The organism is Spirosoma sordidisoli (assembly GCF_004138325.1).
Taxonomy (GTDB): domain Bacteria; phylum Bacteroidota; class Bacteroidia; order Cytophagales; family Spirosomataceae; genus Spirosoma; species Spirosoma sordidisoli.
The window spans coordinates 346,030-403,700 of the sequence record NZ_SBLB01000005.1 but is presented as its reverse complement, the minus strand read 5'-3'; the positions used below and the strand labels follow the sequence as shown (position 1 = coordinate 403,700).

50 protein-coding genes (2 of these 50 only partly in view) are annotated in these 57,671 nt (G+C 57.3%); 23 read left to right on the top strand and 27 right to left on the bottom strand.

The genetic code is table 11. From position 1 onward, the window contains the following. The 6 genes from EQG79_RS19450 to EQG79_RS19425 form a co-directional block, all read right to left on the bottom strand. A protein-coding gene (locus tag EQG79_RS19450; protein WP_077919484.1) for a GMC oxidoreductase crosses the window boundary here: on the bottom strand, window positions 1-1,068 show its 5' portion. It extends 657 nt beyond the left edge of the window; the window shows 1,068 of its 1,725 coding nt (coding positions 1-1,068); its start codon is at window positions 1,066-1,068; its stop codon lies beyond the left edge, outside the window. A 94-nt stretch (window positions 1,069-1,162) separates the two neighbouring features. Then, on the bottom strand, window positions 1,163-1,798 hold the full coding sequence (locus EQG79_RS19445) for a gluconate 2-dehydrogenase subunit 3 family protein (protein ID WP_236648570.1): 636 nt from the start codon (window positions 1,796-1,798) through the stop codon (window positions 1,163-1,165). A gap of 97 nt (window positions 1,799-1,895) precedes the next feature. Further along, a complete protein-coding gene (locus EQG79_RS19440) occupies window positions 1,896-3,599 on the bottom strand; it encodes a DUF885 domain-containing protein (protein WP_129603318.1) in 1,704 nt (567 codons plus the stop codon). Between the two features lie 72 nt (window positions 3,600-3,671). After that, the gene (locus EQG79_RS19435) at window positions 3,672-4,262 is read right to left on the bottom strand and encodes a YdeI/OmpD-associated family protein (protein WP_129603316.1); all 591 of its coding nucleotides are present in this window, start codon (window positions 4,260-4,262) and stop codon (window positions 3,672-3,674) included. 13 nt (window positions 4,263-4,275) lie between these two features. After that, window positions 4,276-5,475 carry a M20 metallopeptidase family protein gene (locus EQG79_RS19430; protein ID WP_129603314.1) on the bottom strand — a complete coding sequence of 400 codons (1,200 nt, stop codon included), beginning with the start codon at window positions 5,473-5,475 and terminating at the stop codon, window positions 4,276-4,278. 56 nt (window positions 5,476-5,531) lie between these two features. Then, the gene (locus EQG79_RS19425) at window positions 5,532-6,227 is read right to left on the bottom strand and encodes an RDD family protein (protein ID WP_077919489.1); all 696 of its coding nucleotides are present in this window, start codon (window positions 6,225-6,227) and stop codon (window positions 5,532-5,534) included. Window positions 6,228-6,346: 119 nt separating this feature from the next. Between EQG79_RS19425 and EQG79_RS19420 the strand changes: the two genes are divergently transcribed. The 9 genes from EQG79_RS19420 to EQG79_RS19380 are packed head-to-tail and all read left to right on the top strand — an operon-like array spanning window position 6,347 to window position 15,420. Next, a complete protein-coding gene (locus EQG79_RS19420; RefSeq protein WP_129603554.1) occupies window positions 6,347-7,291 on the top strand; it encodes a stage II sporulation protein M in 945 nt (314 codons plus the stop codon). Further along, entirely contained in the window at window positions 7,288-8,184 is an 897-nt protein-coding gene (locus EQG79_RS19415; RefSeq protein ID WP_129603312.1) for a hypothetical protein, read from the top strand. The genes EQG79_RS19420 and EQG79_RS19415 overlap by 4 nt, the downstream gene beginning before the upstream one ends. 7 nt (window positions 8,185-8,191) lie before the next feature. Beyond that, the gene (locus EQG79_RS19410) at window positions 8,192-8,968 is read left to right on the top strand and encodes a DUF4129 domain-containing protein (RefSeq protein ID WP_129603310.1); all 777 of its coding nucleotides are present in this window, start codon (window positions 8,192-8,194) and stop codon (window positions 8,966-8,968) included. A 17-nt stretch (window positions 8,969-8,985) separates the two neighbouring features. Further along, on the top strand, window positions 8,986-10,170 hold the full coding sequence (locus EQG79_RS19405; RefSeq protein WP_077919493.1) for a DUF4350 domain-containing protein: 1,185 nt from the start codon (window positions 8,986-8,988) through the stop codon (window positions 10,168-10,170). Beyond that, window positions 10,171-11,145, top strand: a complete 975-nt coding sequence (locus EQG79_RS19400) for an AAA family ATPase (RefSeq protein WP_077919494.1) — start codon at window positions 10,171-10,173, stop codon at window positions 11,143-11,145. Then, window positions 11,142-12,254: a hypothetical protein gene (locus EQG79_RS19395; protein WP_077919495.1), complete on the top strand. Its 1,113-nt coding sequence runs from the start codon at window positions 11,142-11,144 to the stop codon at window positions 12,252-12,254. Before EQG79_RS19400 ends, EQG79_RS19395 begins: the two co-directional genes overlap by 4 nt. Then, the gene (locus EQG79_RS19390) at window positions 12,251-13,054 is read left to right on the top strand and encodes a tetratricopeptide repeat protein (RefSeq protein WP_077919496.1); all 804 of its coding nucleotides are present in this window, start codon (window positions 12,251-12,253) and stop codon (window positions 13,052-13,054) included. Before EQG79_RS19395 ends, EQG79_RS19390 begins: the two co-directional genes overlap by 4 nt. 6 nt (window positions 13,055-13,060) lie before the next feature. Beyond that, window positions 13,061-14,077: a PDDEXK nuclease domain-containing protein gene (locus EQG79_RS19385; protein WP_129603308.1), complete on the top strand. Its 1,017-nt coding sequence runs from the start codon at window positions 13,061-13,063 to the stop codon at window positions 14,075-14,077. Then, window positions 14,074-15,420, top strand: coding sequence for a DUF58 domain-containing protein (locus EQG79_RS19380; protein WP_129603306.1), 1,347 nt, complete (start codon window positions 14,074-14,076; stop codon window positions 15,418-15,420). The genes EQG79_RS19385 and EQG79_RS19380 overlap by 4 nt, the downstream gene beginning before the upstream one ends. A gap of 168 nt (window positions 15,421-15,588) precedes the next feature. Here EQG79_RS19380 and EQG79_RS19375 read toward each other — a convergent pair whose 3' ends face one another. The 4 genes from EQG79_RS19375 to EQG79_RS19360 form a co-directional block, all read right to left on the bottom strand. Then, window positions 15,589-15,816: a hypothetical protein gene (locus EQG79_RS19375; RefSeq protein WP_170315660.1), complete on the bottom strand. Its 228-nt coding sequence runs from the start codon at window positions 15,814-15,816 to the stop codon at window positions 15,589-15,591. A 110-nt stretch (window positions 15,817-15,926) separates the two neighbouring features. Continuing rightward, the gene (gene tatC / locus EQG79_RS19370; RefSeq protein ID WP_129603304.1) at window positions 15,927-16,784 is read right to left on the bottom strand and encodes a twin-arginine translocase subunit TatC; all 858 of its coding nucleotides are present in this window, start codon (window positions 16,782-16,784) and stop codon (window positions 15,927-15,929) included. Between the two features lie 82 nt (window positions 16,785-16,866). Next, window positions 16,867-18,159 (bottom strand): serine hydroxymethyltransferase, encoded by a 1,293-nt coding sequence (locus EQG79_RS19365; RefSeq protein WP_077919500.1) that lies wholly within the window; start codon window positions 18,157-18,159, stop codon window positions 16,867-16,869. 113 nt (window positions 18,160-18,272) lie between these two features. Beyond that, window positions 18,273-19,142 carry an AraC family transcriptional regulator gene (locus EQG79_RS19360; RefSeq protein ID WP_129603302.1) on the bottom strand — a complete coding sequence of 290 codons (870 nt, stop codon included), beginning with the start codon at window positions 19,140-19,142 and terminating at the stop codon, window positions 18,273-18,275. Between the two features lie 162 nt (window positions 19,143-19,304). Between EQG79_RS19360 and EQG79_RS19355 the strand changes: the two genes are divergently transcribed. Together EQG79_RS19355 and EQG79_RS19350 are read left to right on the top strand one after the other, a co-directional pair. Next, on the top strand, window positions 19,305-20,138 hold the full coding sequence (locus EQG79_RS19355) for a phytanoyl-CoA dioxygenase family protein (RefSeq protein WP_077919502.1): 834 nt from the start codon (window positions 19,305-19,307) through the stop codon (window positions 20,136-20,138). Between the two features lie 166 nt (window positions 20,139-20,304). Continuing rightward, a complete protein-coding gene (locus EQG79_RS19350; protein WP_129603300.1) occupies window positions 20,305-22,416 on the top strand; it encodes a thioredoxin family protein in 2,112 nt (703 codons plus the stop codon). A 70-nt stretch (window positions 22,417-22,486) separates the two neighbouring features. Here EQG79_RS19350 and EQG79_RS19345 read toward each other — a convergent pair whose 3' ends face one another. Together EQG79_RS19345 and EQG79_RS19340 are read right to left on the bottom strand one after the other, a co-directional pair. Next, complete coding sequence (locus EQG79_RS19345) at window positions 22,487-23,518, bottom strand: fatty acid desaturase (protein ID WP_077919504.1); 1,032 nt, start codon at window positions 23,516-23,518, stop codon at window positions 22,487-22,489. Window positions 23,519-23,843: 325 nt separating this feature from the next. After that, window positions 23,844-24,533 (bottom strand): porin family protein, encoded by a 690-nt coding sequence (locus EQG79_RS19340; protein WP_129603298.1) that lies wholly within the window; start codon window positions 24,531-24,533, stop codon window positions 23,844-23,846. 270 nt (window positions 24,534-24,803) lie between these two features. Between EQG79_RS19340 and EQG79_RS19335 the strand changes: the two genes are divergently transcribed. Beyond that, complete coding sequence (locus EQG79_RS19335; protein ID WP_077919506.1) at window positions 24,804-25,607, top strand: lysophospholipid acyltransferase family protein; 804 nt, start codon at window positions 24,804-24,806, stop codon at window positions 25,605-25,607. 26 nt (window positions 25,608-25,633) lie between these two features. Here EQG79_RS19335 and EQG79_RS19330 read toward each other — a convergent pair whose 3' ends face one another. The 4 genes from EQG79_RS19330 to EQG79_RS19315 all read right to left on the bottom strand — a co-directional run bounded on the left by EQG79_RS19330 (window position 25,634) and on the right by EQG79_RS19315 (window position 29,703). Next, window positions 25,634-27,055, bottom strand: a complete 1,422-nt coding sequence (locus EQG79_RS19330) for an inorganic phosphate transporter (protein ID WP_129603296.1) — start codon at window positions 27,053-27,055, stop codon at window positions 25,634-25,636. 451 nt (window positions 27,056-27,506) lie between these two features. After that, the gene (gene rlmN, locus EQG79_RS19325) at window positions 27,507-28,553 is read right to left on the bottom strand and encodes a 23S rRNA (adenine(2503)-C(2))-methyltransferase RlmN (protein ID WP_077919508.1); all 1,047 of its coding nucleotides are present in this window, start codon (window positions 28,551-28,553) and stop codon (window positions 27,507-27,509) included. A 66-nt stretch (window positions 28,554-28,619) separates the two neighbouring features. Next, complete coding sequence (locus EQG79_RS19320) at window positions 28,620-29,150, bottom strand: CvpA family protein (protein WP_170315659.1); 531 nt, start codon at window positions 29,148-29,150, stop codon at window positions 28,620-28,622. A gap of 97 nt (window positions 29,151-29,247) precedes the next feature. Further along, window positions 29,248-29,703: a GatB/YqeY domain-containing protein gene (locus EQG79_RS19315; RefSeq protein WP_077919509.1), complete on the bottom strand. Its 456-nt coding sequence runs from the start codon at window positions 29,701-29,703 to the stop codon at window positions 29,248-29,250. Window positions 29,704-29,848: 145 nt separating this feature from the next. On the opposite strand from EQG79_RS19315, the gene EQG79_RS19310 reads away from it, so the two are divergent. From EQG79_RS19310 to EQG79_RS19285, 6 genes are all read left to right on the top strand, one after another. Continuing rightward, window positions 29,849-30,562, top strand: a complete 714-nt coding sequence (locus tag EQG79_RS19310) for a pyridoxine 5'-phosphate synthase (RefSeq protein ID WP_077919510.1) — start codon at window positions 29,849-29,851, stop codon at window positions 30,560-30,562. A 35-nt stretch (window positions 30,563-30,597) separates the two neighbouring features. Next, window positions 30,598-31,161, top strand: a complete 564-nt coding sequence (locus EQG79_RS19305; protein ID WP_129603294.1) for a Crp/Fnr family transcriptional regulator — start codon at window positions 30,598-30,600, stop codon at window positions 31,159-31,161. A gap of 71 nt (window positions 31,162-31,232) precedes the next feature. Further along, window positions 31,233-31,727 carry an SRPBCC family protein gene (locus EQG79_RS19300; RefSeq protein ID WP_129603292.1) on the top strand — a complete coding sequence of 165 codons (495 nt, stop codon included), beginning with the start codon at window positions 31,233-31,235 and terminating at the stop codon, window positions 31,725-31,727. Further along, window positions 31,724-32,107 carry a hypothetical protein gene (locus EQG79_RS19295; RefSeq protein ID WP_129603289.1) on the top strand — a complete coding sequence of 128 codons (384 nt, stop codon included), beginning with the start codon at window positions 31,724-31,726 and terminating at the stop codon, window positions 32,105-32,107. Before EQG79_RS19300 ends, EQG79_RS19295 begins: the two co-directional genes overlap by 4 nt. Before the next feature lie 61 nt (window positions 32,108-32,168). Continuing rightward, on the top strand, window positions 32,169-33,200 hold the full coding sequence (mnmH, locus tag EQG79_RS19290; protein WP_129603287.1) for a tRNA 2-selenouridine(34) synthase MnmH: 1,032 nt from the start codon (window positions 32,169-32,171) through the stop codon (window positions 33,198-33,200). 11 nt (window positions 33,201-33,211) lie between these two features. Continuing rightward, window positions 33,212-33,556: a n-acetylglutamate synthase gene (locus EQG79_RS19285; RefSeq protein ID WP_129603285.1), complete on the top strand. Its 345-nt coding sequence runs from the start codon at window positions 33,212-33,214 to the stop codon at window positions 33,554-33,556. 127 nt (window positions 33,557-33,683) lie between these two features. Here EQG79_RS19285 and EQG79_RS19280 read toward each other — a convergent pair whose 3' ends face one another. The 4 genes from EQG79_RS19280 to EQG79_RS19265 all read right to left on the bottom strand — a co-directional run bounded on the left by EQG79_RS19280 (window position 33,684) and on the right by EQG79_RS19265 (window position 37,709). Further along, complete coding sequence (locus EQG79_RS19280) at window positions 33,684-34,580, bottom strand: sugar phosphate isomerase/epimerase family protein (RefSeq protein ID WP_129603283.1); 897 nt, start codon at window positions 34,578-34,580, stop codon at window positions 33,684-33,686. Window positions 34,581-34,588: 8 nt separating this feature from the next. Then, entirely contained in the window at window positions 34,589-36,295 is a 1,707-nt protein-coding gene (locus EQG79_RS19275; protein WP_129603280.1) for a GMC oxidoreductase, read from the bottom strand. Between the two features lie 13 nt (window positions 36,296-36,308). After that, window positions 36,309-36,839: a gluconate 2-dehydrogenase subunit 3 family protein gene (locus EQG79_RS19270; RefSeq protein WP_240699398.1), complete on the bottom strand. Its 531-nt coding sequence runs from the start codon at window positions 36,837-36,839 to the stop codon at window positions 36,309-36,311. Window positions 36,840-37,118: 279 nt separating this feature from the next. Next, on the bottom strand, window positions 37,119-37,709 hold the full coding sequence (locus tag EQG79_RS19265; protein WP_129603278.1) for a hypothetical protein: 591 nt from the start codon (window positions 37,707-37,709) through the stop codon (window positions 37,119-37,121). Between the two features lie 174 nt (window positions 37,710-37,883). On the opposite strand from EQG79_RS19265, the gene prfA reads away from it, so the two are divergent. Next, entirely contained in the window at window positions 37,884-38,957 is a 1,074-nt protein-coding gene (gene prfA, locus EQG79_RS19260) for a peptide chain release factor 1 (protein ID WP_077919517.1), read from the top strand. Between the two features lie 605 nt (window positions 38,958-39,562). Continuing rightward, complete coding sequence (locus EQG79_RS19255) at window positions 39,563-39,952, top strand: DoxX family protein (RefSeq protein WP_077919518.1); 390 nt, start codon at window positions 39,563-39,565, stop codon at window positions 39,950-39,952. Window positions 39,953-39,960: 8 nt separating this feature from the next. On the opposite strand, the gene EQG79_RS19250 is transcribed toward EQG79_RS19255, so the two are convergent. Then, window positions 39,961-41,307, bottom strand: a complete 1,347-nt coding sequence (locus EQG79_RS19250) for a hypothetical protein (RefSeq protein ID WP_129603276.1) — start codon at window positions 41,305-41,307, stop codon at window positions 39,961-39,963. A gap of 173 nt (window positions 41,308-41,480) precedes the next feature. Here EQG79_RS19250 and EQG79_RS19245 point away from each other — a divergent pair, with 173 nt between their 5' ends. From EQG79_RS19245 to EQG79_RS19235, 3 genes are read left to right on the top strand one after another with little or no spacing between them, the layout of a single operon-like run. Continuing rightward, the gene (locus tag EQG79_RS19245; protein WP_240699397.1) at window positions 41,481-44,627 is read left to right on the top strand and encodes a SusC/RagA family TonB-linked outer membrane protein; all 3,147 of its coding nucleotides are present in this window, start codon (window positions 41,481-41,483) and stop codon (window positions 44,625-44,627) included. Between the two features lie 31 nt (window positions 44,628-44,658). Continuing rightward, window positions 44,659-46,143, top strand: coding sequence for a RagB/SusD family nutrient uptake outer membrane protein (locus tag EQG79_RS19240; protein ID WP_129603274.1), 1,485 nt, complete (start codon window positions 44,659-44,661; stop codon window positions 46,141-46,143). A 38-nt stretch (window positions 46,144-46,181) separates the two neighbouring features. Further along, window positions 46,182-48,662, top strand: coding sequence for a hypothetical protein (locus EQG79_RS19235; RefSeq protein WP_129603271.1), 2,481 nt, complete (start codon window positions 46,182-46,184; stop codon window positions 48,660-48,662). Window positions 48,663-48,778: 116 nt separating this feature from the next. Here the strand turns inward: EQG79_RS19235 and EQG79_RS19230 are convergent, their stop codons facing one another. The 6 genes from EQG79_RS19230 to lepB all read right to left on the bottom strand — a co-directional run. After that, window positions 48,779-49,360 (bottom strand): hypothetical protein, encoded by a 582-nt coding sequence (locus EQG79_RS19230; RefSeq protein ID WP_129603269.1) that lies wholly within the window; start codon window positions 49,358-49,360, stop codon window positions 48,779-48,781. A gap of 202 nt (window positions 49,361-49,562) precedes the next feature. Beyond that, window positions 49,563-51,041: an MBOAT family O-acyltransferase gene (locus tag EQG79_RS19225; protein ID WP_129603267.1), complete on the bottom strand. Its 1,479-nt coding sequence runs from the start codon at window positions 51,039-51,041 to the stop codon at window positions 49,563-49,565. Between the two features lie 21 nt (window positions 51,042-51,062). After that, window positions 51,063-52,139 carry a hypothetical protein gene (locus EQG79_RS19220; RefSeq protein ID WP_129603265.1) on the bottom strand — a complete coding sequence of 359 codons (1,077 nt, stop codon included), beginning with the start codon at window positions 52,137-52,139 and terminating at the stop codon, window positions 51,063-51,065. Window positions 52,140-52,239: 100 nt separating this feature from the next. Continuing rightward, a complete protein-coding gene (locus tag EQG79_RS19215) occupies window positions 52,240-52,992 on the bottom strand; it encodes a DUF5602 domain-containing protein (RefSeq protein WP_077919525.1) in 753 nt (250 codons plus the stop codon). 165 nt (window positions 52,993-53,157) lie between these two features. Further along, window positions 53,158-57,261: an ATP-binding protein gene (locus EQG79_RS19210; RefSeq protein WP_129603263.1), complete on the bottom strand. Its 4,104-nt coding sequence runs from the start codon at window positions 57,259-57,261 to the stop codon at window positions 53,158-53,160. Between the two features lie 157 nt (window positions 57,262-57,418). Further along, window positions 57,419-57,671, bottom strand: the 3' portion of a protein-coding gene (gene lepB, locus EQG79_RS19205; RefSeq protein ID WP_129603261.1) for a signal peptidase I. It continues 914 nt past the right edge of the window; the window shows 253 of its 1,167 coding nt (coding positions 915-1,167); the start codon falls outside the window, past its right edge; its stop codon occupies window positions 57,419-57,421.

Genomic DNA, 57,671 nt, shown 5'->3' with positions numbered 1-57,671 from the left:
GAACATACCCGACGCACCCGCTGCCAGGTGGTGGTCCATGATGTTACGGCCCAGCTGGTCGGAGTCGTTACCCAGGCCGTTCGGGAACCGGCGCGATTTGGAGTTCATCAGGATCGACGTACTCGCAAAAGCCGACGCGTTCAGGAAGATAATCCGGGCAAAATACTCGCGTACTTCTTTGGTGTTCTGGTCGATGACCCGAACGCCCGTTGCCTTCCCTTTTTTCTCGTCATAGATCACTTCCGAAACAATTGAATCGGGGCGCAGCGTCAGACGACCGGTTTTGAAAGCCGCCGGCAGGGTAGCTGACTGTGAGCTGAAGTAAGCGCCGTATGGGCAACCGCGCATACACTGGTTCCGGAACTGGCAGGCCGCCCGGCCCAGGTCGTAGTGCAGCTGTTTGGGCTGGGTCAGGTGGGCCGTCCGGCCAATGGTCACCGTCCGTTTGCCAAACGCTTTCTCGATCCGTTTTTTAGCTTCTTTCTCGAGGCAGTTCAGCTGCATCGGCGGCAGGAAGTTACCGTCGGGCAATACATCCAGACCATCTTTGTTACCCGAAATACCGGCAAAGCCTTCTACGTAGGTATACCATGGCGCCAGATCTTCGTACCGGATGGGCCAGTCGACGCCAACGCCTTCTTTCAGGTTGGCCATGAAATCTTCTTTGTTCCAGCGGTAGCTCTGACGACCCCACATCAGCGACCGGCCACCCACGTGGTATCCGCGAATCCAGTCTACTTTGCGGTTTTCTTTCTCGAGGTACGGGTTTTCCTTATCGTTCTCGAAGAAATGCCGGTGTTCCTCATTGGCCGTATAGCCGGTACGCATGTTGGCCCAGTATTCTTCGGCGGCCATCGTGGTTACGCGACCCCGGTGCGGGAAATCCCAGGGGTTGTTGGTAGCGGTAGGATAGCCTTCAATGTGCTTCACATCGCGACCGCGTTCCAGCAATAACACTTTCAGGCCTTTCTGTGTCAGCTCTTTAGCGGCCCAGCCACCCGATATACCCGAACCTACAACGATAGCGTCGTAGGTCATATCTTTTTGTGCGTCAATATTAAGGTTCATGATTCTCGAAATGGATGAGGAACGATGCGGCCTGACGGGGGCTCCTCAGCGGCAGCCTTCTTGCCGGCAATCGTTCACTGTGCGTTAAGTTAGATTAGATGGCCCAGGCTTTCTGACCCGCTTTGAGCGGTACACAGCCATCGTACCGACCCGGAACGGCCACGTACTCCAGTGCCTGCGTAGCGCCTACCTCCGAGGTGAAATACCCCGTCAGGGTCAGGTCTTTGATCATGGTGAAGAACGGCGTCGCGCTCTTGCGTTTCTCGCCGGGCATCTGCACATCCTGCTGACCGCTGGCGTTCTGCGCCTTGGCAGCGGCCATGTCGGCCTTCTGCTGTTTGGCTTCGGCTTCTAGCTTTTTCACGATCTCGATACGCTGAGTCGGGTCAAGCTGTACGAAGGCCTTTCCGTAGGCATCCTGACTGAGTTTGTTGGTCCGGGCCAGTCCTTCCAGAAACGCCTTCTGGTCGGCTTCCTTGTAGCAGTCTTTCACGAGAATATCGATGATCTCGTTCACTTTGGCGGCTTTGGCTCCGGGCGTGCTAGTCGTCGGAATAATAGTATCGGCCAGCTCGGCCACGGTGGCATCCTGATCAGCCGTAAAGAAAACCGGTTTGTTGGTCAGGGCGCGCTGGGCAGCCGAGGCTTCGAGGGTGTCGGCCAATGCGGGTAACGACATGGTGGCTCCGGCCAGCGCGGCCACCCGCATGAGGGCGTCTCTTCTGTTCATCTGCGTAAAGCGAGTTAATCTTTCAACTAGAACGTTAATAGGAGCAACAAATATATAACAATCCGAGACTGGATTGTACGATTAGAGGATGAATTACTTACAGGTTAAGCAATTGGCTTAGTAGAGTTATAGGCGGCATGCCATGATCGAGCAGCTGATCATGGAACGTCTTGAGCACGAACGAACTACCCTGTTTCTTCTTCATCTCCTCCCGCAGGGCCAGCAGCTGCAGTTTTCCGAGCGAGTATGACAGATAACCCGGATCGAACGTACCCCGGCGGGCTTCTTCGTAAGCTGGTTTTTCTTCGTAATAGCAGTTGTCCATGATAAACCGGGTAGCCTGGGCCACGGTCCAGCCGTGAGTATGCAGTTGAATGGAGCAGACCAGCCGACAGTAGCGCAGCATCGACTCCGACAGCTGGGCCATGCGGTATTTGGCCCGGGTAACGGCGTCGCCTTCCTGCCCGAAGCCCTCTTCCAGCATCATCTGCTCGGTATAGTGCGCCCAGCCTTCAACAAAAGCATAGCTCGCAAACATCTTGCGGACCCGGCTCACCGGCGACGCGTTGAGGTGCAGAAACTGGACGTAGTGGCCCGGGTAGGCTTCGTGAACCGAAATCACCTCCGCCACGTAACGGTTGAACAGGGTGAGCCATTCGGTCTGCTGGCGGGGCGTCCATTCTTTTTTGGGGAGGGTAATGTAGTAATAGGCTTCTGACGCGGCTGGGCGCTCAAACGGCCCCGGCGTGTTCATGGCCGCGGTAGAGCCGACCATAAATTCGGGCGTTTTGGTGATCGTTGCCCGCACCTCCGACGGAACGGTCACGATTTGCCGGTCAATCAGAAACTGCCGGATGGCTTCGCAGTGGTTGCGGGTAGCGGCCAGCAGACTATCGGCGGTGGGGTGCTCGGCCTGGATGGTTTTGAATACCTCCATGGGAGTTTTGCCCGGGTCGATAACGCGGGCGGCTGCAGCAAATTCAGCTTTCTCGCGGGCGAGCTGGTCCATGCCCAGCTGCAGCAGGCTGTCGGGGTCGGCGGTGAGCCACTCGTTATACAGCAGCATCCTGCGGTAATTGTCGGCCCCGATGGCAAACGACCCGTTGGCACCGGGCAGCACGGCCGTTTCGAGGTACGTGGCAAAGGCCTTGGTAGCGTCGGCCCCCTGGCTGAGGGCGGCTTTCAGATCTGCCTGCACTCTTGCGTCCGCCACCGAGGCAAACGCCTTCGGAATGTCGCTCTGCATGTAATCGGCGCTGCCCCGCAATCCCTCAATGGCCACCTCTACGTACTCGCGGGGCGGGTTTTTACCCAGATTCTGCCGGGCCGCGGCAAAGTAGGCCGGAAGCTGGCGGGCAATGGCTACCACCGAGCGGGCCCGGTCGGCCGCCGGAGCAAAGTTGCGCTCGATATAGGGACTCAGGTTGACCGAATACGTCATCGGGTCTTCGTACACCTTCATCGTCACGATGTCGTGAATGCGTGATTTTATGCTGGCCGTCAGCAGCTTATAATCCACCTTCTCATCGACCGACAGGCCCGTCGTATCCAGCCGGGCAAAGGTCGAATCGTACTGGCGCAACTGTTGGAGCTGGCGGGCTATCGTCTCGGCCGTGGGGATGATCAGTTTTCCGTCGTACTCGTGGTAGCCCAGATAAACGGCCTCGCCCGGATTGCTGGCCAGGTAGGCATCCACGTACTCGTCGGCCAGTTTGCCGAAGGAAGCGTTGCCGGAGTCGCTTGTCTGACAGGCCCACAGGCCAAGGGTAAGCGTACACAGAAGCAGGAATGGTCTGATCATAGGAGTAGCTGCGAACAGGTAGGTATGGCCGTAAAATAACTCATTTTCACGACGGCTCCCAGCGGTTCGGGCTTACTTCTTAGGCACGTACTGGTTGGCCCGCTCGTTCCGTTCGGCCTTGCTGACAATGTCGTCGATGCGCCGGGCGCGGGTTTGTTCGGTTTTGGCGTTCAGTAGCCATTCCAGAAGGGCGCGTTTGGCCGAGCGCGGAAAGGCCTCGAAATAGGTTCTGGCGGTGGGGTTAGCCTCCAGGGCCGTTTGCAGGTCGGGCGGGCAGATCAGATCCTCTACCGCATCGAGGGCGGTCCAGGTGCCGGTTTTCCGGGCCAGATCGATCATGGTCTGGCCGGCTTCGGTCATCAGTCCGGCAGCCGTTAAGGCCGCTACTTTGTTCTTGTTGACCCGGCTCCAGTTGCTTTTCGGTTTCCGGCGCGCGAAAAACTGAAGGTAATACTGCTCATCGCCCCGACCGGATGTACTGTCGATCCAGCCATAACACAGGGCTTCGTCAACGGCCTGGTCGTAGGTGACGCTGGGCATACCGCTGCTTTTCTTGTAAATCTTCAGCCAGACGCTGGTTTCGGTGGCGTGATGTTCGGCCAGCCACTGCCGCCAGTCGGCGCGGGTGGGCGCGTAGTAGATTGAACGGTCAGTGGCTGGCATGGTGCATGGTCGGTTATAGGGTGGCTAACTCCTGTACGGCCAGCCAGCTCATCAGCCCGGCGCCGGTTTCGAGAGCCGACTCGTCAATATCAAAGGTAGGGGTATGAACGCCCGATATGATGCCCCGGGCTTCGTTGCGGGTGCCCAGCCGGTAGAAACACGAATCGACCACCTGCGAGTAGAACGCGAAGTCTTCGCCGGCCATCCACAGATCGAGGTCGACTACGTTATCGGCCCCCATGTACTCGACGGCCTGCGCCCGCAGCCGCCGGGTCAGCTCGGGCTGATTCTGCAAAAACGGATAGCCATGCACAATGGTAAATTCGCACGAGCCACCCATGGCGTCGGCAATGCCTTCGGCCAGTTTGACCATGCGCCGTTTGCCCTCGGCCCGCCACTCTTCGTTCATGCAGCGAAACGTACCCTGAATCGTTACCTCGTTCGGAATCACGTTGGTGACCCCGTCGGCAATGAACCGCCCGAACGACAGGACGCTGGGGCTGGCCGGGGGGCGATTGCGGCTGATCACCTGCTGGAGCGCCACGATGATGTGAGAAGCAATCAGCACCGGATCGACGAGGTTGTCGGGCATGGCTGCGTGGCCGCCTTTGCCGCGTACGGTCAGGTAGAGTTCGTCGGTGCTGGCCATGTACATGCCTTCGCGGAACCCGATTTTACCCACCGGAATATTGGGGGCTACGTGCTGACCAATCATGCTAATCGGGGCCGGATTCTCCAGTACGCCTTCCCGGATCATGAGCGAGGCACCACCCGGCGCTTTCTCTTCGCCGGGCTGAAAAACCAGCTTTACCGTTCCGTCGAACTGATCGCGCAAGACGTGCAGAATACGCGCCACGCCGAGCAGACTGGCCGTATGCGCATCGTGTCCGCAGGCATGCATAACACCCTCTACAGTCGATTTATAAGAAACCTCGTTGGCTTCGTGGATGGGCAGGGCGTCCATATCGGCCCGCAGCCCGACCACGCGCCGGGGCGATGAGGTATCGTTGCGGGTGCCTTCGATAATGGCTACCAGGCCCGTATCCGCTACGCCCTCCTGGGGGGTTATGCCGATGGCTTTGAGCTGATCGGCTACGTACCGGGCGGTGTTGTGTTCATGAAACGACAGTTCAGGGTGCGCATGCAGATGCCGGCGGGTCTGAACGATATCGGCAGCGTATTGCCGGGCAAGCGTTTTGATGGAGTCGAGCATACGAAAGGCGGCCCGGAAGCCGCTTGACTACAGGTGACGGACGGGTAGCTCCCGCCCTATTGTGTGGTTATAAACTGATAATCGGTCAGGACCGTTTCCAGAAACGCCCGGTTCGACAGCGTACTGTCGATACCGGTTACGGCCTTGATCTTGTCGGCGGTGCGGGCCAGAACAGATTCATCACCCCGCAGCAGCACCTCCCGTACAATGCTAACGTCGCGATCGGTCAGGAGTCGTACGTCCGGGAACTGCAGGCTGTAATTATCAGGTACGGGGCGGGCGAGAACATCGGTCAGCGATACGGCGGGTTTGAGCCGGACCACCGAGGTGCCCGCAGCAATGTCGCCCAGCCGCTGGCCTTTTCCGTTAACGCCGACGGTGATGATAGGAACGATACCCAGCATAAAACTGCCCGACTCGATAATCCGCAGCAGCCACCGCAGCAGGTAGGCCCCCAGGCCCGGCTGCGTTCCGTCGAGCATCACCACCCGAATACCGATGGCCAGCTTACCGACGCTGCGGCCGTTCAGAAAATATTCGCAGAGCAGGTCGTAGAACACAACCGGCAGCAGCACCGCCACCACGTAAAATCGGCTGGTATTGATACCTATACCAGCCGGCAGCGCCAGCACCAGCAGCCACCACCCGAAAAAGACCAGGTAATCGATCAGCGTAGCTATAATTCGTTCGCCAACGCTGGCAGGTTCGTACTCAACAACTACGTTTTGAGAGGTGCGAATAGTAACGGACATTGACAGGACTTTTGTTGGCAGGGAGCGATCACGGGCCGATCGTCAAAAATAGCATCCTTTCTTTGGTTCTTGATGAACAAATAGCCAATTTTCAGAACCTGACGCCAAACCCGCACCCCATGCGCGAAGCCCTGTTCGTGAAACGCAACGCCGACAAATGGAAGGCCATCGAGGAGAACCCGACCCGCGACCCCGATGAACTGACGGCGCGCTTCGTAGAGCTGACCGACGACCTCTCCTACGCCCGGACGTTCTACCCCGACGCCAACGTGACGCGCTACCTCAACGGGCTGGCCGCGCAGATGCACCGGGGGCTGATGCAGAACCGGCGCGACGACCGCAACCGCTTCCTCACGTTCTGGCAGTACGAATTACCGATGCTGTTCCGGCAGTCGCACCGGTTGCTGGCCGTATCGGCGGGGGTGTTTCTGATAGCGGGCCTGCTGGGCTGGGTATCGGCGGCCCATGACAACACCTTTGTGCGACTGATTCTGGGCGATCAGTACGTGAACATGACCCTCGAGAACATCAAAAAAGGCGACCCGCTGGGCGTTTATAACAGCATGGACCAGGGCACCATGTTCATACAGATCACCCTGAACAACATTTATGTGGCGTTTCGGACGTTTATTTTCGGCCTGTTCGCGTCGTTCGGGACGATAGCCATGCTGTTCTACAACGGCGTGATGCTGGGGTCGTTTCAATACTTTTTTTACGAACGCGGTCTGCTGCTCGACTCGATCCTGAAAATCTGGATTCACGGCACGCTCGAAATATCGGCGATCGTCATTGCTGGTTGTGCAGGGCTGACGGTGGGAAACAGCCTGCTTTTCCCGGGCACCTTCTCCCGGATCGTGTCGTTCCGGCGGGGCATCAAACAAGGGCTGACTATTGCGGTGGGGCTGGTTCCAATCTTTATTATGGCTGGCTTTCTGGAGAGCTTCATTACCCGGCTCACCCTCCCGCCGGTAGTCAGCGGGAGCATCATTCTGCTGTCGGCTGCCTTCATTATCTGGTATTTTATTCTCTATCCTATTCAACTTAACCGCCGTCTAAACCCATGATCAACCTGTTTCAGCAACGCGACTTTGGCGATAAGCTCAATATCACCTTCAAATACGTGACCGACAACTTCCGGAGTCTGGGTCTGTCGCTCCTTTATATCGTAGGACCGGTTGCGCTGATAGCCGGTATCGCGTCGGGCATTCTGCAATCGAACATTCTGGAGTTGACCAACATAGCCCGCGATGGAGATAGCGACCCGGCAGACCCGTCGGCTTTTTTCGATGTATTTCAACGCATTTTTTCCCCCGCCTTCTGGCTAATGATCCTGTTTGGTATCCTGGCTGCGCTGGCCGTCAGCCTGGTGAGCTACGCCCACATGAAACTCTACAATCGCAAAAGTGGCGGTTTCGTCACGGTAGCCGAGGTATGGGAAGAAATCCAGCCTATCATGGGCCGGGCGCTCATCATCACGATTCTGGGCAGTATCGTTACGGCCATCGGCTTTATGTTTTTCATCATCCCCGGCATATACATCGCGGTGGTACTGGTGCTGGCGCTGGCTATAACCACCTTTGAAGGGACCGACTTCGGCCAGACCTGGGAGCGCTGCTTCAAGCTCATCCGCGACAAGTGGTGGTCTACCTTTGGCCTGGTCGTTGTTATGGGAATCATTTCCGGCATTATCGGGCTGCTCTTTTCCATACCGGCCGGGGTGATCAACTTTCTGGTAGCGGCTAAACTCCTGCCCGACGCATCGGGTATCTGGCTCGTGCTGGGTAACGTAATCGGAACAGTTGGCGGTACGCTGCTGCGGGCGCTGATCTACATCGCCATCGGTTTCCAGTATACCAACCTGGTTGAGCGGCAGGAAGGGCGGGGGCTGCTGTCGGCCATCGACTCGATCGGGACCGCCCCCACCCAACCCCGCGCGCAGGACGAGGGGGAGTACTAATCAACGCATGCATTACTACTTACGAAAGCTGTTTCGCGCGTATCGGCCGGTCTGTCTGTATATCCTGCTGGGATGTCAGCTACTGACTATCAGCCTGCTCTATGCCCAGCAAAAGCCCGCGTCTACTACCGCCGTTGTCAGCGCGCCCGACGATCGAAGCCCGGTCCGGCTTCGGCAACCCGACGCGGAGCGCCTGCGCGACCTGGAAACCAGCCGCGACTACCAGTATGGTACCGACGCTCCGCCCCCCGACAATCCGGTGGGTCGGTTTATCGCCTATATTTTCGGTAAACTGCGGGATTTGATGGCCAGCGAAGCCTATCAGAACGTAGGTCAGTACGTCCTGCTGGCGGTCATTGCCGGTCTGGTCATTTACTGGCTCATGAAGGCCGAGGTGCTGGGGTTTCTGTTTGCGCAGCGGGCTCAGTCGGCCGGGCTTGACTATGAGAACCTGAGCGAGAACATTCACGAGATTAACTTCGACGAAGCCATCGACGAAGCCGCCCGGCTGCGTAACTACCGGCTGGCGACCCGGCTGCTGTATTTGCAGAGCCTGAAACGCCTGACCGATATGGGCCAGATCAGCTACAAAGCCGATAAGACCAACCGACAGTACGTTCATGAACTGGCCGGGTCGCCCCGGCAGGCCGACTTTGACGAACTGACCCGCCAGTTCGAGTTTGTCTGGTACGGCAGCTTTCCCATCGATGAGTCGCGATTTACCGCTGTTCAGGCCCGGTTCCGCCAGTTCATGAACTCGATTGCCGGGAAGACTACTCACTGAAAAACTGCTGATCTGTTTTGCGTAAACCCAATAAATACCTGCTGTTCCTGCTCGTCACGGTGATGGCGTATGCGCTCGTTGAGTACTACCGCCCCCGCCCCATCGACTGGACACCAACGTACGAAAACGACGACCGGATTCCGTTCGGCACGCAGGCCCTCTTCGAGCTCTTGCCTTCGCTCATGCAGCAACCGGCCGTCAAAACGGTTCGGCTACCGGTCTATAACTTCCTGACCGAGACCAGACCGGCGGGCCGCAGCAACTACGTGTTTATCTGCCGCAGTTTCGAAGCCGATGCCAACGACCTCCGCCAGCTGTTCCGCTACGTGAAGCAGGGTAACAACTGCCTGATTTCGGCCTACGACATGCCCGATTCGCTGGGTAAAGCGCTGGGCTTCAAAGCCGATCTGCGCACCCCCGACCGGGCCGACTCCAGCCTGCGCCAGAACTTCGTCAACCCGGCTCTCAAAAAACCGGCCGGGTATCGGTTCTCGCGCGACGATGGCCGGAATTACCTGCGTATCAACAAAACCGGGGGCATTACCGTGCTGGGGCGCAACGCCCGCCAGGAGCCGGTCTTTATCCGGGTACAGTACGGGAAAGGGCACTTTTTTATTCACAACCTGCCCCTGGCCTTCACCAACTACTACCTGCTCAACCACCCCTCGTCCGACTATGCCATCAAAGCCCTGTCGTACCTGCCGGCCTGGCCAACCTATTGGGATGAGTACCAGAAACAAGGCCGCTTCGACGAAGATCAGCAATCCATTCTGCGGTACATCTGGTCGCAGCCGGCGCTGACCTGGGCCTATTATCTGGTCGTGATCGGGTTACTGCTCTACGTCATCTTTGCCGGCAAACGAACGCAGCGCATCATTCCGGTCATGGAGCCACCCCGCAATACCTCCCTCGATTTTGTGAAAGATGTAGGGCGGCTGTATTTTCAGCAACGCGATCACGACAACATGGCCCGCAAAAAAGTCCAGTACTTTCTGGCCGACCTGCGCGAACGCTACGGGCTGAACACCAATCAGCTCGACCACGAGTTTACCGAGACCCTGGCCCGTAAAAGCGGTTTACCCACCGATCAGACCGCCGAGCTGGTACGGCTCCTGCGCAACGCCCAGAAAAGCGTTACGTTATCTGAATACGACTTACTGACACTGAACGGTGCCATCGAAAAATTCAATCAAACTGTCTGAATGGAGTCTTTTAATTCGCGTATCGACCTGACCCCGCTTACCACCGCCGTTGACGCCATCCGGGCCGAAGTGGGCACCGTTATTGTGGGCCAGCACCAGACCATAGACCTGCTGCTGACCGCCCTGCTCGCCGACGGACACGTGCTGATCGAGGGCGTTCCCGGTGTGGCTAAAACCCTGACCGCCAAGCTGCTGGCCAAAACATTATCGGTCGGCTTCAGCCGGATTCAGTTCACGCCCGACCTAATGCCGTCCGATGTGCTGGGAACGTCGATTTTCATGCCCAAAACCGGCGATTTTTCGTTTCGGCAGGGGCCTGTCTTCTCTAACCTGGTGCTGATCGATGAAATTAACCGGGCTCCGGCCAAAACCCAGGCTGCCCTGTTCGAAGTGATGGAAGAGCGCCAGATCACCAACGACGGCACCACCTACCCGCTCGACGAACCGTTTATGGTGCTGGCTACCCAGAACCCTATCGAACAGGAAGGTACCTACCGACTTCCCGAAGCCCAGCTCGACCGGTTTCTGTTCAAAATTGTGGTTGGCTATCCCGACGCAGCCGCTGAAGTAGACATTCTGAAAGGCCATCACCAGCGCCGAAACCTGACCGATGCGGTACAGGCCGTTTCGGCGGTACTCAGCGCCGGCCAGCTGGCTTCGCTGCGCGCTCAGGTTCATCAGGTACACGTAGAAGATAAGCTTTTCGAGTACATCGCCCAGATTGTACAGGCCACCCGCGCCAACAAATCGCTGTATCTGGGGGCTTCGCCACGCGCATCGGTCGCCTTGCTGAACAGCGCGAAGGCGCTGGCTACGCTGCGGGGTCGCGACTTCATAACGCCCGAAGATGTGCAGGAACTGGCGGCTCCCGTACTGCGTCACCGGATTCTGCTCACGCCCGAACGCGAGATGGAAGGCGGCACGGCCGATGACGTAATTGCCCAGCTGGTTCAGAAAATCGAGGTACCCCGATGAAAAAGCAGGGCTGGCGCAATGGAAAAAAATACGCGCTGCCTGGTCTGTTCTTATTTGGTTTCTGGCTTACGACTACGGCTCAGCCACTTACCCGCGACCAGTTAACAGGCCAGTGGATCGGCGTACACGCGGAGTTAAACAACGCGTCTCTTTGTCCGCTATCAACCTACCTGGACCTGCGAAGCGATGGTTCGTTTTACCTGGGTATGGTCGACGGTAAGGCCCCTCCCAAAGTTATGACCTGGGCGATGAAGGCGGGCCAGCTGCGGCTCGATGTGCTGACTTATGCCCTCGACCTGATTTCGCTGACAAACGATGTATTACGAATTGGGCAGGACTCGCCGATGCTCTTTCGACGCTTTCAGGAGATAGCCGTTGATTCGACCGCAGCCTTTCAGACGTTGAACGGTCGGGTTTGGGAGACGGATAGCCTACGCCTGTCCTTGTTTGCCAACGGGAAACTGCTCTGGGAAAACTGCCAAACCTACGAGCAAACGGTGCATTGCTGGCAGTTAGCCCGGTACGGAACCGCTGTGTTTCTGGTAACGCGCGGCAACGCCCATACCTGCGAAGGCGACTACAAACCGCTTTGGCAGCTTACCCAGTCAGGAAAACAACAGTTCAGGGCCATCGGCTGGAACGGCCAGGCAGTAGCTACCGAAACCTTTCGGCTGGTTCGTCCGCTCAAACTCTCCGAAATGCCCCCAGCAAACGAGTTTCAGCGTTGCGCCAACTGTTTTGATGGGAGTCGGTATTCGGTTGCCGAACCGTTTCTACGAAGGTATCAACCCATGCTGTACGACATCAGGAAAGCGTTTGAGCAATACTACAAACCGGTTGTGGCCAGTGGGCAGTCGGGCCTGGTTCAGATTCAGTTTGCCGTTGACTGCGACGGGCGTATGGGGCGGTTTCTGGTGAAAGGGTTCGACAACGACTATCAGGCCAAGTCGTTCGATCCGCAACTTGTAGCGCAGCTTTTGACCATTTGCCGCCAAAAGCTACCGGCCGGCTGGCGACGCGATCCATTGACCGACCAGCAGCAGTCAGACATAGACGTATTGCTAAACGTTCGGCTCAGCAACGGCACCATAACCGATGTTTTCTTATGAAGCGTTTTCTGCTGATTAGTTTAATTTGGCCGGGGTATCTGCTAGCGCAGGATAATGCGCGTCAGATCGAGATGACGCAGTTGTTGCTGATTAAAAACCATCAGGTACTGTCGGGTAATAAGCAGCCGGACGGTCTCGCCGAACATTCAGAAACAGTACTCCGCAAAGCCGAACGGTACCGCTATCAGGGTGATTTTGATAAAGCCGTTCCGTTGTACCAGCAAGCTGCTCAGCTGAATCCAAAACGCCAGGGTTATATTGGCTACGTTCATCTGGCTTTTCTGCACGATTACAGCCGGGCTATGCAATACCTGAACGCCTACGACGCGCTGACACCCACGTTCGACGATATAGAAGGCAACAACCCCGTTAGTTATTACCGGGGCGTTATCTATTTGAAAACAAACGAGTTTGCGCTGGCTATCGAGCAATTAAACAAGTCGATTGGCGATATCGAACGCAAACATGGTTCAGAATGGGTCAACTACCGTTATTACGTGAGCCGGGCCAGAGCGTTCTTGGCAACCAGTCAACCTCAAAAAGCTCTGGATGACCTTGATAAGGCGGTTGCCAACTACAAAAAAAGCGCACTGGCGTATTACCACCGGGGTCTGGCTTTGGTACAGCTTGGCCGAACAGCCGAAGCTAAATCGGCTTTTCAGGACGCTCAGTTTTTTTTCGGCGCCAAGCGGGTCGAAGCCTTGCAGGCCGGGCAAGCCGTTATACCCGAGGATCAGCTCTTCCCCCTGTACGAGTCTGAAATCGAAGCTGCCATCGACCAGCTTAAACTTAAACCGTAACACAACATGAATCCATTCTACGAAAGCATTAAAGGCGTATTGCAGAACGCCCGCGCCACCGCGTTCCGGGCCGTAAACTTCGCTATGGTCGACGCCTATTGGAACATTGGCCGACTCATCGTTGATGAAGAACAGCAGGGAAAAAGCCGCGCCGAATACGGCACCAGTCTGCTCAAATACCTCGCCCAACGATTAACTACCGATTTTGGGAAGGGGTTTGATGAACGCGAGATGCGTCGAATACGCCAGTTCTATCTGCAGTTTCCAATTCGGGACGCAGTGCGTCCCGAATTGACCTGGACGCACTACCGCCTGCTGTCGAAAGTTGACAACGCCAACGCCCGCACCTGGTATATGAACGAAGCCGCCGAACAGCAGTGGAGCAGCCGGGCGCTGGAACGACAAATCAACTCGCTATACTACGAGCGGCTGCTGGCTACCCGCGAAACGGATCGGCCAGACATCCGGCAGGAGGCCGACGAAAAAACGAAGCCGTTGCAGATTAAACCCGAAGATGTACTGAAAGACCCATATATACTTGAATTCCTGAACCTGCAACCGAACTGGAAAATTTACGAAAAAGACCTTGAACAGGCTCTCTTAGACAACCTGCAAACGTTCATGCTTGAACTAGGTAAGGGGTTTGCGTTTGTGGCGCGGCAACAACGTATGGTAGAAGACGACGACAGTTTTCGGGTTGATTTGGTGTTTTATAATTATATACTGCGCTGTTTTGTGCTGGTAGACCTAAAAGTCGGCAAACTAACGCATCAGGATGTTGGTCAGATGGATATGTATGTACGGATGTACGAAGACCAGCACAAACAACCCGGCGACAACCCGACCATTGGACTGATTTTATGTACGGAGAAGAACGAGACCGTTGTGAAGTACTCGGTTCTGAACGGAAGTCAGCAGCTGTTTGCGTCAAAGTATAAACTGTTTTTACCCAGCGAGGAGGAGTTGCGCCATGAGATTGAGCGCGAGAAAGTACTTATAGAGCAAAACCGGCGTAACCCATGAACTTCTTTCGCCCCCTGTTTATCTCGCTCCGCCTTTGGTTCACGCTGACTGGCTTTGTGCTGGCGTTTGTACTGGCCTATGCCGTTCCCCTGTTGTTTCCGCTGGTTCAGGTAGCGTTTGTCGTCTTTCTGTTCCTGATTGGCCTGGATGGCTGGCTGCTGTTCCGAACCGAAGCCGGCCTGTTTGCCCGGCGTGAAGTGCCCGACCGGCTCAGCAACGGCGATCAGAACCCGCTCACCGTCTACCTCGAAAACCGGTACGCGTTTCGGGTCGATACCGAAGTGATCGATGAAATTCCCTTTCAGTTTCAGCGACGCGACGTGCTATTCCGGGCGCAGTTACAGGCCCGCGAAACCCGCGCTATCCGTTACGAACTGCGCCCTACGCGCCGGGGTGAGTACAGCTTTGGCGCCGTCAACGTCTTTGTGCTATCGCCACTGGGGTTGCTGAAACGCCGGTATCAGTTTGAGCAGGGTAAGCTGGTGGCCGTATACCCGTCGTTTCTACAAATGCGGCAGTATGAGCTGCTGGCGGCTACGAACCGCCTGAACGAAGTAGGCGTGAAGCGAATACGCCGGCTGGGACATAGCACCGAGTTTGAGCAGGTTCGGCCCTACACTACCGGCGACGATGTTCGGACGGTGAACTGGAAAGCTACCGCCCGGCGCAGCGATCCGCGGGGGGCCTCGCTGCAGATCAACGCCTACCAGGATGAACGGTCGCAGCCGGTCTACTGCCTGATCGATAAAGGCCGGGTCATGCGGTCGCCTTTCGAAGGGTTGACGCTGCTCGATTACGCGATCAACGCCAGTCTGGTGCTCAGCAACATCGCCTTACTCAAACAGGACAGAGCGGGCCTCCTGACCTTCTCTGACCACATAGGCCAGCTCTTGCCCGCCGACCGGCGGGCGGGCCAGCTGCTCAAGATCATGGAAGTATTATACCGCCAGAAAACCCGCTTCCAGGAGACCGATTACGAGAGTGTATACGCTACCGTCCGCACGAACATTCGCCAGCGAAGCCTGTTGCTGTTGTTCACCAATTTCGAAACGGTAAGCGGTATGCAGCGCCAGCTTCCCTACCTCCGCCGACTGGCTAAGGATCATTTATTACTGGTCATCTTCTTCGAAAACACCGAACTCCGCGCCCTGCTTGATCAGCCCACCCCCGACACCGAAGCCATCTACCTGAAAACCATTGGGGAGAAGTTTGCCTATGAGAAAAAGCAGATTGTCAAAGAATTGGGCCAGTATGGCATCCAGACTATTCTGACCGCTCCAGAGAACCTGACCGCCAACACCGTAAATAAGTACCTCGAGCTAAAAGCCCGGAACATGATTTAACCCGTACCGCCCCAAAAAAGCCCCAACAGGGCGATATGTTAATAGATTACCATCGGCCATATTACTAAAAATTCCCGGTCGGGGCGGCATGTCAACAAACCCGACCGCACAAAAAAACAACGGAACGGATATTCACCGTCACAATGGCCCCATCGACCCGGATTCCTGTTATTGACCGGCGTCGCCCAATCCGCCTTTGACCGATTCGTAATCTGACTTGATACGGCCCATTTCTTTGGCCAGAAACGCCTGAAGCTGGGCGTTGAATTCGGCTTTTTCGGCATCGCTTAGGCTAGCGTATACCTCTTTAAGCTCCTGATTGATGGCGGCTCGCTCGGCATCATCAGCCGCGTTGATGGACCGGATATGGTATCGGCGAAAATCGTACTGGGGCATGTCTGATTCTGTTCGTTAGGGTAAAATCTCCCGGCACAAAGGTACGACAGCCGGTATAAAGCGAAAAAGGCCGATCGAACGACCGGCCTTTTTCAAAAGAACATATCTCTCTATGACTGCATCAGCGCTTCGTTGTCTTTAAGCCGTGCTCTCTGTACCCGACCCGACACCACGATACTGATTTCATACAGCAGCGCCAGCGGCAGGGCCACCAGAATCTGGCTGTACAGATCGGGCGATGGGGTAATGATACCGGCGACGACCAGAATCACGATCCAGGAGTGGCGACGATACTCACGCATGAAAGCAGGCGTTAACACCCCAACTTTAGACAGGACGAAGGCTACAATCGGCATCTGGAAAATAAGGCCGCAACCCAGCGCCAGCGTCACGATTACGCCGATATAGGAGGTAATATCAATATTGTTCTCGATCCGGCTCGACAGGGTGTAGTTGACCAGGAAGTTGATAGCCAGGGGCGATACAATGAAATAGCCGAACAGCAGGCCCATCGAAAACAGCAGCGACACGAAAAATACCGCTCCGCGAGCCGCCCGCTTCTCGGACGGGCGAAGGCCCGGCTTGATAAACCGCCACACCTCCCAGAAGGCATACGGAAAGGCAAAACTCAGGCCCACGAAGAACGACGACGTCAGCGACATGGTAAACTGATCCGATAAGCCCAGCGCCTGGAGTTTGAACGTCAGTTTCTTCACACACAGATCGGCATACCCCGTATAATCGGCCAGCTTACACATCTGCCGGTACGTCCAGAAATCGGTCTTGGCCGGTCCGAGCAATACGTACTCGAAGATATCGTCAATAAAAATGAACGCCGTGACGGTAAACACCAGAATAGCCGCAGCGGCCCGGATAATGTGCCAGCGGAGTTCTTCCAGATGGTCCAGAAAAGACATCTCCTTGCCTTCGGTGTCGATGTCTTCGTCGGTCAGTTGATCGAGTGGCATATGCTTGGTTGAGCGATTGACTGATTGAGCAATTGAGTGATTATAACGGCAAGTTAGTCATCGCTCAATCACTCAATCACAATTAACTTTTGTAGAGCGGAAATGCTTTCATCCACTCGTTGATTTCTTCTTTAACGGTCAGCAGCGTTGCGCTGTCGTCATGGTTCATCAGCACCCGGTCAATATATACGACAATCTGCTCCATGTCCGATTCTTTCAGACCGCGGGTTGTCATGGCCGCCGTACCGACGCGCATGCCCGAGGTAACCATCGGCGACTTATCATCGAACGGAACCATGTTCTTGTTGATGGTAATATCGGCTTTGATCAGCGTGTTTTCGGCCAGCTTACCCGTGAGGCCTTTGCTCCGCAGGTCGATCAGCATCAGGTGGTTATCCGTACCGCCCGAGATGATCGAGTAGCCACGATCGGTAAATGCTTTGGCCATGGCCTGCGCGTTGGCTTTCACCTGAACGGCATAGTCGTAGAAATCGTCGGTGAGGGCTTCGCCGAAGGCTACGGCTTTGGCAGCAATGATGTGCTCGAGCGGGCCGCCCTGCGTACCGGGGAAAACGCCCGAATCGAGCAGCGACGACATCAGGCGGGTTTCGCCCTTGGGGGTTTTGATACCGAACGGATTCTCGAAATCGTTCCGCATCAGAATCAGTCCGCCCCGGGTGCCGCGCAGGGTTTTATGGGTGGTCGTCGTAACGATATGGGCATGCGCCAGCGGGTCGTTCAGCAGCCCTTTGGCAATCAGACCAGCCGGGTGCGACACGTCGGCGAGGAGCAGCGCGCCCACTTCGTCGGCAATGGCGCGGAGCCGGGCGTAATCCCAGTCGCGGCTGTAGGCCGATGCGCCACAGATGAGCAGTTTAGGCCGCTCCCGTTTGGCCGTTTCTTCGACCACATCGTAGTTGATAACGCCCGTTTCGCGCTCTACGCCGTAGAACGTAGGCCGGAAGTATTTGCCCGAGATGTTGACTGGCGAACCGTGGGTCAGGTGACCGCCGTGGCTGAGGTCGAAACCCAGGATGGTATCGCCGGGCTGCAGACAGGCCAGGAATACGGCCATGTTGGCGTTGGCGCCCGAGTGTGGCTGTACGTTGGCCCAGGTAGCGCCGAACAGCTCTTTAGCGCGGTCGATGGCAATTTGCTCGACCTGGTCCACTACCTCACAGCCCCCGTAATACCGTTTGCCGGGCAGGCCTTCGGCATACTTGTTGGTGAGCACGCTCCCGGCCGCTTCCATAACGGCAGGCGATACGAAATTTTCGGAAGCAATCAGTTCGATACCGGACTCCTGCCGGTGTTGTTCTTTAGCAATCAGGTCAAAAATCTGCGTGTCGCGGGCAGCGGTGGTTGCGGTCGTCATGCGCGTAAGTAGTTCAATGAGTTATCGGTCCGGTTGTTCGTCACGCTAAACCGACAAACAACTCCTTTTACGGGACAAAGGTACGGCGGAAAACGGTAGTCTGCCGAAGATTTTCACTTCCCGCGCGAGACGAGCTGGTAGGTCAGGGGCGTCATCCCCGTATGCTGCCGGAACTGCCGGTGAAAGTGGGATATATTGTTGAAACCGCTCTCCAGACCGGCCTGTCCGACGGGTATGTCGGTTTCGCTGAGCAGTTTGCGGGCGTGGCTGATCCGGAGTTCGTTCAGGTACTCGACAAAGGGCTTACGCGTTCGGCGTTTGAAGTATCGGCAAAAAGCCGCCGGTGCCATGCCGGCAACCGACGCAATCTGCTCGATCCGGATCTCGTCCCGAAAATTGGCCAGGGTAAACTCCAGCACCCGCTTCATCCGCTCGGTCTCGCCCGCGCTGGGCGCCAGCCGATAGCCGTCGCTGGCCAGGGGCTGCGCGTCCGGATCGGTCGTGAGCCGGGTCAGCACCCGCAACAGGCCCATAAGTTGCTCCATCCGGGTCTGCGCGATCAGCTCCGTCAGCAGCGGGGCCAGCCGGGCGGCACAGGTCTCGCTGAACCGCAGGCCGTGCTGACCGCGCCGGAGCATCGCGCAGAGCGGGCCGGCCTCGGGCAAATGAGCCAGCACCGTATCGACCAGCGCAGCCCGAAACTGCACCACAATCGACTCGGCCAGCCGGTCGGAGCCGGATTCGTAAAAATCGGCATCGCACCGCCAGTAGTGCGGCAAATCCGGGCCGAGCAGCACCAGATCGCCCGGCCTGAACAACGCCACATGGTCGCCAACGAACCGGTGTCCGTAGCCACTGATAATGTAGGTCAGCTCGTACTCCGGGTGGTAATGCCAGGGCGCATCGAAGTACGGAAGCCGGAACTGCCGAACCAGCAGCGAGCGCTGATCACCAATAGTTACTTTTTCGAATAACGCTTTCATGTTGAACAGTATACTGACTACAGGTACGCCATAGTGAGCAAACGATGATCAAAATGCTACATAAATAGGTAAAACATGCTTCATCTACTCATCAGCTCTCCCTCTACTTTTGTAGCTGTTCTGCTCAGCGAACCGGTTCGCTGATAGCCTATCAAAACCCTTATGGAAGCGACTATCGACAAAACATCCCTGCTGCAGGAGCTGGCGAGTCCGTATGCAGTCAGCCCCGAAGCCATTGCTTTCTATCGTCAGAACGGCTACGTAAAACTTAAGCAGGTGCTCAGTCCGGCCGTGCTGGCTTATTATGGCGACATCATTACCGAGCTGGTTTTTCGACTCAATACGCTCGATAAGCCGATGCACGAACGGACGACCTACGAGCGGGCTTTTTTGCAGATCATGAATCTCTGGCAGGAAGATGAGGAGGCCCGTGAGTTTGTTTTCTCGAAGCGACTGGCCCAGCTGGCGGCTGACCTGATGGGCGTCGAGGGCGTCCGGCTGTACCACGACCAGGCGCTGTATAAAGAACCCTCGGGCGGCATCACCCCCTGGCATGCCGATCAGTTCTACTGGCCGCTGGCGTCACCGCATACCGTTACGGTCTGGATTCCGTTGCAGGCAACCCCGATGGAGATGGGTCCGCTGGCGTTTGCCGAAGGATCGCAGCATGTCGAGATTGGCCGCGACCTCGAAATCAGCGACGAGAGCGAAACGGTGCTGTCTGGCTTGCTTCAGCAGCAGAACTTTCCGCTCAACGACACGCCCTTCGAGCTGGGCGAGGTCAGCTACCATGCCGGCTGGACCTTTCACCGGGCCGGGCCAAACGTATCGGACTCGCCCCGGAAGGTGATGACCATGATTTACATGGACAAAAACCAGGTCATTATGCCGCCCCGCAACCGGTATCAGGTAGCCGACCACGCGCGGTGGCTGGCGAATGTACCCGTTGGCAGCCAGCCGCAGGATGATATCAACCCCGTTCTGTTCAGCTATTGATATGGATTCATAGCTGATCAGTTCGTATACATAAACACACCTAACTTTTCGTTTCGTTGGTGCGCCCCGGCCTGTGTTGGGGCGCATTTTTTTTGGAGCCGCACAAATGGAAGTATTTTTGCGGGATTGCTGTTACCCCATCAAACCAACACTTACCCAAAGCGGTATGAAATCATTTGTTGCGCTCGTTGCCGGACTGCTGCTGTCCGTAGTCACGTTCGCCCAGCTTACCAAAGATCCCACGAAATGGTCGGTTTCGGTACCGAAGCAACCCGCGAAGGTGGGCGACGTCGTGGAAGTTCGCATCCGGGCCACTATTGCCGATAGCTGGCATATCTACTCGAACGACCTCGACCCGAACATCGGTCCGTTGCCAACGAGTTTCAAGTTTACCCCTTCCGATAGCTGGCAGCGCGTCGGCAATGTCGTGCCGGTTGGGGTCGAAGAAGTGTTCGAAGAAGTATGGGGCGCTAAAATCCGCCAGTTTTCGGGTACGGCGACCTTCGTTCAGAAAATCAAGGTGCTGAAACCGGCGGTTGAGTTCAGCGCTACCACCGAGTATATGGCCTGCTCCTCGAAAGACGGCACCTGCCTGCCCCCCGCCGAAGCTCAGCTGAGCGCCCAACTGACCGTGACGAGTCCGGCTACAACTTCAGCTACGGTAGCAGCTGCAACGCCTACAGCCTCATCGGCCGTTACGCCCCCCGTTTCTGAAACCACCGTGGCCGCCACGACCCCGGATCCGGCCCTGACCGCGACTACCGGCACCAGCGCCCCCACCGTAGAACAGGCTGCTGACAAACCCGTCGATGCGCTCGACGCGGCTGCCCAGGCTGGCGAAACCACCGACACGTCTATGATGGGGTTCATTGTGGCGGCTTTTCTGTCGGGCCTGGTGGCGCTGCTGACGCCCTGCGTATTCCCGATCATTCCGATGACGGTTAGTTTTTTCACCAACCAATCGGGCGGTCGCTGGAAAGCGCTGCTGTTCGGAGCCTCGATCATTGGTATCTACGTGCTGATCGGTACGGTTGTGTCGCGCATAAACGGACCGGCCTTTGCCAATTTTGTAAGTACCCACTGGCTGCCTAACGTCCTGTTCTTTGCTATTTTCTTTGTGTTCGGGCTTTCGTTTCTGGGTTTGTTCGAGATCGTTCTGCCCAGTTCGCTGGTCAACAGCGCCGATGCCCGGGCCGAGCGCGGTGGTCTGGCGGGCGTATTTTTCATGGCCTTTACCCTCGTGCTGGTTTCGTTCTCCTGCACCGGCCCCATTGTGGGTAGCCTGCTGGTCGCGTCGGCGGGGGGCGAAGTGGTGAAGCCAATCATCGGTATGACCGCCTTCTCGTCGGCCTTTGCCATTCCGTTTACGCTGTTTGCAGCTTTTCCGCAGTGGCTCAAAAGTATGCCCAAATCGGGTGGCTGGCTCAACGCGGTTAAAGTGGTGCTGGGCTTTCTGGAGCTGGCGCTGGCGCTCAAGTTTCTGAGCATTGCCGATCAGGTCTACCACTGGGGCCTGCTCGACCGGGAGATTTTCCTGGCGTTCTGGATCGTCATTTTCGCGCTGATCGGGTTTTACCTGCTGGGCAAGATTCGTTTGCCACACGATAGCGAAGTTAAGAACGTCAGTATTCCCCGGCTGCTGCTGGCCATTCTGATTTTCGCCTTTGTCGTTTACATGATTCCGGGCCTGTGGGGTGCTCCGCTGCGGGCGCTGTCGGGCTACCTGCCACCCAAAACCAGCCAGGATTTCGACCTGAATGCCCGGTCGACGGGGGCCGCTGCGCCGGTCAGCACGCTGGGCGAGGTGCCTAAATACAGCAATCTCTTCGAGCTGCCGCATCAGTTGCAGGGCTTTTTCGAGTACAGGCAGGCGCTGGCGTATGCCAAAAAGGTAAATAAACCGCTGTTCATCGACTTTACCGGTCATGGCTGCGTCAACTGCCGCGAAATGGAAGCCCGCGTCTGGTCAGACCCGGCGGTACTGTCGCGGCTGCAGAACGACTTTGTGGTGCTGGCGCTGTACGTAGATGATAAAACCGAGTTGCCCGAGTCGGAGTGGTACACCTCTGCGTATGATCAGAAAGTAAAGAAAACCATTGGCGCCCAGAATGCCGATCTGCAGATTACCCGGTATAACAACAACGCCCAGCCCCATTACTGCCTGGTCGATGCCGACGGGAAACTGCTGGTAGCACCGAAGAACTACGACCGCAGTATCGACACCTTCGTTGCCTTCCTGGACTCGGGAAAAGCGAAGTTTAACGCCCAGGTTCAGTAAGCCTGCTTCATAAACAGAAAGCCCCGCCAGATCATCTGGCGGGGCTTTCTGTTGCCGTATTTCGAATTGGCTACACAGCGGCTTTGGCCGGAATGGCCTGCGCCTGCACCAGTTCCAGATCCGGTTTAGACTCGTCGGCAATGGCTACCCGACCGCGCTCTTTACGCACAATGCGCGAAAACAACGAAATCTCCTGGTCGAACAGGAACCGGAAAAACAACCGCACATACGAGGTGTGGTATTTCAGCGTCTCGTAATACTCCGGCGCGTTTTTCTTGATGTCGGGCAGTCGGTTCCAGGGAATGGACGGAAAATCGTGGTGTTCGTTGTGAAAACCAACGTTCAGGTTGACCGTATTCAGCTGGCCGTAGTAGCTGTAGGTTTCCTGTTCTGGGTCGAGGGTCAGGTAGTGCTCCTGAATCCAGCGGGCGCCCAGCGGGTGGAGCCCTACCGAGAAAAACAGGCATAGCACCAGAAAAGCCAGCGCTTTCCAGCCGAACAGGGTTACGATCAGTACGTCGAAGGCCAGCTGAACAATGATGTTGGCAGCGACCCATTTGTCGATGACAGCCAGTTCGCGCATCCGAATGGTGCGGATACCCTGAAAAATCGGGAACATCAGCAGCCAGAACGCTTTACCAATGGCGTAGTTGTTAATCAGCTTGGCTTCGTACCAGTCGGGCAGGTCGGCGTCCAGTTCATGTACACCCTGAAACGCATGGTGTTTGATATGAAAATTTTTGAACGAGAGCGCCGTGGGGAAAGCCGTAGGCAGGTTGGCCAAAATAGCGGCCCAGGCATTGGCAGCCGGCTTACGGAAAATCAGGTTATGGGCCGCTTCGTGGATGCACACAAACAGCGTATGCGCCGGAAAAGCCCCAATGAACCAGGCCGCTGCAATAACGACCCACCACGACTGGTCACGAACGAGCCAGGCCATAGCCGTCATCAGGGTTACGCAGCCCACGATGACCCAGAACGTGGCCGGGTTTTTCTGACCGATCAGTTTCTTGATCTCGGGATGTGCTTTCAGAATTTGCCGGGTACGAATGCGGTGTGGCTCCGTAGTCGTGGAGCGAACAAAATCATTTACTCTTGCCATAGTTGATGTCGCCGGTACGCGTTCGGTAAGTAACGGATGGTAAAAATAGCATTTTGTCCCCGTTATTCGACGGGTTGTCTAAAAACCCACCGCATTTTTAACCAGATGCTACTGAGCTGGTTTGAGCGGGTCGCGGTGGGTTTACAGCCCGGCCTACACAAGAAAAGCGGAGCCAGTAGCTCCGCCTTTACTTATTCAGGTTGATTCAACAAAATGTCTATGACGACTGTCGGTGGCGTCGGTGCAGTGCGATGTCGTGAAGAGGCTATGTGGTGGGAACGGGCTAGACCAACCCCACTGACTCGACACCTGCACCGACTCCACCTTAATAACCGATTGGAATAGAGTAGCCTACCGACACCGCAACGCCCCGGTTGCGTACGTTTACGTTAACGACCGGCACCTGTACCTGCCGCGTAAAACCGTGTGTATAGCGACCTTCAATGAAGAACTTACCGGCACCGGCATCCATGGCCAGGCCCAGACCACCTACTGCGCCTACGTCCCAGCGGTTCAGCATGGACCCGTAGTTGACATCGACATCGATCGGCTGGGTCGTGATGAGGGCCGTACCCCGGGTCCGTACCCGTCCGTCGAGGGTGTAGCTAATGGCGGGACCGGCAATGAAGTACGGCTGAACGGGGCCGTCGGTCAGGTTTACCTTGGCCAGCAGCGGCATTTCCATCGTTTGGGTCTGGTAGGCAATGCGGGCTCCGACCGTCAGCGGAAAGCCGCCCAGGTTCAGCTCAAAGCCTTCCTTGACCATGAACCCTTTCTGTACGTAGGCAATTTCGGGCCGGATCGAGACGCGCTCGCTGATGGGAAAATCGAGGAAGATAGCTCCCGTTGGGCCCGGCGATGGGTGAAAATCCGGGGTAAAGCTGCCCAGAAACTCAGGTTTCGAGGCAAAAGCCCAGTTCGCACCGCCCCGGATGCCAACCTGAACCTGAGCTATAGTATCTTGAGCCCCTAGTAAGCCCAACGCAATGAGACCGGCAAGCACAATTCGTTTCATGACTGTAAGCGAAAAAATGGTTAATGGTAAAGCTGAACGAGTTTGCGTAGAGTGTCGGCAATAGGCGTTGGGAGTAGCGGGGTTTGTTGCGTTGTTCGTGGGTTGGATAGAGGTCGAGGAAAAAGGATTAATCCAGTCCGAATATTTTTGTGCGGCCACTCGCTTCAGGCTTGCCGACCCGTTCTTTTCGGACCGCGAACCGTTGTATTTTTTCTTGAAAACATTGTAGTGATCTTTTATCTTTACTGATTACCGACACCTTTACCTGTGATGAAGTACGTTAAACCGACTAAATACAGTTACCTGCCTAAGTTCCTGATGCCGCTGGATGTGTTGGGGCTTTTTGAATGCGACCCGTTTGGTAGTTCACTGTTAATCAGACGAATACTGATCGGTATAGTAGGCTGGCTAACGTACGCACGCTACACGGTGGTGAACCGGATTCAGATCGAAGGCACCGAACATCTCGAGAATCTGCCCATCAACAACGTTCTGTTTCTGTCTAATCACCAGACGTATTTTGCCGATGTGATTGCGTTTTTCCACGTCTTCTGCGCGGTGAAGTGGGGCTTTCAGAATACCCTGCTGCCGCCGGTTTACCTGCTGGGGCCCCGGGCGCGTCAGTACTACGTAGCTGCCTCAGAAACGATGCAGAAGGGAATTATACCGCGCATTTTTGCGGCTGGGGGGGCGCTGACCATTGAGCGGTCATGGCGGGCCGAGGGGCGTGAAGTACAGCGGTCGGTCGATACTTCCGCCAATGATAAAATTGCCAAAGCGCTGGCGCACGGCTGGGTCGTAAGCTTCCCGCAGGGCACAACCAGCCCGTTTGCGCCGATCCGTAAGGGAACGGGCCACCTCATCAAAAATAATGAACCGATTGTGGTGCCGGTTGTCATCAATGGCTTTCGGCGGGCCTTCGACAAGAAAGGGCTGCGCTTCAAAAAACGGAATACCCTGCTGACAGTTCGCTTCAAAGCACCCATGCAGATCAGCCCCGACGATAGCGTTGACGACATCGTTGCCAAAGTTCGTCAGGCTATCGAGCAGGAAACACCGGCCTGGGTGAAATAAGACCGTATCCGGTACTCAGGGTACCGTTACAGAAGCCAGCGGAAGAAGATGTAGAGGGTAAACGAAAGCAGCACCGATACGGGCAGCGTCAGTACCCAGGCCAGGGCTATGTTACGAACCGTACCCGCCTGCAGGTTTTTTATCCCTTTGTTGGCCACCATACTACCGGCAATCCCCGACGACAGCACGTGGGTTGTACTGACGGGCAGCTTAAGCCACGAGGCCAGTCCGATCATGAACGCAGCCGTCAGCTCGGCCGAAGCGCCCTGGGCGTAGGTCAGGTGCTGTTTCCCAATCTTCTCGCCTACCGTTACCACGATCCGGCGCCAGCCGATCATCGTTCCCAGCCCCAGCGAGAGCGCAATCATCAGGATAACCCACAACGGGGCGTAGTCGGTGAACCGGCGCAGCCCGTTTTTTTCGCCTAGATTTTCTTTCAGGGTGGCCAGCTGATTGGCACTCAGGTTGGCCCCTTCATCTTCGGCAATTTTGTTCATGTTGCTGTTGATCAGCAACAGATCCCGCCGAACGTCGAGCCGTTTCTGCTGGGGGATGCCGTTCGTGACGCTATCGGTATTGACCATTGTTTTTAGCTCGGTCAGCTCGGTGCGGGTACGGGCCAGGCGGGCACGGTTGATGGGCGCCAGCTGGTTCGAGTCAAGGGCCGCAATGGTCTGCTCGATCCGTTCGATATTAGGCTGCAGCAGGCGCGGGTCAAGATCCGGCTTTACCGCAAACTGAAAGGGTACAATACCGATCAGAATGAGCATGATCAGGCCAACACCCTTCTGACCGTCGTTGCTGCCGTGGAAGAAACTGACCAGCGAGCAGGTAACGATCAGAATACCCCGAATCCACGATGGAGGAGGAGTATTCTTCTTGGGTTCCTTGAAGAGCTGATCTTTGGTTTCTTCGGGCACTATCCGCCGGATGAGGAACATCAGAATAATAACCAGGCTGAAACCCAGCAGGGGCGACAGCAGGAGCGCTTCGCCCGTTTCGACGGCTTTTTCCCAGTTGACCGCCGATCCTGCGTTGTTGTCGGGCATGGTTGAGAAGGCCAGCCCGACGCCCAGGATCGAACCGATCAGGGTGTGGGAACTGGAGCTGGGCAAACCGAAGTACCAGGTGCCCAGGTTCCAGACGATAGCACTCAGCAGTAACGCCAGCACCATGGCCACGCTATGGTACACGTTCTGGTCGACCAGCAGTTCGACCGGCAGCAGATTGACGATACCCATGGCCACCCCAATGCCGCCCAGCAGTACCCCCGCAAAATTGCAGATACCCGACCAGACTACGGCAACGGTTGGTTTCAGGGAATTGGTATAGATAACGGTAGCTACCGCATTGGCGGTATCGTGGAAGCCGTTGACAAACTCAAAAGCACAGGCAGCAAATAAGCTGATAAACAGGAGGATAAAAACATCCGTTTCTAATCCAAACATGGAGAGGGAATCTTCAGTGACAGGCCCACGACCAGATCGTAAGCCAATGATTGCCACAAAAGTAAGCTAAACACAGCGAAGCCATATTACCAAATTGTTAAGTAGAGACGCAACCGCCCGGCCCTTGCGTCTCATGCGCATCAGCCATCTCATGCGTCAACAACCCTACGCGTCAGCTATCATTCGCAATAATTATAAAACCAGCCTACTAACTGACTCCGCCCACTGGCTACGACGGGCTGTCGTTAGCGAGTAGGCGGAGTCGATTAGTTGGGGTTTTATTGCTGACGCGTGTAAGGGGCTGACGCGTGTGAGACGCAAGGGGTTGCGTCTCTACGCATCTGATTGTAGAGACGCAACCCCTTGCGTCTCCCATGCGTCAGCCCCTCCCATGCGTCAGCAATAGACAGCCCGGTAGGAAACCCACCCTTTCGGCCATCGCGTCTCTACGTTACGATTTGCCGGCCAGCTGGCCGCAGGCGGCATCGATATCTTTGCCACGGCTACGACGGACGTTGACCGTTACGCCTTTGTCTTCGAGGTAGCCCGCAAACCGGTCCAGCGTCTGCGGATCGGTATTCTTGAAATTAGCTTCGGCGATGGGGTTGTATTCGATGATATTGACCTTAGCCGGTACGCGCTTGGTGAACTTCCAAAGCTCCTGCGCATCCTGCAGGGTGTCGTTGAAATTGTAGAAAAGGATGTATTCGAACGTGATCCGGGTGCCGGTCTTTTTGTAGAAGTAGCCCAGCGCATCGCCCAGGGCCTGAAGCGTGTTGCTCTCATTGATGGGCATGATGGTATCGCGCTTCTGGTCGTTGGCCGCGTGCAGCGACAGCGCCAGGTTGAACTTCACCTGGTCGTCGCCCAGTTGCCGGATCATCTTGGCGATACCCGCCGTCGATACCGTAATGCGCTTCGGTGACATACCCAGGCCGTCGGGCGAGGTAATCCGGTCTACCGACTCCAGCACGTTTTTGTAGTTCAGCAGCGGCTCGCCCATACCCATGTAGACGATGTTGGTCAGGGGCGAATTATAGGCGTCTTTAGCCTGCCGGTCAATGGCCACCACCTGGTCGTAGATCTCAGCCGCATCGAGGTTACGTTTGCGATCCATGTAGCCCGTGGCGCAGAACTTACACGTCAGCGAACAGCCCACCTGGCTCGATACGCAGGCCGTCATCCTGTCCATGTCATCAGTGCGTAAGGCCGGAATCAGCACCCCCTCTACCAGATTTCCGTCAAACAGCCGAAACGACGACTTGATCGTGCCGTCGTTACTGCGCTGCTGCTGGTCGACCGTGAGCGGCCTTATTTCGTAGTGGGTGTTGAGCAGTTCCCGCGTCGATATCGACAGGTTCGTCATCTGTTCGAACGACTGCGCCGACTTTTTCCAGAGCCACTCGTGTATCTGTTTCGCCCTGAAGCCCTGCTCGCCCTGTTGCACGAGCCACTCTTTCAGCTGAGCCGGGCTGGTCTTACGGATGTCTTGTTTCATAAGCTATCTGAGTGATCGAGCGAATTCGTTGTGGGTCGATTCCCGCCATCGGCCGGACTCAGTCCATTAATTACTCAATCGCTCACTAAACGTCTTTCCCGCTTCTACTCCTTTCGGTACCCAAACGGCGGCCCTGTCCATGATTTTAGGAGCAACGGGCACTACGTACGGATACAGGAAGGCATTCTGGGTATGTTTTGCGGGCATTTTGACGCCCATATAGCTTAACAACCACAGAATCACACTAATTCCAAACAACCACGTAAAAAGACCGACGGCCGCACCGGCCACACTATCGAACGTGCCGAGAATGGTGTACTTAAGCGACCGCCGAAGCGCGAAGCCCATCTGGTTGACCAGAAATATGGTCGGAAAAAAAATGACCGAGAACCCCAGCCAGGGAAGCAGTTTACGGGCCAGCTCGCGGCTGATGTACGGGCTCAGCAGATCGATTCCGAAGGCCAGGAACTTGAACCCTACAATCATGGCCACAATAAACGCAATGACCGCAACGATCTCAACCAGGAGGCCTTTGCGGTAGCCGTTGAACGCGCCCCAGGCCAGGGGTATAATCATGAACAGATCGAGAGCAGACATAGGGGCGTGGGGCAAAACGTGCGCAGGGCTGGCGTAACGAGTCAGGAGCCGGGCGTCAGGCTACGTACCCTACAACCCGACTCCTGACACCCGGCTCTTACCCGCCTGCCAGCAGGGTACGAACCAGAGCCGAAATGGCTTTGCCGTCGGCCTGACCAGCCAGTTCTTTGGTAGCCACCCCCATGACCTTACCCATATCGGACGGTACCGAAGCTCCCAGCCGGGTCATGATAGCCTGAATCGTTTCTTTCAGCTCGCTGTCGGAGAGTTGCTTGGGCAGGTACTGTTCAATGACCGCAATTTCAACTTCTTCTACGGCCAGCAGATCGGCGCGGTTCTGCTGCCGGTAAATATCGGCCGAGTCTTTGCGCTGCTTCACGGCCTTGGTCAGAATCCGGGTTTCATCGTCCGGCTTCAGCTCGCCGGTGCCGCCTTCTTTGGTTTCCTCGAGCAGAATCATCGATTTCACCGCGCGCAGGGCCCGCAGTTTGTCCTGATCCTTGGCCAGCATGGCCTGCTTGATATCGGCGTCAATTTGTTGTTTGAGAGACATAATCGTATGGAGTGATTGAGTGAATCAGTGAATGGGTGATTCAGACCTTTCAGCAATCGCTGAACCTTCAGCCTGGCCGCAAAGTTACGAAACCAGCAGAGCCATTCATTCAATTACTCATTCGCTCCATCGCTAATTCAAAAAAATGACTCGTCTCTCTGTCAACATCAATAAAATCGCGACGATCCGCAATGCGCGGGGCGGTACGAATCCGAACCTGGTACAGGTGGCCCTCGACTGCGAACGGTTTGGCGCGCAGGGAATCACGGTACACCCCCGCCCCGATGAGCGGCATATCCGCTACCAGGACGTGCTCGATCTGCACGAGGTCGTTACTACCGAATTTAACATTGAAGGCAACCCCGACCAGCGGTTTATCGAACTCGTGAAACGGGTTAAACCGGCACAGGTTACTCTCGTCCCCGACGCCCCCGATGCCATCACCTCCAACGCGGGCTGGGATACCATTCGCCATGCCGATCACCTGCGGCAGCTGATCGATACCTTTAAAGCCGACGGCATTCGGGTGTCGATCTTTGTCGATGCCGACGAGCGGATGGTCGACGGAGCCAAAGCCGTAGGAACCGACCGGATCGAGCTCTATACCGAACCTTACGCTACGCACTACGCGGCCGATCGCGAAGCCGCCGTTGCGCCTTTTGTCCGGGCGGCCCGGCGAGCGCAGGAAGCAGGACTAGGACTGAACGCTGGCCACGACCTGAGCCTCGACAACCTGCGTTTCTTTGCCGAACGGGTACCGGCTCTGCTCGAAGTCTCGATCGGTCACGCCCTGATCTGCGACGCGCTTTATTTCGGCCTCGAAAACACCATCCAGCTCTACAGACGGTGCCTGGAGTAGCGGCCGGGTCTGTTGCTGTTTTGCTCCGTCAGCCCATGCATCCGCTCCGTCAGTTTATTACCGGCTATACCCCGCTCAGCGAGAGCGACTGGCAATCCATTGAGCCGTGTCTGGTCAGGCAGGATGTGGCCAAAGGCCACATTATCCTTACGGAAGGGCGTATTTGCCGCCATCTGTATTTTCTGGAGAGCGGGTTATTGCGGTTCTTTATCCTGAAAGACGGCAACGACATCACCAAATACTTTACCGATGTGCCTTACGTCTTTACATCGCAGAAAAGCTTTACATCGCAACAACCCGCCCGGGAAAGTATTGAGGCTCTCGAAAACAGCGTTGTCTGGCTCATGACGTATGATGACGCTAACCGGCTATTGAGGCTGGATGCCTGGAGCACGTTTATCAGGTTGCTCATTCAGGAGGTGCAGCACTATACAGAAGCTATACTGGAAGCGCTGCAGACCGAAACCGCCGAACGGCGCTACCAGCAACTACTGGTCGAACGGCCCCACCTTGTACAGCGGGTGCCGCTGAAACATCTGGCATCTTATCTAGGCATTGCGCAGCCCTCGCTGAGTCGTATCCGAAAAAACATTCGGTGACGTACTGAATTTAACATAGGTGAAAGGTTGCCGGGCCGCCGTGGTAGAGTTTTGCCAAAAACTCTACCGCTATGTCTTACTCCATCCTGCTATGGCTGATGCTCGCAGCGACTCAGGCGCTGGCCCAGTCTACCGATACGCATTTCAGCCACACGGTTAGTACCTCGGCTTCACCGCAGGCCGTCTGGCATATCTGGACCGATGTGCCAAACTGGCAAAGCTGGGACAAAGGGCTAAAAGCTGCCACGCTCAACGGACCCTTCGCAGTGGGCACCACTGGTGTTTTAACACCGGACCGTGGCCCCCGATCCAAATTTATTCTCACCGAAGTGATCGAAGGAAAATCATACACGTTTCGGACAAAACTACCGCTCGGTGCTTTATACGTGAAGCGGCTTCTGAACGTGCAGAACGGCCAGACCGCGTTTACCCACGAAGTATGGTTCACCGGCGTAACAAAACACCTGTTCGGCCGGGTATCCGGCCGAGCCTACCGGGCGCTGTTGCCGACTGTTATGCAAACAATTCAAACGAGGGCCGAACAACAACCTGATCAGTCTTTATGAACAGCCTTGCTCTGATGAAGGTCATATACGCGGCCAATACGCTGGTAGCAGGCTGGATCAGCCTGACAAGTCTGTTCATGCCGCGCGTTGCACAGGTTACCGTCTTCAGCAATAGCATCGCCTATTCCGAGGCCATCCGGCTGGTAGGCGCTTTGTGGGGCGGTATTTTCGTCCTGTCGGCGCTGGGACTTTTCTTTCCGCAATCGATGAGTCTGGTTCTTCTCTTTCAGCTCATCTACAAAACCTCATGGCTGCTGGTTGTGGCTTTGCCGGCATACCTGACTTCACAACCCTATCCAAAAGCGATGGCTGCTTTTTTTCTGGTCTGGGTGGTGGTTCTGCCCTTTGCTATTCCGTGGGGGTGGTTATTCAGTCGCTAAACCCCGGCGCGCCGGGCAGCGGTCGGGAACCATAGCCAGCCGTTGGGGTTTATGCTACATCATGCAGCTTTCTGTCGATGCGTTTTTAGAACAGGCCCGGACCCTGCCCGTGATCGATGTGCGGTCGCCGGGCGAGTTTGCCCAGGCCCACATTCCGGGGGCGGTCAATATCCCGCTTTTTGACAACGACGAGCGGGCCCGCGTAGGCACCCGCTACAAACAGGCCGGGAAAGACCATGCGGTACTGCTCGGGCTGGAACTGGTCGGTCCTAAACTGGCCGGATTCGTCAAACAATCCCGTAAGCTGACCAACAGTCACGGCGGCAACGTACTGGTTCACTGCTGGCGGGGCGGCATGCGCAGCGGCTCGTTTGCCTGGCTGCTGCAAACCGCTGGCCTCAGCCCGGATACTCTGGCTGGCGGCTATAAAGCCTACCGAAACGCCGTATTCACCGACCTGGCCCAGCCGCGCCAGCTGATCATCCTGGGTGGTAAAACCGGCAGCGGCAAAACCGACATCCTGAAAGAACTGGCCCGGCAGGGTGAACAGATCATCGACCTGGAAGGCCTCGCCCATCATAAAGGATCGTCGTACGGCGCTATCGGGCAGCTGCCCCAGCCCTCGTCGGAGCAGTTCGAAAACCTGATTCACAACGACTGGCGACGGCTCGACCCCAGCGCCCGCATCTGGCTCGAAGACGAAAGCCGGAACGTAGGCACCTGCTTTGTTCCTATGGCGCTGTGGCAGCAGATGCGGCTGGCCCCGGTTGCCTTCGTCGACGTACCCAAGCCGGTCCGGATCGAGCGGCTGGTGCAGGAATATACCGGTATCGACCATGCCCTGCTGATCGAAGCCACCGAACGCATCCGCAAACGGCTCGGCGGCAAAGTGACCAAAGACGCCCTCGACGCCCTGGCCCGGTACGACTACGCCACCGTGGCCGACCTGACGCTCGATTATTACGACAAGGCGTATCTGCACGGGCTTTCTCACCGCGACCCCGCTACGATCCATACCGTTCAGGTGCTGGCCAACGATCCGGCGCAGACCGCCCGGGAACTCATCGACTGGGCCAACACCCAGGCCCGTTAACCGACCCGTTCATGATCAACTACCACAACCGACGGTTTCGCAGCGTGTCGAACTCCCCCACTGGCGAGGTTTCGGGCGAGACCGTATTTCAGTATTTCCAGCAGGATAATCTTGTCTGGGCTACCTACCAGGGCGGGTCGATCCGGTTCGGTACGCTGACGGGCCTCGTTGGACCCGATGGCTCGCTGCGGTTTACGTACCAGCACGTGAACAACCAGAACGAACTGATGACGGGCCACTGCGAATCGACCCCTTATCAGCTCCCCGACGGGCGGCTGCGGCTCAGCGAACGCTGGCAGTGGACCAGCGGGACCCACGCGACCGGCGAGTCGGTTATCGAAGAAATAGCGGACTGATCGTTGGCGGGCCAGACCGGCAACTCCCTCTTCCGGCAACGATCTATACAGGGGCCATAACAAATACGGAGCAACCCAGGCGGGCTACTCCGTAAGACACCATCTACTGTAAACGAACAGTTGCGTTTTACTCGCTCAGGTTTTTCAGATAAGCGATGCTCAGCGGCACCTGCTTATCTTCCTGGTTGCTCTCATCTTCGATGTAGTAATGCCGGATGCCAACTTTTTTGGCCAGCTTCAGCACCTTGGGCATATCGACCTGGCCTTCGCCCAGTACCACGTCGTTTTCGGGCGGGGTGCCGCCGGTCAGGTCGCCTTTGATCCCTTTCTTGAGGTCTTTGAGGTGCATGAGTTTCCAGCGACTACCGTATTTGGTCAGTAGCTGTACCGGATCGGCCCCGCCGTGGGTGGCCCACAGGAGGTCCATCTCGAACGAAACATACTTGGGGTCGGTGTTTTTCACGATATAGTCGAAGAGCGTACCGTCCTGATACGGCTGAAACTCGTAGCCGTGGTTGTGGTAGCAGAAGGTCAGCCCGTTATCGGCCAGGATCTTACCCACCCGGTTGAAGTCCTGAACGGCTTTCTGCGCGTTTACCAGCGTAAAGTTGCCCTTCTCGTGCGGAATCCAGGCGACCATAACGAACGACGCGCCCAGCGCTTTGGCCCGTTTCACCACCTCTTCGGGTTCTTTAACGATCAGGTCGTAATTGGCCCCGGTCGAGGTTACTTTGATGCCCCGTTCGTCGAGCAGCTTCTTAAACTCCTCGGCCGACATGCCTTTCGGTGGCCCGCCTTCTATTTCTTTAAAGCCGAGCGACTTGATCAGGTCCAGCGTACCGACTACATCTTTCGGAAACTGGTTGCGGTAGGTATAGGTCTGGAGCCCCAGCGGAAAGGTGTACAGGGCCTTACCCGACTGGGCCAGTGCGCTGGTCAGGCCGAGCCCATTCAGGCCGAGCCCGTTCAGGCCGAGCAACAGGGCCGCGGTTGCGAACAGCCGACGTGTGGTTTTGTAAAGCATAAAAACGGTTACAGGTTTTTCTTTTTAAGTTGATCAACGGCATAATTAGCCGCCCGCGCCGTAAACGCCATATAGGTCAGCGATGGGTTCTGGGTCGAGGTGGAGGTCATGCAGGCGCCGTCGGTAACGAACACGTTCTTACAGTGATGCAGCTGATTCCACTTGTTGAGGAGCGATGTTTTCGGGTCTTTGCCCATACGAACACCGCCCATCTCGTGAATGTCGGCCCCCGGGTTCGAGTGGGTGTCAACGGCTTTGATGTTCTTGAACCCGGCCAGGGTAAACATCTCGGTCATCTGCGTCATAAAATCGACCACCATTTTGTCGTCGTTCTCTGACCAGCCAGCCGCCGTAATCAGCTGCGGAATACCGTATTTGTCGGTCCGGGTGGGGTCGAGCCGGACGTGGTTTTTCTCGAGCGGCACGGTTTCGCCCTGCATCCAGCCGCTGATGTGCCACGGGCCCAGCTTCGGGTTCAGCAGCCGTTCTTTGAGAGCCAGGCCCATGCCTTCCTGGTTCTGGCTCAGGTTGCGCCCCCCGCCAACGCCCGTAGCGTAGCCCCGCAGAAAATCCATTTCCTGCTTATAGAGGTTCCGGAAGCGGGGAATGTAGCCGTTACTGGGGTTCTTGCCGTCGGTGGTTTTATCGGGGAAGCCGTCGTACTGGGCCGAGATCTTGCCCCGGTAGTTATGCCAGGCAATGTATTTCCCGAGCAGGCCGCTGTCGTTACCCAGTCCGTTCGGGAACCGGGTCGAAATGGAGTTCAGCAGAATCAGGTTGCTGTTCAGGGCCGAGCCGTTGACGAAGATAATGTTGGCGTAGAACTCCATCATCTGCAGCGTATTGGCATCAACCACCCGCACGCCCGACGCACGGCCTTTCTTTTCGTCGTAGATGATCGAGTGTACGACCGAATGGGGCCGGAGGGTCATCTTTCCGGTGCGTTCGGCCCACGGCAAGGTCGACGCATTGCTGCTGAAATAGCCTCCGAACGGACAGCCCCGCACGCATAAAGTCCGGTGCTGACACTGCGCCCGCCCCTGGGCGGTATGGATCGGCTGTGGTTTGGTAATGTGCGCGCATCGGCCCTGAATCAGCTGGCGGTCTTTATAGTGCTGCGCAATGGTTCCCTGCAAATGCGTTTCTACGCAGTTTAGCTCGATAGGCGGCAAGAACTCACCGTCGGGCAGGTTGGGCAGACCATCTTTGTTGCCGGAGATCCCCGCAAACTTCTCTACGTAGCTGTACCAGGGGGCCAGATCGGCGTAGCGGATGGGCCAGTCGACGGCGAATCCATCACGGGCGGGTCCCTCGAAGTCGAAGTCGCTCCAGCGCTGGGTTTGCCGGGCCCACAGCAGCGATTTGCCCCCCACGTGGTAGCCGCGGGTCCAGGTAAACGGCTGCTCCTCAACAAAGGGTTGCTCGTCGGGTTTGATGGCCCAGTGGACGGTATCTTCCCGCATGAACGAGCGAATGTTACCGTACTGAGCCCGCACCGCCAGCGGCAGCTGACCGCGGTGTTCGAGCTCCCAGGGATTCAGGTTGGCGGTTGGGTAGTCGGTCACGTGTTTCACATCCCGACCCCGTTCCAGCACCAGCGTTTTCAGGCCTTTGCCGGTCAGTTCCTTGGCCGCCCAGCCTCCACTGATTCCAGAGCCGATGACAATGGCGTCATAGGTCATGGCCGGGGTAGCATCAATCGCAAAATTTGCCATGGTTGATCAACGGTTATCGGATAGCGACGGGGGCCGGTACGCAGCCGTAGTAGTGACCCGGTATCATGGTGTAGTTCAGAAATTTCGTCATGACGTACTCGGAGGTGGTATATCCCTGAACGGCCAGGTTCTTGACCAGCACAAAAAACGCATGGCGGTCCGGCTCGGTCGATTGCTCAACGGCCGTCAGCAGGGCTGTTCGCTGGCTGGTGTCGCAGTCCTGAAACGAGCGGCTGTAGGTGGCCCGGGCAGCGCTTTCGAGGGCATCCAGACCGGCGCTCAGACTTTGTTGCACCGCTGGCTCGTAACAGTCGGCGACCATTTTCTGCACGAAGTCAGAAACCCCCAGATCTTTGGCACCGGGCGTATCGGAAGCGGGAATGAGCGTATCGACAAACCCGGTCAGAACAGCTGCCTGCAGCGGGGGCAGTAGCGGCTGCGCGGTCTGCACCGCAGCGGGTGTCCAGGCGTTGGCCCAGGCAGGTAATACCAGCAAACCACCGGTGGCCAGCGCCATGTGCCGGAGTGCAACTCGTCTTTCCATACAACGCCATCGGCAAGGGTAGGGAGCTTTGCCGTGTTGTACAAAGTAGTCTATCTTACAGGCCTACTTATCGGCCCGGCACCCCGTCAAACTGGTTCCGGCGGCACCGACTCATCCCGGGCCGCCAACACCGATCCCGGTGCCGAAAAACAGGTCTACACCAGCTTATCGGGTGTGATGGGCAGTTCGCGGATGCGCTTGCCAGTGGCGTGGTAAACGGCGTTGGCAAGCGTATCCGCGGAGCCAGGCTGACAAAGCAGCGAGTGGAGCGTACTGGTGTTATCGTTTTTTCTTCACCGTGGCGCTGGACCGTCTGATCACTTCGCGCTTCGGGAAAGCGATCCGCCAGACGGCGAGGGGTGTCTTCTGACCACCGAAACAGGTTTGGCAGATTATGTTCTCCGTCGGTACGGCCGCGTTGTAGATGAAGAGCGTATCGGCAACTTTCTGGATATTCGAGATCTGGGGCAGCTTCTGCTCGGCATTGTAGAGGTAAGCGTCCAGCACTTCGCGCTCTTTGGGGTTCAGTCGTTTGTTCTGCACATCGGCCGCGCTGAGCAGGCTGATCGTAACGCCGTACCGCTCTTCGATGGCCCGGGTGCGCGGCAGGTTGGTCAGCTGGCAGAGGCTGGCCCGAGCGGCAGGCTGGGTAGCTTTCTGAAGTTCGGTAGCCAGCTCTTTCTGCACAACGGTACTGATTCGTTCGCCAAACACATTGACTGTTTCAACCATATCGGCATTCGTAATGCGCTTTATTTTCTTGTCGGCCATTTCCTGCTTCAGCTCGTTTGTGTACTTCACCCGTTCGGGATCGCAGGCAGACAGGCTACTCAACAAAAATAGGCTGGTAAGTAAATGAGGGACGTTCATGGGGTTACGCTGGTTTATAGAGTTATAACACGTTCGATAGGTCAACGGTTGCAGCCAAGGCCATACGCCGGAATTTTCGTATTTTTGTCCATATTTTATCTGTCATCCTCTGGTTACAGCCTGGCAACCCCTGCCTTGCTTTTGTGATCCTGGTTAGGACAACAATCAATCAATATGCTCGATCAGTTAGAAGCCATCAGCGAACGCTTCAATGAAGTAGCTCAGCAAATTGTGCAGCCCGAAGTCGTTTCGGACCAGAAGCGCTTCATGAAGCTGAGCAAAGAATATAAAGACCTCGAAAAAATCGTGACGCAGTACCGGGCCTACACCCAGCTGCTCGAAGAGATCGACAACGCCAAGCAAATCGTTGCCACCGAGAAAGACGAAGAGTTCCGGGAGCTGGCCAAAGCCGAGCTGGACGAACTGCTGCCGCGCCGGGAGCCGCTGGAAGAACTGCTGAAGGAGATGCTGATTCCGAAAGATCCGAACGATAGCAAAAACGTGATTCTGGAGGTTCGGGGCGGTACCGGGGGCGACGAAGCGGCCATCTTTGCCGGCGATATTTTCCGGATGTACCAGCGTTTCTGCGAGAAGATGGGCTGGAAAATGACGCTCGTCGACTTCACCGAAGGAACGTCGGGTGGTTATAAAGAGATCATTGTCGAGATCGAAGGCGAAGACGTGTACGGTAAGCTCAAGTTCGAGTCGGGTGTTCATCGGGTGCAGCGCGTACCGGCTACCGAAACCCAGGGCCGTATCCATACCTCAGCCGCCAGCGTGGCCGTACTGCCCGAGGCCGAAGAAGTCGATATCGACCTGAACATGAACGACATCCGCAAGGATACGTTCTGTTCGTCGGGCGCGGGTGGCCAGTCGGTAAACACGACCTACTCGGCGGTTCGGCTTACCCACATCCCAACGGGGCTGGTGGTACAGTGTCAGGATGAACGCTCGCAGCTCAAAAACTTCGACAAGGCGCTGACCGTTTTGCGGTCGCGTCTGTACGAGATCGAGTTGCAGAAGCACAACGACGCCATTGCTTCGCAGCGCAAAACGATGGTCGGCAGTGGCGACCGCTCCGACAAAATCCGAACTTACAACTACCCGCAGAGCCGCGTTACCGATCACCGCATCGGCCTGACGGTTTATAACCTGCCCGCCGTTATGGATGGCGACATCGGCGAGTTTATCGAACAGCTCCGCATCGCCGAGAACGCCGAACGGCTCAAGGAAGGCGCAACGGCGTAGCGGTTTCTTCTGTAAATTCGGGATCAGCGATGGCCCGTCAGGGCCCAAACAGCATAGCGTCGGTAGCAATCGGTAGCCTCGTTCGAGATCGGGATCAGCGATGTGCCGTCAGGTACATCACAGCGCAGCGTCGGTAGCAATCGGTAGCATGTATGATTATGTTTTATCGAAAGCCATGTGCCGTCAGGTACACAACAGCATAGCGTCGGTAGCAATCGTTCGGGGTAAGCAAATACAATGTGCCGTAGGTACATAACAGGTTAGGTACCTACGGCACCTGTTCACATCCGAAGGGCTTTTCTCTACCGACGCTGCGCTGTTGCGGCCCTGACGGGCCATGAATGATCCCGAAACACGAAACGAGGCTACCGTCTGCTACCGACGCTGCGCTGTTTGGGCCCTGACGGGCCAGGGAAAAATCCGGATTTCATAAAACGAACCCGATCGGCTCGCGAGCTGGTCGGGTTTATTTTTGAAGTGTACCGGCCTATACCGGTGACCTCCGCCAGCGAAAACAAAACGAACCGGAACGGAGTATCTAGTACAACGTATTCCGGGCGATTTCTGCGCCGGAGAATACCATACCGAACGACCAGACACTTCACATGAAAAAGAGCACCGCGAAACATATTGGCCGGATTTTGCTGGGCAGCAACCTGGTTTTTGCCGGCGTCAGTCACCTTACGTTTGCCCGAACCGATTTCCGCGCGCAGGTGCCGGATTGGGTGCCTTTGCCCGTAGATGATACGGTGATCTACTCGGGACTGGCCGAAATAGCCCTCGGCACGAGCCTGATTCTGGCCAATGAACAACAGCAGCAAACGGTAGGCCGGGTGGCGGCTGCTTTTTTCGCGGCTGTTTTTCCGGGTAACATCTCCCAGTATGTGAACCGGCGCAGCGCGTTCGGTCTGGATACCGATCGGAAGCGGTTTGTCAGGCTCTTTTTTCAGCCGGTGCTGATTGCGTGGGCGCTGAAGAGTACCGACAGGGAGTAAACAACCCGCTAAAAATTCCCGTCAAATACGGCGCCCGTCTTCAGGTCTTTCAGGGAGAGCGAATTGACCGTGCCGATACCCGCAAACCGGATCTTGACACCGTAAATCCGGCGCAATGGCCTGGTGTACCGGGTTTTGTAGACTTCCCGGTTGTCGATAAAAACAACGGCTTCTTTACCGACAACCCGCAGCGTCAGCCGCCCGCCCGACCGCAAATCGGCGCCCAGAAAGCTCAGATCGTCCCGCTGTCCGTTTTTCAGAATATCGGAATTCTGAATGTTGATCCAGTGGGCGCAGCCGGGCTTCATTACTTCAAAGATATGCTGCGACGACTCGCCCCAGACCGTAAGGCCTACCTGCGAGCAGCGAACCCCCGCCCGGTCGGGCGACGATTTCACGTAGGCAGTCAGCTCGAAATTATCGCCGTCGATGGCTGTGGCGTGGCTGTTGATAAACTCCATAAAAAAGGTGCGGTTCGTGTCGATGCCGGCATGAGCCGCCTGCAGGGCACTCACACTCCGCTTGCCGCCGGTAAACAGGCCATCGACCTCGATGGGGTATACCCGGCTGGAGTCGTGCATCATATTGGCCGTTACTGTCCAGCCCTTGGTCTTCAGGAAAATAGTTGCCGTATCGACGTTGACGCCATCCTGCTGTAGAACGGCGAAGTAGCGCCCCGGCCGCTCGTAGTAGTGGGTGTGCAGGCTGTCGCTGGCGTTCAGGGTCTCGCGCTTGCCGTCGCCAAATAAAACCGTATAGGTAGCCGACTCGGTAGCCCCCGCCTGCTTAAGCACAAAAACCGCCGAATGGGGATTTTCGCCCAGCGGATTCCGGCAGATAAGCCGGGCGGGTTCGGTAGTGGCCGGCTGCGGACGTACGAGCCAGAGCACCAGCACACTTCCGAGAATACCTAGTCCTGCCAGCCATATCCACGACCAGCGCGTCGGCTTCCGAGTCGGCACAGCGTCCTGTATACGGCTGCTGGTCGGTTCGGGCGGGGTCTCCGGTTGTATAAGCGCAACCGAACGCCGGCTGGTCTGCCGGGCTTCCCAGTCCTGTACGTCGACAAAATGGTCCCAGTCCGGATGACCGATGTAGGCCGCCAGGGCGTCGCGGGTGGCTTTCTGCGGGTAATAGCGCGAGTCGGTTTTGATTTTTCCGAAGATCCGCTTCAGGGTATTGGGGCTGATGCGTACGTGCGTTTGCCTGAAAAGGATATGACTCAGGGTCACGTAATCGCTATTGGTCCAGGTCTCGCTGTTGGGTTTGCCGTAGGTTTCGCTCACCCGCCGACAACAGACCTCCAGAAACGCAAACGCGTTGGCTTTTCCGGGTTGTCCATTTTCCGTAATCATACAGGATAGCTATCTGTTTATCAGCGAGTTGACTTGTTCATAATTTCGATTAACAAAATGGGTAAGCTCAACCCATCCTCTTCGTATAATGCAACTTTACCTTTACATACTCGTACTCAAAACAACCCCTAAGCCGACCTAAGTAGTACGAAACTTATAAATATCTGAATATTATGCGACAAAAACGTGTACTGTACTGCGTCGTCTCACTGGGCCTATGGGTGCCGCTCCTGGCGCAGGCCCGCCCGGCGGGGTCGCCTGCCACCCGGGAACCTGCCCACCTCGTAACCGGGCTCCGTCCGATCGAGGCCAGCCTAACCCGGGAACCCGCCCAATCAGCCAGTACCCGTCGGCAACAGACCGACGACCGGATTATTACGGGTACCATCAGCGACGAAAAAGGGATAACGCTACCCGGCGTCAGTGTCCTGCTTAAAGGTACGCAACGCGGAGCGGTAACCGACACCAAAGGTATGTTTCAGCTGGCAGTACCCGACGGAGCGGCCACGCTGGTCATCAGTTTTGTTGGCTATCTGAGCCAGGAAGTTGCCGTTGGCAGCCAGACAACGATTACCATTCAACTCGCTCCCGACACCAAAGCCCTGGAAGAAGTGGTAGTCGTCGGGTACGGTACCCAGCGGAGAATAGAAACCACTGGTGCCATTGCCTCGGTCAAAGCCGCCGACCTGCTGCAAACGCCCGTGGCCAACGTTGCTCAGGGCTTGCAGGCACGGGTGGCGGGCGTGCAGATAACCCAGAACTCGGGCGCGCCGGGCGGTAACGTCAGCGTCAGGATTCGGGGTACCAACTCCATCAACGGCAGCTCCGAGCCTCTCTACGTGATTGACGGGATTCAGATTGCCAACTCGGGCGGCATTACCGACGTAAGCCCGCTCTCGCAGATCAACCCGAACGATATTGAGTCGATCGAGGTGCTGAAAGACGCATCGTCGACGGCCATTTACGGCGCCCGGGCGGCCAACGGCGTCGTGCTGATCACCACCAAACGGGGTAAAGATGGCGCTACGCGGGTCAGTTACGATGGCTACGCGGGCGTTCAGCAGGTCAACAAAACCCTCGACGTACTGAACGCGCAGCAGTTTGCCCAGCTCGAGAACGAAGTCTACAAACGGCCCATCTACGCCAATCCCGGCAGCCTCGGCGAAGGTACCGACTGGCAGAACCTGATCTTCCGGCAGGCGCCCATCCAGAGTCATCAGCTTTCGGTCACGGGCGGCAATCAGAAAACCCAGCTGGCACTGTCGCTGAATTACTTCGATCAGCAGGGCATCATCAAAAACTCAAGCTTCACGCGGTATTCGTTCCGCTCCAACCTCGACCACCGGCTCACCGACCGGATCAGGATCGGCACCAGCCTGTATTACGGCTATTCGATCAACAACGGCGTCAACGTGGGCGGTACGGGCTCCGACGTAACCAGCAGCCGCGCGGGTGTACTCGGTGCCGCGGTGGCTGCCCCACCGACGCTAACCCCGTACCGGCCCGATGGCAGCGTTTTCCCGTTTCAGGACCAGATGAACGGGCAGTATCAGGAGGTCACCAACCCGCTGAACTTTATCATTCCCATCAACCGGCAAACGACCCAGCGGATTCTGGCCAATGTATACATCGACGTTGCCGTATTCAAAGGGTTTACCTACCGCCCCAGCTTTAACGTCGACCTGGGCAATACGCTGGCGGAGTTCTACTCGCCCCTGTCGCTGCTGAGTCAGTCGCAGCTGGCATCGGGGGGCGGCAACGCATCCAACACAACCTCCTTCGGGCGGACCCTCCTGCACGAAAGCATATTTACGTACCGCACCCGACTGGCTCAGGATCATACCCTGACCGCTACTGCCGTACTGGCTACCCAGGCCAACGTAGACCAGCGCTACAACCAGACGGCCCAGAACTTCCCGAACGACATTACCACCAACAACTCCGTAGGCCTGGCCGTAACCCAGCGCATCGCCAGCGACAAAAGCAAATCGCGGCTCGACTCGTATCTGGGCCGGGTCAACTACGGCTACAAGGATAAATACTTCCTCGATCTGACGGCCCGGGCCGATGGCTCCAGCAAATTCGGGGAGAACAACAAGTACGGTTTTTTTCCGGCTGTTGCCGCGGCCTGGCGCATCGTAGAAGAGCCGTTCATGAAGTCGGTGCCGGTTATTTCTGACCTAAAACTGCGCGGCAGCTGGGGCATTACCGGCAACGCCGGCGCCATCGACCCCTACAAATCACTGGCTACGGTCAGTGCCTCGGGGCTGAACTACAACTACAACCATAACCCGGTTACCGGCATCAACCCAACAGCCATTCCGAACCCCGACCTGCAATGGGAACGCTCGACCCAGGTGGATATCGGCATCGACGTCAGCCTGTTCAACAACCGCCTGTCGCTGGTGGCCGACTACTACAACAAGCGCACCGACAACCTGCTGTTCGAGAAGGTATTGCCCATGTCGTCGGGCTACACGGCACTGACCGGTAACTTCGGGTCGATCCAGAATAAAGGGCTGGAGCTGGCGGTTAACGGTCGCATTATACCGGGCGGAGGCCGGGGGCTGCAGTGGGATGCATCGGCCAACGTCACCTTCAACCAAAACGAGGTACTGGCCCTCGACGGGGTTCTGGAAGAGCTGCCCCGCTCGGCGTTTGCGCTGCTCAAAGTTGGTTACCCCATGGGGCTGTACCGCACCTACCTGTTCGACGGCATCAGCCAGACCGGCGAAACCATCGTGCCGGGCTACGACGGCCGGGTGGGCGGTCATAAGGTCAAAGACGTCAACGGCGACGGTACCATCACAGCCGCCGACCAGCTGATTGTCGGTAACGCCCAGCCAAAGGCTATTTTCGGCTTCTCCTCCTCGTTCCGGTACCGGGGTTTTGATCTGAACCTGTTCATGCAGGGCGTACAGGGCAACAAGCTGATGAACCTGTTCCGGTACACCTTCGAAACGGCGCTGGGCCAGCAGAACGTGCTGGCGGGTCTGGCCAACCGCTGGTCGGCAACGAATCCCAGTAACGAATATGCCAGCGGGTTTCAGGGTGGGCGGCTGCCTATCTCGGACCGGTACGTAGAAGATGCCTCGTTTGTGCGGCTGAAAAATATCTCGCTTGGCTACACGCTGCCCCGGATCAAAGGCGTCAGCCAGATTCGGCTCTACGTCAGCGCCAACAACGTCTTCACGCTCACCAACTATACAGGTTTCGACCCGGAGGTAAACAACTTCGGTAACGCCACCACCCAGTTTATCGACAACGGTACCTACCCCATTGCCAGGTCGTATCTGGGCGGGTTGCAGGTCACATTTTAAAGGTTTTCACCCGTTCATTCATCGTCTGTCCATGAAGAAACATATTCTGCTGCTGCTGGCCCTGTCTGGTCTGACCGTCTCGTGCAGCAAACTGGAAGAATCGGTGTATTCGTCCATTTTCACGACCAACTTTTACAAAACGGCCTCCGACGCCGAAGCGGGCATTGCGTCGGTGGCGGGCTCGCTGATCAACCTCTACGGGTTTCCGCTCGTGGCGGTGTCGGATTTTGCCGCCGATCAGGCCTACCCGCGTGCCGTTGTGGGCCGCAACACCATCACCCTGTTTTCGTATGATCCGTATTACACGGCTCAGCGCAATTCGGGGCGTCACGAAACCGAGGGGCCGCAGGGGGTCTGGCGGTTTAGCTACAAAGGCATCGAGAACGCCAACTGGGTTATTGATCGGGTGCCCGCCATCCAGATGGACCCGCAACGCCGGACCGAGATCGTAGCCGAGGCCTACGCACTGCGGGCCCTCTACCACTGGACGCTCACCAAAACCTTTAACGAGGTGCCGGTAAAAACCCGCCCCAGCACCAGCGAAACCGAAGCCCTCGTCACCAAAAGCCCGCGGGCCGACGTGTACAAGCAGATCTACAGCGATCTGGACCAGGCCATTGCCGGCTTGCCATCGTACTCGGCCAGCCTGGTCAAAGGGCGGCCCTCCAAAGAAGCCATTCAGGGTCTGTATGCCAAAGTAGCGCTGTACAACGAAGACTGGCCCAAAGCCCTGCAACTGGCGCAGGCCACCATCAACTCGGGCAAGTACGCGCTCCTGCCAAACGTACTGGACGTATTCGACGTAGACAAGGAAGACGCAGCCCGGATCGAGAACATGTGGGCCGTTGAGGCCGATCGGGTAACCCCCAGCCGCTGGCTCACCGTCATGGGTATTGCCGGCCCCCGAAACAGCTCGGGCCCCGACTACGCCAAAGTATCGTTCGGCTCCTGGTTTGCGTACCAGTCGTTTTTCAACTCGTTTTCGCCCACCGACAAACGGCGGCAGCTGCTGGATACGACCTACCGCGACGTATCGGGCAAAGTGGTGCCGCAGCGCGATATTACCCCGGTAACGCCCAAAGGGGTGCTGATCCGAAAATACCGCGACCCCAACTCGATCGGCGAAGCCAATAACTGCAACTTCCCGATTATTCGTCTGGCCGACGTGTACCTGGTAGCAGCCGAAGCCGAAGCCCGCCAGAATGGCGCCACCGCCCTGGCCTACGGGTATATCAACACCATTCGTCGGCGGGCGGGGCTGCCCGATCTGACGCCGGGTCTGAGCAAGGACGCCTTCGTTGCCGCCGTGTTGCAGGAGCGCTCCTGGGAGTTGTTTGCCGAGGCCGACCGCTGGTTTGATCTGACCCGAACCAATACGTTCCTGACCGTGATCCCCAAAGCCGTAAACGACGTCTACCCCACCCGGACACCCCAGCCCAAACACCGCTACTACCCTATTCCGCTGGAGGAGATCCAGGCCAACCCCCGGCTGACTCAGAACGCGGGCTGGGAGTAGGTCCCGTTATCAAACGCTCATTCTCAACTTATTTTTCAATGAAACAGTACATTCTTTCGGCCTGCCTGGCTGGATGGCTGCTGATGCGCCCCGGCGTATCGCTGGCACAGCCCAAAAAACAGCCCTCGTTCAGCGGCATCTACCCACAGCTGGCCATGTATAACAACGAAGGCGAGTGTGGAACGGGAGCCGTTGTTCCCTGGGCAGGCCGGCTCTGGGTAATTACCTACGGCCCGCACCTACCGTTTGGCTCGTCGGACAAACTCTACGAAATAACCCCCGACCGGAAGCAGATTGTCCGGTCAGAAAGTATCGGCGGAACCCCCGCCAACCGGATGATCCATCCCGAGAGTAATCAGCTTTTTATTGGCCCCTACGCCATAGACAGCAAAGCCCACGTTCGGGTTATTCCCTACAGCGCCATGCCGGGACGCCATACCGGTAATGCCCGCCACCTGACCGACCCGAAAGACAAGATTTACTATGCCACCATGGAAGAAGGCTTTTACGAAGTAGACGTAAACAGCCTGACACCAACTCTGCTGTACGAAGACGGGAACCTGAAGACCAAAAAAGAGTCGGACGAGTCGAATAACCTGCAAAACAGCCTCCTGCCCGGCGCCCACGGCAAGGGCGCCTACTCGGGCCAGGGCGTGCTGGTCTACTCGAACAACGGCGAACCGGGTCCCAAAGCACTGGCCCAGTTCGACGTAGATGCCGGCTCGCTTTCGGAGTGGAACGGCAAAGACTGGACCGTTGTCCGCCGGAATCAGTTCGTTGAAGTGACGGGCCCCGGTGGACTCTACGGCAACAAAAACCCCGCTACCGACCCCATCTGGGCCACCGGCTGGGACCATAAATCGGTGTTGCTGGGCGTACGGGACAGCCGGGCCGGGTGGCGTTTTTTCCGCCTTCCCAAAGCTAGCCATGCCTACGACGGCGCCCACGGCTGGAACACCGAATGGCCCCGGATCCGCGATGTTGGCACGGCCGCCCAACCCGATTACCTGATGACCATGCACGGCATGTTCTGGCGGTTTCCGGGCACCTTTAGCGCTACCAGCACGGCCGGTATCAGACCGCGGTCGGCCTACCTGAAAGTCATCGGCGACTACGCCCGCTGGAACGATCAGCTGGTGTTCGGCTGCGACGATTCGGCCCAGAAAGAATTCCTCAACAAGCGGAAGACCAAAGGCAACCTCGAAGGCCCTGGCCAGTCGAACTCCAACCTCTGGTTTACGCCCCTGACCCTGCCCGATCAGCTCGGCCCCGCAACGGCCGAAGGCGCTGTCTGGCTCAACGAATCCGTTAAGGCCAGCGAACCGTCAGAACCGTTTCTGTTTGCAGGCTGGGCCAACCGCTCGGCCTGGGTTCAGAATACCGGCGCCCAGCCGATACAGATTACCTTCGAGGTCGACAAAACCGGACAGGGTACCTGGACACCCCTCCAAACCGTTGCCGTTGGCGCTCGCCAGTCGGCCTACACCGCCTTTGGTACCGACGCCCCCGGCGAGTGGATTCGGGTTCGGTCGGACAAAGCCACCACGCTATCGGCGCAGTTTACGTACTCGGCAACCGATACCCGCAGCACCGCCCCCAGGGCCCTGTTCTCGGGCCTCAGCTCCGTATCCAGCGCCAGTACGTCGGGCGGTTTGATGTACGGTCTGGGCAACAACCGGCGGGCGCTGGGTCTGGCGGCACTGTCGTACCAGGGCGGTCAGGCTACCGATGTCGGCTATTATGAACTGAACGCCACTATGCAGCTCGTTCGGAAAGAAGACGCCGGGGTGCTGGACGTGATCAAGGATAAATTCGCCATTCCGAAGCAGGTGGTAACGATCGATGAGTCGAGCGTGCTGATCGTCGATGACAAAGGCCGTCGCTGGCGGCTTCCCCTTGGCCATGCAGATTTTACGCCCCTGACCAACCAGGCAGCCCTCCGCATCTGCCGGGAAGTATCGACCGAGCGCGACCTGCTCAACTGCCACGGCACCTTTTACGAACTACCCGCCGAAAATGCCGACGGCTACGCCAAGATGCGGCCGGTAGCGTCGCATACCCTGCGCATCAACGATTATGCCTCGTACCGGGGCCTGCTCGTCATGACGGGCATCGACCTGAAAGCGGCCGGTAAAAATCCGCATATCATCGTCTCGGACGATAAAAAAGCGGCTGTCTGGGCGGGGGCCATCGATGACCTCTGGCAACTGGGCAAACCCACCGGACAGGGTGGCCCCTGGAAAAACACCGCCGTCAAAGCCGACGAAGCGTCCGATCCGTACCTGATTGGTTTTTATGACCAGCGCAGCCTGCAGCTCTCCCACAAAGCGACCCAGCCCGTAACGATCACGGTCGAAGCCGATCCGGTCGGCACGGGGGTCTGGATGCCGTACAAGTCGTTTACCGTGGCGCCCGGCCAAACCGTCGATTACAAATTCCCGGCCGATTTCCAGGCCCGGTGGGTCCGGTTCAAAGCCGATAAAGCCTGCCAAGCGACTACCCTGCTCCAGTACCGCTAGCGTAGCTGCTAACCCCAACGCATCGGCCGCGTACTACACAGTTGTAGGTACGCGGCCGATGATTCGTTATCAACGCGGGAAACGCTACAACCCGTCAGCTGCCAAACTGGTCAACCCTACTGTAGCTTAACCTTGAACCGACCATTCCGGAAGCGGGCTGTCGGGGCCGCGTCTGCGTTGGCAGGCCGCGTCGTATCTCGAGCCAGGGTAATATCGAAGGTCCCTTCAATTTCGGCCAGGACAGTATCATAGCGGGTTATGGCCAGCGTGCCGGACTGGGTCGCGTGTGGTCGATACTGATCCTGTATCACATCGCCCCCAATCAAGGTTATGTAACTGGCACTTACCCGGCCTGCGACGGCCGAAGAGCAGGGCTGCGCCGGAGCAAAGGTATACTGCCCCACGGCCCGGGGGATTCGGCTGAAATTCAGGCTCTGGGTTCCGCAATCGACGCAGAACGCCGGGGCCTGCACCCGCGCCCCTTTTGGATGGGGATAACGGCTTGTTATGGATAACGTAAAGGTGTTAACGGCGCAGGGGTCGTTCTGAACGTTCGGCTGCCAGGCCGTGGCCAGCCCATCCCACGGCTGATCATTCAGCAAAGCACGGGTGTTTGCCCCGAGGTCCGGATTAGGGCCGTCTTTGCCGCACGACATAGCGCCCATCAACATACACCACACCAGTCTGTAGAGTCTCATAGCCCGGTCTTTACTGGAACAGACCCCTACCCGGTCAGAAACGTTGGAACCAGCGGGCGTATCACTAACAAAATCCGGCTCGGGCTGCGTTTGACCAAACGCTGTTGACCGACAACAACCTGATAACTGAACAGGATCAGACTGCTGGGCAGCTAACCCACGGAACAGCGCTGACTTATCGGCATCGGGCGCGTTGATCCCGTCAGAACTGGAAATAGATGAACGAACTGCTGCTTTTCTGGCTCAGCACCACCAGCAGTGACAGCCCCGCCCAGCCTGCGCTCAGCACCCACCACGGCAACCGCTTTGCCTGCTCGGCCACCGACGTATTCCGCATGAGCCAGTGGCAGCCGACCAGCCCGACCGTTACAACGCCGACCGTCAGAAGTGCCGTGTTGGTCAGCATGGGCGGCCCGTTGCTTATCACCCCGAACATAGACAGCAGGAGCAGCATAGCCCCGTCGAAGGTTGGCGCGCGAAAAAAGACCCAGGTGATATTGACCAGAAAGAGCGTCAGCAATACCAGTCCGAAGCGGGCCAGGGGCGCGGCCAGCGAAGCCGGTACCACCGAGGCCCGGCTCATCACGGCTCCGTCGGCCATAGGTATGGCGGCCTGCCGGTTCGCGAGCCCCTGCCGGATCAGTCGTTCGAGGCACAGAAACAGCCCGTGTAAGGCGCCCCAGACTACAAACGTCCAGGAGGCTCCGTGCCAAAGTCCGCCTATGAGCATCGTCACCATCAGGTTGACATACGTCCGGACGGGGCCCTTCCGGTTGCCACCGAGCGGAATGTAGAGGTAGTCGCGGAGCCAGGTCGAGAGGGTAATGTGCCACCGGCGCCAGAAGTCCTGAAAGCCCATGGCCGCGTATGGATACCGAAAGTTGTCAGGCAATACGAACCCCAGACAGAGCGACACCCCGATGGCACAGGTCGAGTAGCCCGCGAAGTCACAGAAAATCTGCGACGAAAAGGCCAGCACCCCCATCCAGGCATCGAGCGTCTGTACCGGAAACGGCAATGAGAATATCAGATCGGCCGTGTCGGCCAGCAGACCATCGGCTACGGTCACTTTCATGAACAACCCCAGCGACAGCAGAAACAGCCCCCAGCTTAGTTGCTGGGCGGTGGCCCGGCGCGGGGTTTCGAACTGCGGAATCAGATCTTCGGGCCGTACAATCGGGCCGGCCACCAGGTGCGGAAAGAAAGTAACGAACAGCGCAAAGTTCAGGAACGACGGCTCGGGCGCGAACTTACGGCGGTACACATCGAGCGTGTAGGAAAGCGTGACGAAGGTATAGAACGAAATGCCGACCGGCAGAATGATATCGGGCTGGGCGGCCTGAAACGCAATACCCATTGCCGACAGCAGGGCCGTAAAGTTCTCGAGCAGGAAACCGCCGTATTTGAAGTAGCTCAGCATACCGAGGTTCAGCACGAGGCTAACCGTCAGCAGGAGTTTCCGGCGCAGGGGCCGCTCCTCCCCGCCAATCAGGCGGGCCATGTAGAAGTCGACTACCGTTGAGAGCCACAGCAGCAGAATAAAGGGCGGGTTCCAGAGGGCGTAGAAAAGATAGCTGGCCAGCAGCAGGTTAATTTTCTTCGTTCGCCAGGCCAGCGGCAGATTATGCAGCCCCAGAACAATTGCGAAGAATACAATGAAGGTGTAGGAGTTGAAGACCATATCAGGAAGAACGGCTGTGGATTAACGACAGGTAGGTATTGGCTGACCAAGCAGGGCCGACAGCGGCTCGCCCAGCGGCCAGCCCGTTTTCCGGGCCACGATCGGGATCAGGTCTTCGGTGAACTGAACGGCGTCGGCCGGGGTCAGGTGCGACCATTCGGGGCAGCTGAAGCGGGTCAGGGCCGGGTAGTCTTCAAAATAGATGCCGGGCGTCTGGGTGTAGGCCAGCAGCCGATCCCAGTACTGCTCCCGCGGGTAGAGCTTGTTCTCAGCCGCCCGCATGATCCCATCCGACGGGGTTCGGAGAAACAGCACCTGCCCGCCCCGCGCCCGAATCTGCTCAACCGACCGTTTGGTCGCGTCCAGGATAGCCTGCAGGGCCGGGCCCGTAACGGCGTTCGGTGGACTATGGGCACCCACATCCAGCCAGACGCCTTTTACTTTGTTCTGCAAGGCCGTATCGGCCACGAAGGCCGGGGTCATGATCGACTGCCGGTCCTGGTCAACCACGAAGAACTCGCGCGGAAACTGCGGCCCACCCCAGGTGCCGGGCCGGGCGGGCAGCGGCAGCAGGTTCAGCAGCGGCCCCAGCGCCAGGTTCCGGTCATCGAGAAAAAGCAAACCCGACTCGAGCAGCCGGTTGATCTGAAAGCTGGCCTGCTGCGACAGCGACCAGGTTGGGTAAGCCTTGACCCGTTTGATGGCTTCTTTCTCCGGGAAAGACCCGTCCGGGCTGAAGAACAGCATCTCCGTCACATCGATGATCACGGTGCCTTTGAAATTCGGGTCGTTGCCGAGGTCGGTCAGTACCGGGCGCGGAGAGGTGCCGTCCATCGACAGCTGGATGGGTTTTTCGCCGGTGATTCGAGCCCAGGAGCCCTGGTCCAGGTCGAACTTGATCCGCGACGAGCCGATCAGAACGGGGCGCGTGGGGCTGCTCTCGTACACCTGTCTGCGTTTGCTGGCCCACATACTTTCGTCGTCGTTATAGCCAATGGGCAGGTGCTGATTTCGCCAGTATAACTCCCAGCCGGCCACGAAAGCCAGCACGAGGCCGAGCGTCAGCCAGGCCGATTTTGTGTAATTAGGTGTGTTCATTCGGGCGCATAGACATGGTTATCTCAACCCTCCCATCAGACCGACGGGAGGATTGAGAAAAAGAGGAAGGTAGAATAAAGTATAAAGTATGGAGAAAGAATTAACGTCTGGTGAGGCCGTCCATCGCCACATCCTGACTGCCGTCGGCGTTGGTACGGATGCTGTAGCGGGTTGGGTAATAGCCTTGCGTCTCGAATTTGGCGGGCTGCCGGATGGCTTTGTCCAGATTCGGATTCGTTTTCAGGAAATCGAGGGTTACCATCTGCTCCCAGAATGTCACCTTGCCATCGTAAGACCCAAATACGAACGTTTCGGTAAAGGGCTGGCCCTTGAACTCGGGGCTGGTAACGTCTGACCAGTGTGCACCCATGGCCGGAACCCCGCCTGGCCCCTTCACGAAGTCGACGGGCAGATAGGCCGCAGCCGGTACGTTATCGAATTTGGCGGGGGCTTTATCGTAGGTCGGAATAGCCATCACTTCGTTCATCGGCTGTATATAGAAATGGAAGTCGAAGTGAGGCACCGTATAGATGCCCGCCGGTTCGTGTCCCTGCGGATTCCAGTCGATCATCACGTGTTTGAAGGGCGTTTTTTCCGTTGCCTCGTCGGGCAGCGCCAGCATGAACGCGCTGACGGTCTGGATGGATGGCATACTTTCCAGCGCTTCTTTGGTCATGGTGAACCCGATCGAGGCCGGATTACCCTGAGCATCGCGCGAAAGCCAGGTTCTGACTTTTCCTTTTCCCATCGCTATCGAAGGCCCGTAGACCCGATCGGGCTGGCTGTCGGTGTCGCTTTTGCCGCAACCCAGCAGCAGCGTAGCGGCTGATAAATAAAGGAGAATTTGTTTCATTGACGGGTTAAAAAAAGAGCGTTTCATGGCGAACTGATTAGGTCGGCAAGTAGCGCCCGGCGGCTCCAATCCGCTAACACCCTCGTAACATCTGATAACACCCTCGTAACAATCCATAAAAAAAGCCCGGAAAACCGGGCCTTCGACGCTATAAACAACCTGCTATCAGACCGTTGCCGCGCCGGGCTTGCGGTACTGGGAGGGCAGCACGCCGTACTTTTCCTGAAATACCCGGGCAAAGTAGGACAGGTTGTCGAACCCCACGGCATACGCAACCTGGGTCACGCTCTGATCGCCCTGCCGGAGCAGCCGGGTAGCCTGGTCCAGCCGGATGTCCCGAATGAAGTTGGTGGCGGTTGAGTTTGTCAGGGCTTTGAGCTTACGATGCAGCTGCATCCGGCTCAGGTTGGCAGCTTCGGCCAGGGCTTCGACCGAGAAGTCGGTATCGTCGAGGTGCTGCATGACCAGCGCCGTCAGCCGATCGATGAACCGCTGCTCGGCCGTTAGCGGAGCCGGTACGAGCAGGCTGGCGCTGGGCGTACTCAGCCGGGTAGCGAACCACTCATACAGCCGCTGCCGCTGCCGAATCAGGTTTCGTACCCGCGTCTGGAGTTCGACCCGGTTGAAGGGCTTGGTCAGGTAGTCATCGGCCCCGCGCTCGAACCCCTCAATGCGCTTCTCAACGGTAGACCGGGCCGTCAGCATCACGACCGGAATATGACTGGTTGCTTCCTGGGTTTTCAGCGCCTGGCAAAAGCCGAAGCCGTCGAGCCGGGGCATCATCAGATCGCAGATTACCAGACTGGGTAACAGGGCCGTGGCTTTGTCGAGGCCGTCGTAGCCATCTTCCGCTTCGATGATCTGATACTGATCGTCAAACACCGAGCGGACATACGCCCGGATGTCGGCGTTGTCGTCGATGATGAGCAGACTGTCGGCCGACTCGCCCAGCGGAACAGCGGGTTCGGGCAGCACCGGCACCGCCGTGGGTTCGGGTTCGGGCAAGACTACAACGGGCTGAGCCGGTACCGGCGGACCAGCTGACGGCAGGGGGAGCCAGACGGTAAACGTGGTACCGGCCCCGTGGGTACTGGCTACGTCGATGGTACCGCCCAGCACGGCTACCAGCTCGCTGACCAGTGCCAGCCCGATGCCCGTGCCTTCGTACAGGCGGTTGGCTTTCCCGTCGGCCTGGTAAAACCGCTCGAAAATATGCGGGAGGTGATCGGGCGCAATGCCGATGCCCGTGTCGGCAACGGTAAGCTGCAGCCTGTCGGTCCGGGGCGGTTCGGGGTAGCTGACCGTCAGACACACGTCCTGCCCGGCCGGCGTGAATTTCAGGGCGTTGGCCAGCAAGTTGGTTACGATCTTCTCGATCTTGTCGGCGTCGAAATCGGCCCAGCATTCAGTAGCCGTCTGGCGAAAGCTGAGCCGGATTTGCCGATCCCTGGCCAGCGCATCGAACGAGTGAGCCAGCAGCTGAAAGAAAGCCGCTATATCGCCCCGCTCGGGTTCGGGTCTGAACTGCCCCGCTTCCAGCTTACTCAGATCGAGCAACTGGTTGATCAGGCTCAACAGGCGGTTGCTGCTTCGTTCCATCAGGGCCACCGTCTGCTGGGTTAGCGTCACCGTCGACTCCGTCTGGAAACGCCGTTTCAGATCGGTGAGCGGCCCCAGAATCAGCGTCAGGGGCGTGCGAAACTCGTGTGAGATGGTCGTAAAGAACCGGGTCTTCAGCGCATCCAGCTCGGCCAGCCGGGTAGCCTCCTGCTGTTCGAAGCGAAGCCGCTGCTGAAGTTTCCAGCGCTGGGTCTGAAACCGGTAAAGCTGCCAGCCCAGCAGACCCGCTGCCAGCGCGTACAGCAGATAAGCCCACCAGGTTCGGTAAACCGGCGGATGAATCCGAATCCGCAACGCGACCGGCTCGCTCCAGGTCTGCCCATCGGCCGACCCCATGACCCGAAAAGTATAGTACCCGTCGGGCAGCTGGGCGTAGTTGGCAAAGCGGGTTGTACCGGCTTCGACCCAGTCCTGATCGATTCCTTCCATCCGGTACCGGTAGCGGTTTTTGGCCGAATTGGTAAAGTCCATGACCGAGAACTCGAGGGTAAGCAGGTTCTGGTTATGAGCCAGCTCGAGCCGGTCCGTATAGTCGATGGTCTGGGTCAGTATGGCCGCCGGGTCGGCCACGGAAACCGTTTTGTTATTCACCCGGAGGCCGATGATATGAATCAGGGGTCGCTTCTGCGAGGTACCGGCCACCTCAGACGCCCGGAACGTGGTGAGCCCGTTTACCCCGCCGAAGAGCAGCTCGCCCGTGGGTGACCTGACGTACGAGCTGGTGTTGAATTCATCGTCCTGCAGGCCGTCGGCCTTGGTGTAGGTTTTGAACCGGAGGGTTTGCGGATCGAGCTGGGCCAGTCCCCGGTTCGTACTCATCCAGAGCATCCCGAACTCGTCGGCCAGCAGACCGTACACGACCTTGTTGGGCAGCCCCTGCTCTTCGGTGATGTGCATAAACTGCCCGGTTTGTTTATCCAGCCGCTCCAGGCCCCCTCCTTTGGTGGCTACCCACAAGTAGCGGTCGGGCTGGCGCGGGTCGTTGATAACGCTCAGCACAAAATCGTTGCTCAGGCTATGCCGATCCTTTTTCGAGTTTTTATAGATTGAAAATGCGGGCTTTGTCTGGTAATGGCGGGCTTTGACCAACCCCTGCTGCGTGCCGATCCAGAGCGTGCCGGATCGATCCTCACAGAGCGAGTACGTTTCGATTTCGGCCCCGCTGCGGGGTAACAGGCTCTGGTAGCTGAAGACGGTAAAGGTTTCGGTGACGGGGTTGAACCGCAGCAACTGCCCGTTGGTGCATCCAAGCCAGAGCTGGCCGTCTTTTGCTTCGATCGTCTGATTGCCGTAGAACCCGAAATCAGCCTGAGCGGGCAAGGGGTACTTTTTGATTAGCTGCCCATTGCCCGAGAACCGGATCAGTGAGGCTTCGTGGGTCTGGAAGTTGACGTTCGACGCCCAGAAATCACCCCGACGATCCTGCATTAGGTAGCGTTGTCGTTTGTCGGCGGCTGGCAGATCCGCGTCCAGAAACGGCAGCATCTGGTTCGTAGCGCGGTCCAGCCGGGCGTAGGCATAGGTATACCGCACGTAGGTACGCCCTTGCCGGTCAACGTAAAGACCGGATAGCGACGTCCTGGGCAGATACGTTTGAAAAGACTTGATGCGGGGGTTGAACTTCCGAAGCCCGTAGCCGCTGGTGCCGATCCAGATATTATCGGTCCTGTCTTTCATCAGATTGGTGACCGAATACAGATTGGGGGGTAACTGCGCAAAGGCCGTACGGGCGCTCAGGCTGTCCTGCCCGAAGAGGGCGGCAGGCGACAGGATCCAGAGGTGATCGGTAGTGGCAACGGCCACCTGCAGCGAATCGATGGGCCGCAGCTTCACACTGAAGTAATCCTTCCCCGGCAACCAGATCGTTTTGCGCTGCCCCCGGTACCACCCAACAATCCGGTCGCTGTAGGTCACGAACCGGAACTGGTGGGCCGGGTCTTCGTACATCGAGTGCATATCGACAGACGCCGGGTCAAACGCCGGTAGTTTGGTTGCACCGGCCGGGCGCTGCCAGTTGATGGCGTAGATCGCATCCGATGTGCAGACAAAGGCCTCTCCGTTCGGGTGAAAACTGACGTAGTTGGTGTTGTTCTCGGTGTTGATGTCGGCCCGGTCCAGCGCAACGGGGCTGATGCTGACCTGGCGGGTGACGTTAGGCCGGTCGGGGTAGTGCGCCTGAAGCGGGGCCGGTAAGCTGACCTTGAATACCTTATTTTTATCGGTTCCGACCCAGATGTTGCCGGCGGGGTCTTCGGTCAGTAAACAGATTTCGTAGTTGCCCGCGTCGGGAGCCGCCTGATCGCTGATGTCGATATGGTAAAATCGCTGGGTCCGATCGTCGAAGAGGTTGAGCCCTTTGTTGACAGTACCCACCCAGAGCCGCTGGTGCCGATCGATGAGCAGAGTCGAGCAGCTGTTGTCCGAAAGCGTAAAGTCGTTGTAGGGGTCGTGGGTAAAAACTGTAAAATTATGGCCGTCGTACCGGTTGAGGCCGTCTTTGGTGGCAATCCAGATGAACCCCTTCCGGTCCTGCTTGAGGTCAAAGATCATACCCTGCGACAGACCGTCGGATATAGTCAGTTCCTGCCAGCCTTTCGGCTGGCCAAAACTCAGCAAAGGAAGACAAACCAGTAGGTATAAGAAGCGCATTTTGAGCCGTTTAGCTGCCCAAAATACGTAAATCAGCAGTGACTAGATCTGGCTATTCCTAATTATTTCCATATGATTACTTCTGGAAACGCTGACGCCCTTTCGCCACCATCAACGTATAGACTCGACCGGTTTGACCCGTTCTGGCCAGGCTGCCTCAGTCGACCAGGCTGAACAGGTGGTTCCAGCGGATTTTATGCCAGACGTCGGCCGGAACGGGATCGATCGACAGCCAGACCAGTACGGCTTTTCCGATAACGTGGTCGTCGGGTACGAAGCCCCAGAAGCGGGAATCTTCGGAATTATGCCGATGGTCGCCCATCATGAAGTAATAATCCTGCCGAAAGGTATACGACGTCATGGCGCGTCCGTCGATGGTTACCGTCGCTGGAGTTAGCCGCACATTGGTC

Excerpts from the sequence above, each read along its gene's own strand:
- EQG79_RS19245 (WP_240699397.1), top strand. The coding sequence starts at position 41,481 with ATGCGACAAAAACGTGTACTGTACTGCGTCGTCTCACTGGGCCTATGG.
- EQG79_RS19310 (WP_077919510.1), top strand. The coding sequence starts at position 29,849 with ATGACTCGTCTCTCTGTCAACATCAATAAAATCGCGACGATCCGCAAT.
- prfA (WP_077919517.1), top strand. The coding sequence starts at position 37,884 with ATGCTCGATCAGTTAGAAGCCATCAGCGAACGCTTCAATGAAGTAGCT.
- EQG79_RS19295 (WP_129603289.1), top strand. The coding sequence starts at position 31,724 with ATGAACAGCCTTGCTCTGATGAAGGTCATATACGCGGCCAATACGCTG.
- EQG79_RS19400 (WP_077919494.1), top strand. The coding sequence starts at position 10,171 with ATGGAGTCTTTTAATTCGCGTATCGACCTGACCCCGCTTACCACCGCC.
- EQG79_RS19250 (WP_129603276.1), bottom strand. The coding sequence starts at position 41,307 with ATGATTACGGAAAATGGACAACCCGGAAAAGCCAACGCGTTTGCGTTT.
- EQG79_RS19340 (WP_129603298.1), bottom strand. The coding sequence starts at position 24,533 with ATGAAACGAATTGTGCTTGCCGGTCTCATTGCGTTGGGCTTACTAGGG.
- EQG79_RS19380 (WP_129603306.1), top strand. The coding sequence starts at position 14,074 with ATGAACTTCTTTCGCCCCCTGTTTATCTCGCTCCGCCTTTGGTTCACG.
- EQG79_RS19430 (WP_129603314.1), bottom strand. The coding sequence starts at position 5,475 with ATGCTCGACTCCATCAAAACGCTTGCCCGGCAATACGCTGCCGATATC.
- EQG79_RS19410 (WP_129603310.1), top strand. The coding sequence starts at position 8,192 with ATGCATTACTACTTACGAAAGCTGTTTCGCGCGTATCGGCCGGTCTGT.
- EQG79_RS19425 (WP_077919489.1), bottom strand. The coding sequence starts at position 6,227 with ATGTCCGTTACTATTCGCACCTCTCAAAACGTAGTTGTTGAGTACGAA.
- EQG79_RS19360 (WP_129603302.1), bottom strand. The coding sequence starts at position 19,142 with ATGAAAGCGTTATTCGAAAAAGTAACTATTGGTGATCAGCGCTCGCTG.
- EQG79_RS19270 (WP_240699398.1), bottom strand. The coding sequence starts at position 36,839 with ATGGAAAGACGAGTTGCACTCCGGCACATGGCGCTGGCCACCGGTGGT.
- EQG79_RS19215 (WP_077919525.1), bottom strand. The coding sequence starts at position 52,992 with ATGAAACAAATTCTCCTTTATTTATCAGCCGCTACGCTGCTGCTGGGT.
- EQG79_RS19420 (WP_129603554.1), top strand. The coding sequence starts at position 6,347 with ATGCGCGAAGCCCTGTTCGTGAAACGCAACGCCGACAAATGGAAGGCC.
- EQG79_RS19415 (WP_129603312.1), top strand. The coding sequence starts at position 7,288 with ATGATCAACCTGTTTCAGCAACGCGACTTTGGCGATAAGCTCAATATC.
- EQG79_RS19445 (WP_236648570.1), bottom strand. The coding sequence starts at position 1,798 with ATGAACAGAAGAGACGCCCTCATGCGGGTGGCCGCGCTGGCCGGAGCC.
- tatC (WP_129603304.1), bottom strand. The coding sequence starts at position 16,784 with ATGCCACTCGATCAACTGACCGACGAAGACATCGACACCGAAGGCAAG.
- rlmN (WP_077919508.1), bottom strand. The coding sequence starts at position 28,553 with ATGAAACAAGACATCCGTAAGACCAGCCCGGCTCAGCTGAAAGAGTGG.
- EQG79_RS19315 (WP_077919509.1), bottom strand. The coding sequence starts at position 29,703 with ATGTCTCTCAAACAACAAATTGACGCCGATATCAAGCAGGCCATGCTG.
- EQG79_RS19435 (WP_129603316.1), bottom strand. The coding sequence starts at position 4,262 with ATGCCAGCCACTGACCGTTCAATCTACTACGCGCCCACCCGCGCCGAC.
- EQG79_RS19280 (WP_129603283.1), bottom strand. The coding sequence starts at position 34,580 with ATGCTTTACAAAACCACACGTCGGCTGTTCGCAACCGCGGCCCTGTTG.
- EQG79_RS19335 (WP_077919506.1), top strand. The coding sequence starts at position 24,804 with ATGAAGTACGTTAAACCGACTAAATACAGTTACCTGCCTAAGTTCCTG.
- EQG79_RS19330 (WP_129603296.1), bottom strand. The coding sequence starts at position 27,055 with ATGTTTGGATTAGAAACGGATGTTTTTATCCTCCTGTTTATCAGCTTA.
- EQG79_RS19240 (WP_129603274.1), top strand. The coding sequence starts at position 44,659 with ATGAAGAAACATATTCTGCTGCTGCTGGCCCTGTCTGGTCTGACCGTC.
- EQG79_RS19220 (WP_129603265.1), bottom strand. The coding sequence starts at position 52,139 with ATGAACACACCTAATTACACAAAATCGGCCTGGCTGACGCTCGGCCTC.
- EQG79_RS19365 (WP_077919500.1), bottom strand. The coding sequence starts at position 18,159 with ATGACGACCGCAACCACCGCTGCCCGCGACACGCAGATTTTTGACCTG.
- EQG79_RS19275 (WP_129603280.1), bottom strand. The coding sequence starts at position 36,295 with ATGGCAAATTTTGCGATTGATGCTACCCCGGCCATGACCTATGACGCC.
- EQG79_RS19300 (WP_129603292.1), top strand. The coding sequence starts at position 31,233 with ATGTCTTACTCCATCCTGCTATGGCTGATGCTCGCAGCGACTCAGGCG.
- EQG79_RS19235 (WP_129603271.1), top strand. The coding sequence starts at position 46,182 with ATGAAACAGTACATTCTTTCGGCCTGCCTGGCTGGATGGCTGCTGATG.
- EQG79_RS19345 (WP_077919504.1), bottom strand. The coding sequence starts at position 23,518 with ATGGCAAGAGTAAATGATTTTGTTCGCTCCACGACTACGGAGCCACAC.
- EQG79_RS19440 (WP_129603318.1), bottom strand. The coding sequence starts at position 3,599 with ATGATCAGACCATTCCTGCTTCTGTGTACGCTTACCCTTGGCCTGTGG.
- EQG79_RS19225 (WP_129603267.1), bottom strand. The coding sequence starts at position 51,041 with ATGGTCTTCAACTCCTACACCTTCATTGTATTCTTCGCAATTGTTCTG.
- EQG79_RS19305 (WP_129603294.1), top strand. The coding sequence starts at position 30,598 with ATGCATCCGCTCCGTCAGTTTATTACCGGCTATACCCCGCTCAGCGAG.
- EQG79_RS19255 (WP_077919518.1), top strand. The coding sequence starts at position 39,563 with ATGAAAAAGAGCACCGCGAAACATATTGGCCGGATTTTGCTGGGCAGC.
- EQG79_RS19320 (WP_170315659.1), bottom strand. The coding sequence starts at position 29,150 with ATGTCTGCTCTCGATCTGTTCATGATTATACCCCTGGCCTGGGGCGCG.
- EQG79_RS19350 (WP_129603300.1), top strand. The coding sequence starts at position 20,305 with ATGAAATCATTTGTTGCGCTCGTTGCCGGACTGCTGCTGTCCGTAGTC.
- EQG79_RS19390 (WP_077919496.1), top strand. The coding sequence starts at position 12,251 with ATGAAGCGTTTTCTGCTGATTAGTTTAATTTGGCCGGGGTATCTGCTA.
- EQG79_RS19230 (WP_129603269.1), bottom strand. The coding sequence starts at position 49,360 with ATGAGACTCTACAGACTGGTGTGGTGTATGTTGATGGGCGCTATGTCG.
- EQG79_RS19285 (WP_129603285.1), top strand. The coding sequence starts at position 33,212 with ATGATCAACTACCACAACCGACGGTTTCGCAGCGTGTCGAACTCCCCC.
- EQG79_RS19395 (WP_077919495.1), top strand. The coding sequence starts at position 11,142 with ATGAAAAAGCAGGGCTGGCGCAATGGAAAAAAATACGCGCTGCCTGGT.
- EQG79_RS19375 (WP_170315660.1), bottom strand. The coding sequence starts at position 15,816 with ATGCCCCAGTACGATTTTCGCCGATACCATATCCGGTCCATCAACGCG.
- EQG79_RS19355 (WP_077919502.1), top strand. The coding sequence starts at position 19,305 with ATGGAAGCGACTATCGACAAAACATCCCTGCTGCAGGAGCTGGCGAGT.
- EQG79_RS19210 (WP_129603263.1), bottom strand. The coding sequence starts at position 57,261 with ATGCGCTTCTTATACCTACTGGTTTGTCTTCCTTTGCTGAGTTTTGGC.
- EQG79_RS19265 (WP_129603278.1), bottom strand. The coding sequence starts at position 37,709 with ATGAACGTCCCTCATTTACTTACCAGCCTATTTTTGTTGAGTAGCCTG.
- mnmH (WP_129603287.1), top strand. The coding sequence starts at position 32,169 with ATGCAGCTTTCTGTCGATGCGTTTTTAGAACAGGCCCGGACCCTGCCC.
- EQG79_RS19385 (WP_129603308.1), top strand. The coding sequence starts at position 13,061 with ATGAATCCATTCTACGAAAGCATTAAAGGCGTATTGCAGAACGCCCGC.